Source organism: Desulfosarcina sp., assembly GCF_046496365.1.
GTDB lineage: Bacteria > Desulfobacterota > Desulfobacteria > Desulfobacterales > Desulfosarcinaceae > Desulfosarcina.
Window position 1 is genome coordinate 1 of sequence record NZ_JAWOHB010000105.1, and the last position, 57,671, is coordinate 57,671.

Sequence of the window (57,671 nt, forward strand, 5' to 3'; positions counted from 1 at the left end):
GTACCAGGCGGTGATGGAGCGGATCGGCAAACCGATCGTGTTCAATATCTGCATGCTGGGTGCAGTGGTGGGACTGACCCAGCTGGTCAAGGCGGAGTCGATCATGAAGGTGCTGGAACAGCGCATCCCGCCGGGATTTATCGAGATGAACCGGCAGGCCCTGGAACTGGGGCTGGAACTGGGCCGGGACGTGAAGAAATGATTGATCTGAACCGCGACAGCGAGCGCCCTCCCCGCGGCACGCCGCGGGGAGGGTTCAACACCTGTGCGGCGGCAGCCGCATTATTTTTCGAACAGGCTCTGGAAGCTGCCATAGCCCTCTTTTTCCAACTCGTCGGCGGGGATGAATTTCAGGGACGCCGAGTTGATGCAGTAGCGCAGCCCGGTGGGTTTGGGGCCGTCTTCAAAGAGGTGGCCCAGGTGGGTGTCGCCATGCTTGCTGCGCACTTCTGTGCGTACCATGAAAAAACTCGTATCCTTTTTTTCGATCACGTTTTCCGGCTGCAGGGGACGGGTAAAACTGGGCCACCCCGTTCCCGAATCGAATTTGTCTATTGAACTGAACAGGGGCTCCCCGGAAACCACGTCCACATAGATGCCCGCTGCGTGGTTGTCCCAGTATTCGTTGTTAAATGGCGGTTCGGTGCCGTTTTCACGGGTGACCTTGTACTGCATCGGGGTGAGCGTCTGCTTGAGCTGCTCATCCGGTGGAACCTCGTACTTCGTGGCCTTTTTCACCTTGTCCATCGTTGTGGGAGACATTTCTGTTCCCAATTTCACCGTCTCACCGGCCCAGGTCATTTCCAGGAAACGGTCCCTTCCCGAGCCGGATCGGTACCAGGTGTAGCGCAGCGGATTCTTTTTGTAATAATCCTGGTGGTAGTCTTCGGCCTCATAAAAAGTTTCCAGCGGCAGGATGTCGGTAACGACCGGACGGTCAAAACGACCGGAGGCGGCCAACGCCTGCTTTGAGGTCTCGGCCAGTTGCCGTTCTTCTTCGGTGGCGTAGAATATGACACTGCGGTACTGGTCCCCCCGATCGACGAACTGGCCTCCCGCATCAGTCGGATCGATGTGGCGCCAGAACACGTCCAACAGTTGTTTGTAAGAAACCCTGGTGGGGTCGTAGACGATTTTGATGGCTTCCACATGGCCGGTTCCCCCGGCAGAAACCTGCTGGTAGGTGGGGTTGTCCACCCCACCGCCGGTGTAGCCCGACACCGCTTGGATCACACCGTCCACTTTTTCGAAATCCGATTCCGTGCACCAGAAACAGCCGCCGGCAAAGACGGCCGAACGTGAATTTTCAACCATTTTATCCATGGACTTCTCCATTTTTGCATCCATGCTTCCGACCTGCTGGCAACCGAAGAAGATCGAGATCAGAACCCATGCTGCAATCATTGTGTTTTTCATTACACACCTCCAGTTTATCCATCCGTTTCAAGGTTTTCTTGGACAGACAATAAGACACCCGGTTGAGGGGCGTGTAACGTTAAGGTAAAGATCAGGTAAAGAATTTCAAGGGGAAGGCTATTGAGGGATGGGGATGGTGAAGCCGATGTGGAGGGTTCCCGCGGTCAGTTCGGCATGCACATTTCCCCCATGGGCCTCCACGAGTTCCTTGACGATGGACAGGCCGATGCCGGCACCGCCATGCCTGCGGGAGCGGGATTTCTCACCCCGGTAAAAGCGTTCGAAAAGATAGGACAGGTCGTCGGAGAGCACCTCCCCAGCGGCGTTGGCATAGTCTACGCGGACATAGTCGGATTGCATGCCAAGGGTGATGGCGATCTCGGTTGCCTGGGGTGCATATTGAACCGCGTTGTCAGTCAGGTTGCGCAGGATCCGGCCCAGGCGGTCCCGGTCGGCGTGGATGGTCACGGGCGTTGGGCAGCCCTTTATGTTGACGGTCAGCGATTTCTTGTTCAGTGCCGGCGTGAAGGCGGCCAGGGTGGTTTCAAGCATGGCCTTCAAATCGATGTCGGTTGGTTGAAGTCGTCCGCCGGCGGCGTCGGCCCGGGCCAGGGCCAGCACGTCTTCCACCAGCTGAACCAGCCGCAGGGTTTCGTCCTGGAGCAGGGAGAACGTCTCCGGGGCGGGGGGCAGCACCCCGTCGTTGAGGGCCTCCAGGTAACCGCGTATGTTGGTCAGCGGCGTGCGCAGCTCGTGGGCCACATCGATCATCAGGGATCGGCGCAGGCGTTCGATCTTTTCCAGTTTCTCCGCCATGCGGTTGAAGGCCCGGGCCAGTTGGCCAACCTCGTCGGCAGCGGCCACCGGCACCCGTGCCGAGAAATTACCCGCGGCGATTTCACCGGTGATGGCGTTCATGCGGGTCAGGGGGCCCAGTATGCGGCGGTTCATCACGAAGCTGAGCATTATCGCCAGGCCGATGGCGCCTGCAAAGGCCCAGATCAAGTATCGGTGCACGGCATCGACGAACATGGCGTGGGCGGGTCCGGGAGAGATGTGGTACTTTTCCATAAGCGTGACAAAGTAGCCGGCGGCCAGGGTGTCGATGGCCAGCCAGACCACCACCACGGCGAATCCCACCACCACCAGATTGACCGCCAGCAGTTTGATGATCAGGTAGCGCTTGACCATGGTTTTTAGCTCATCCCGGCTGCCGGTCCGCAAAGCGGTAGCCGATGCCGCGGTCGGTGAGGATATATTGCGGGGCTGCGGGTGCGGGTTCTATTTTCTGGCGCAGCTTGCCGATGTGAACGTCCACCACCCGGTCAATGACCACGGCTTCGCCCCTGGGATAGAGGCGGTCCAGCAATTCGTCGCGGGTAAAGGTGCGTCCCGGGGCTGCCATGAGGGCTGCCATCAGTGCATATTCATGGGGCGTCAGTGAAACCGGCTGGTTTTCCACGCTGAGGCGCCTTTTTTCAAGATCCAGACGAACCGCACCGTGAATCAGAACGGAGGCTTGCTTTTGGGCTCGAGGAGCAGACCGTCTCAGTACGGCCTTGACCCGGGCCACCAGTTCGCGGGGGCTGAAGGGTTTAACCACATAATCGTCGGCGCCCAAGGTGAGGCCGGCCACCCGGTCGATCTCCTCGCCCCGGGCGGTGAGCATGATTACCGGTACATTGGAATCCTGCCGCAACCGGCGGCAGACCTCCCAGCCATCCACTTCGGGAATCATCAGGTCGAGGATCACCAGATCGGGTTTGTGTTGGCCGGCCAGACGCAGGGCCGCTTCCCCGTCGCCGGCGGTCACTGGTGAAAATCCCTCCCGTTCCAGATACAGGGCAATCAGGGATAGCGTGTTTTCATCATCCTCGACCACCAGAACCGTTTTTGGGCCGTGTTTTTCCATATGGAATCCCCGATGCCTATCTCTCTTCAGCCGATAGGCCGGTGCTCAGTTGGCGATGCCTGAAGCAGCCCACCAGATGGTCGTTAATCACTCCCGCGGCCTGCAGAAAAGCGTAGCAGATGGTGCTGCCCACAAAGGTGAAGCCTTTGTGCTGCAGTGCCCTGCTGACGGCAGCGGACAAATTCGAGTTTGCCGGCACCGATTCGCTTGCTGTCCAGCGGTTTTGGATCACCCGGCCCCCGGTGAAGGCCCAGATGAATCTGTCGAAGCTGCCGTGGGCTTCCTGCAGGCGGAGAAACGCCCGTGCATTCTTGACGGCGGCCCGGATCTTGAGCCGGTTGCGGATGATCGCCGGGTTGGCCATGGCCGCGGCCATGGCGTTTTCCGACATCCCGGCCACGCATTGCGGGTCAAAACCGTAGAAAACCTTGTGGAAGGCCTCGCGTTTGTGCAGCACCGTTTTCCACGACAGGCCGGCCTGAAAAGCATCCAGGACCATGAATTCAAACCACTTGCGGTCCTCGTGGACCGGTACACCCCACTCGCTGTCGTGGTAGCGGATCATTACCGGGTCGTCCCCGGGCCATGCGCAGCGTTGGCGGTTGTGTGCGTCCATGGCAGTCCTCCGGCTCACTTATCGGTCAGTTTCCTGAATGTTTTTTCAGGCAGTGGATAGCGTTAATGCTGTGCTTATATATCACATAAGCGTTTAAGGCAAAACGGTCGACCTTTATCGACCACCTGATCCCAGCTCAGCAAATAATGATTGTCATCAGGCCGATCAGTTTTAAGGACCCTTGCCTGCAAAAATGCGTCCTTGATCCGCCGGGCCAAGTTTAGCATGTTGGACCCCATCTTCGCTTGAATCGGGTTGATTGTACCCATTCCCTTGCATTATGAAGGCTTAAAGGAGAAAGCATGTCCAAGGTTTTGCCGACAAACAGACGATTGCGCTGGTCCGTGTTCGGCCTGCTGTGGAAGGCCGCCGCCTGCCTCGTCATAGCCAGCCTGTCGATGGTTCTGCTTCTGCGCTGGATACCACCACCCACGAGCGCCTTTATGCTGCAGCAGCGTCTGTCCGGCATCGCTGTCGACTACCGATGGACCCCCATGAACCGGATCTCCCCACATGTGGCCCTGGCCGTCATCGCTTCGGAGGATCAGAATTTCTTCGACCACTGGGGGCTGGATCTGAAGGCCATTGCCGATGCCTTCAAGGACAATCGCACCCGCCAACATCCCCGCGGCGCCAGCACCATCAGCCAGCAGGTCGTCAAGAACCTGTTTCTGTGGTCGGGACGAAACTACCTGAGAAAGGGGCTCGAGGTCTACTTCACCCTGCTTATGGAAATCATGTGGCCCAAAACCCGCATCCTGGAAGTCTATCTCAATATTGCGGAAATGGGCCAGGGTGTCTTCGGTGTGGAGGCGGCCGGCCAGCGGTTTTTCAACAAACCGGCTGCTCGGCTGAATCAGCGGGAATCCGCCACCCTGGCGGCCATACTTCCCAGTCCCAGGCGCATGTCGGCCAGCCGGCCGTCGGACTATGTGATCCGCCGGGCCTGGCAGATCATCGAGCAGATGAATATGCTGGGAGGCACCCGTTTTGTAAAACGGAACAGCCAATGAGCACGGCGTTCTCTTACGACCCGTTTATTACCGTGATCTGATCGTTCAGGGTCCAGAAATCATAAAGGTAGCCCAGCCCGAAGATGCCGCCGGTCAACAGATAGACGACGCCGGTCGGCCATTTTCCCAGGTACATACGGTGGATGCCCAGCAAACCCAGGAAGGTGAGCAGCACCCAGGCCACCGTATAGTCAATGCGACCGCTGCGGAACCGGATACCCGCCTGTCGATCCATGGAAGGGATCAGGAACAGGTCGATGACCCAGCCGATGCCCAGCAGTCCGAGGGTGAAAAAGTAGATGGTGCCCGAGATGGGTTTGCCGAAGTAAAACCGATGGGCACCGGTGAATCCGAAGATCCAGAGCGTGTAGCCTACCGATTTAAGGTGGGTATTGTCATCTGCCATATGGTTGCTCTCCCGGCCATTTGAGGTTGATGGCTGCATTTGCATTCAAGGTGCATCCGGGTCAACAAGTGCGATATCGCGGAGAAATTTCCGGATAATTGCCAGCGCCTTTTGGGTAGTGCCCGGTGAAAGGATGTCACCGGCCAGAATATGGTGGCCCAAATCCCGGTTGCTCGTAAAAAAAACCAGTTTATTCCGCCTGGAGGAAAAGTCACGAAACCGTTTGACGGCCAGGGTGACGTTGATCACCCGATCCCGGGGGTTGACCATCATCAGCACAGGAATGGTGGTGTGATTTAAATCGATTCGCCAGGACAGGCGGACCAGATGCATCATGGTGGCGATGGCCCTGACTGGATAGCATACCGTCCAGAATCGGGCGTGACGGGCATTGACCGCGTCGAAGTTCCGCCGACTGCCGAAACAGCATTCGAATAATCGTATTGCCGGGCGCCAGAGGGCTGCAGCCGCCAGGGGGTTTTTGGGGAAGAAGTTGGGCGAGAGCAGAATCAAGCTGTGGATCAGCGGGGCGTCAACCGGCCGGGCCGCCAGCCAGGTAGCCAGGGTTGCTCCGGTGGAGGTGCCCACCAGGATGATTTTTTTTCCGAGTCGACGGCCGATGGCCATGGCTTCCATGCCGTCGTTCAGCCAATCGTTTACCGTGGCGGCGGCCATTGCATGTCCATTTTGCCCATGGCCGGTGAGGCGCGTGTAATACAGGTTGGCGCCCATGGCCTCTGCCAGTCGATCACACAGGGGCCAGGTCTCCATGCGGCTGGCAGAAAAGCCATGCAGGTAAACGATGGCAAGATCGCGCAGTTGGCGTTTATTTTCATGCCAGACGATTTTTTTCTCGCAACCGTGCCTGATGCCGGAGCATCGGGATTCCGATTCATGCAGATAGCCGTCGAGTCTATCCAATTGCCTGGTGATCGTATGGTCATAATCAACCGCCACGGGGATGTATTTCTCCTGGAGACGTTGCATGGAAACGTGTAAACCTTTAACAGAGAACAGCGGGCGGGGTCAACGGCGTGAACGTTTAATTGTCGGCGGCGATGGGAAGCTGGGCCGTATCGTTCAAGGGGGCATGGCCGGCAAGGAAGGACGGCGCCTGGGCCAAGGTCTGGTCAATAGGATTTTGCACCGGCGGCATCAATTACCTTTCAGCGTGGCAAGGGGAAGGGTGGATTTGTGACCAAATATTTCGTATAAACGGGTATTTTGATCTCCACCGATGTACGGGGATTTGCCTGATTTCTGCATTCAGGGGGCATTCGATGACGCAGATTCAAATGATTTATGCAATGGGCGGTGCGGCCGGCCTTCTTCTGGTTGCGGCCATCGCCCTGCTGGTGATTCGATCCCGGTTGAAGGCCGACTTGGTCGCCATGGCACGCCTGTCAAAGATGGAAAAGACTGCCCTGGAGGAGAAATTGTTATCGGTCCGGAGTCAACTGGATCGGGTCCACGCCGATATGGCTTCGGTCGAGGCCCAACTGGATCGACGCCGGGAGGTCATGGGCGAACTGGAAGCGCAAAAGGCGGCCCTGGCCCAAGCCGTCACCCGGATTCCCGTGTTGGAGGACTCCCTGGAAAAGCGCCGACAGGAGCAGCAACAGCTTAACGCCGCCAACCTGACCCTGGAAAAAAAGCTGTCTGAGTTGTCCACCCGGCTGGATGCCGAGCGCCGTCAGTCCCAAGAAAAGATCGCCCTGCTCAACGATGCCCGGGAGCGGCTGACGGTTGAGTTCAAGGATCTGGCGGAGCGGATCCTGGAAGAGAAGGGCAGGACCTTTGCCGAGCACAACAAATCCCAGATGAATGGACTGATCGGCCCCCTGCGTGAGCAGTTGGGTGATTTCAAAAAGCGGGTGGAAGATGTTTACGATAAAGAATCCCGGGATCGTGCGACCCTGCTCAACGAGATCAGCCACTTGAAAAACATTAACGCGCGCATTGGCAAGGATGCCCTGAACCTGACCAATGCCCTCAAAGGCGACGTGAAAACCCTGGGCGGCTGGGGGGAGGTCATTCTGGAGCGCATTCTGGAGGCATCGGGTCTGGAAAAGGGGCGTGCCTATGAAACCCAGGTGAGTCTGACCGGATGCAGCGGCAGCCGCTGCCAGCCCGACGTGATTGTCCGGCTTCCCCAGGGCAGGGATGTCATCATCGATGCCAAGGTGTCGCTCAAGGATTACGAACGCTATCACGCATCCACCGATGAAACGGTTCGGGCCAGCGCAATCAAAGCGCATCTGACCTCCCTGCGGACCCACTTCAAAGGCCTCAGCGAAAAGCACTACGAGGACCTGGAGGGGATCCGCAGCCTGGATTTCGTGCTCATGTTCGTGCCCATCGAGGCCGCTTTTTTTGCAGCCGTGGAGCATGACCGTTCCCTGTTCGGGGAAGCCTTCGAAAAGAACGTGATCCTGGTTTCACCGTCCACCCTTCTGGTGACCTTAAGAACCATTCACAACATCTGGCGCCATGCGGACCAAAATGAAAACGCCCTGGAGATCGCCCGCCAGGCCGGTGGATTATACGATAAATTTATCGGTTTCATCGAGGTGCTGGAAGAGGTGGGGCGGCAGCTGGACCGGGCCAAAGATGCCTACCGCACCGCACGGGAACGGCTCTTTACGGGCAGAGGCAACCTGGTTCGCCGTGCCGAACAACTCAAGACCCTGGGGGTTAAAGCCAACAAGGCGCTTCCCGGCGCTTTTGCATCAGATTCCCTGCCTGAAGAGAATTAGGACCGCCGTTTGTCGTTTGCCCGCAAGGATACTTCCGCAACCATACCCGCATTGCCAGGGACCATTGACGCGATCCTGAGACCTGCCTGGTTCCCCATTTGCATGTTTTCGGATTTATGCTATGAAAAAAGTGGCGCACGAACAACAGATAAAGGAGGTTGAAATGGGATTGACCGGATGGAGGAGTCGGTTGAAAATTTTGTGGTTTGTGGCGCTTGCATGCGGCTTGAGCGCCTTTTCCGCGTATGGTGCCGATCAGGAAGCGCTGGAGCGCCTCGAAAAAATCATCCGGCAACAACAGGCCCAGATTGAAGCCCAGCAACAAACCCTTGAACAGCTTCAAGGCCAGGTGGAGGCGCTCAAAGGACAGACAGCCAAGGCCACGGTCAAGGCGGCCACGGACAGCCCTGCGGCGGTCAAAGCCGGAAACTCCAAAGGCAGTGTCAAAATATACGGTCAGGTGAACAAGGCGGTGTTGTATAGCAACGACGGCGACGACGATAACGTTTACCTGGTGGACAATGACAACTCCTCTACCCGCGTAGGGCTGGAGGGAACCATCGAACCCAACGACAAATATGCCATCGGCACCCGCATCGAAGTGGAGTACCAGACCAACCCCAGCAACCTGGTCAACCAAGATGATAGAAGATTGGAGGACGCCACGTTTGAAAAGCGCCATCTGGATCTGTGGGTGGATGGCAACACGATCGGTAAGTTTTCACTGGGATGGGGAAGTACCGCATCGGATCATTCTTCGGAAGTGGACCTGTCCGGCACCAGTGTGGTGGGATACTCCGACATCGCCAGCATGGCCGGCGGCCAGCTATTTTACGATAATAACTCGGACAGCCTGTCCGGTACCCGGATCGGCAGCGTCTTCAGCAACATGGACGGTCTGAGCCGCCAGGAGCGCATTCGCTACGACACCCCCGACTTCAACGGGTTCGTCGGATCGACCTCCTATATCTCCGATGGTGGCGGGGATTTCGCCGTGCGCTACAGCGCACTAATCGATGCCTTCAAACTGGCTGCGGCCGCGGCCTACGCCAATCCCGGCAGCACCTCGGACACGATTGACGATCAACTGAGCGCTTCGATTTCCGTGCTGCATGATTCCGGATTCAACGGCACCTTTGCCATGGGAACCCGGGACCATAAGGGCGCCGGCCGGGATGATGGCGCCTATTTCTATACCAAGTTCGGCTACCGGGGCCGCTGGTGCCCACTGGGGGTGACCTCGCTGTCGGCCGATTATGGCCGCTACTCGGACATCAGCACCAACGGCGACGATGCGGATGTCATGGGATTTCAGATGGTTCAGGACCTTCAGACGTGGGGTACCGAGGCCTATTTAGGCTACCGGTTCCACAAGCTGGACAGAAATGGTGAGAATTACGACAACATCAATGCGGTCATGACAGGCATGCGGGTGAAATTTTAAATGCAACCCAAATGGAAATGGATCTGTGTGATGTCGGCTGTTTTAATGGTATTCGGCATAACCGGCTGCTCGTCGACACCGCGGCCTTTTGAATACCACGACGACCGTGACGAGAAACCCGGGCCCGGTCTCTTCTCCGGTGAAAAGGGTGGTTTTGTTATCTTTGGCCCGCCTGCGGAGAAAGAAAACGACGTGCAAAAAATACCGCAAAAGGATTCGCAGTAAGGACCCCCAGCCGGGATAAAAAAGCGCTGCCGATGCCTTCGCTACTGCGATGGTCATCGGCGGCTGCTTTTGGTCTTGACCCGGGGGTGGTGGTCGGTTTTTTTTTCTAGTCAGCCATCAATACACCTTGCGCCTCGAAAACCCCCTGCCCAGCACGTTGAAGGTATTTTCCGTGATGATGAAGGCTTCCGGGTCGATGGACAGGGCCGCCTCCTCCACGCGCTTTAACTGGTAGTTGTGGACCACGGTGAGGATGACTTTCTTTGCTTTGCCCGTGTACCCCCCGCTGCCGTTCAGGAAAGTGACCCCCCGGCTGAGGCGGTCATGGATCTCCTTGGCAATGCGGTCGTTCAAATCGGAGATGATGAATACCATCTTGCGCTGATTGGAAAAGGCCAATACATAATCCAGCGTCTGGGACGAAATAAAGCTCATGAAAAGGGAATAGAGCACCAGATCGGTGTCGAGTGCGCCAAAGCTGAAGGCGAACAGCACCAGGTTGAAGGCAAAGTAGAAGGTGCCCATGCGGAGGCTGAATTTCTGGTTCAGAATGATGCCGATAATGTCCAGGCCCCCGGCTGAACCCAACGAGTGGAGCACCAGGCCGGATCCGGCACCCATGAGTACGCCGCCGGCCAGCACGGCCAGCATCGGCTCCTTGATGGGCAGGGTGAACCCGATCAGATCGATGGTCAGAGACAGGGCGGCAACGCCAAACAGGCTGTAAAAAAAGAACCGCCGGCTGATGTGGACCCACCCCACAAGAAAGATGGGGATGTTGACGAGCAGGTACCATAACCCCGGTGACAGAAGCCCGCTGACATAGTAGAACAGCAGGGTCAGACCGGAAATGCCGCCGGTGATGAATCCGTGGGGGATCGCGATGGACTTCAATCCGACGCCGAAAACGATGGATCCTGCCGAAATCAGGAACAGGTTCCACAGTACGGATGAGATAAACTGGTGGTACAGGATCTTTTTCATCTGGTGAATCCTCTGAGGTTGCCTGAAGATGCGAATTCCTTCATGGTGCCCATGTATACGGACGGCGGCGCACCAGCATGGACATTTTCCAAAAGCATCGATTGTAACGCTGCATCACCGCATGTCAAGCCGCAGAGCCAAAAAAATGACCGACACCCAAAAACAAATACCGGACCGTGAGGTGACAACGGCCATCGATCCCGACCGATGCATCGGCTGCGGCCTGTGCATACCCGTGTGCCCCAAACAGACTTTGGCCATCGAAGGCGGGAAAGCCGTGGTTCAGGGAGCGACCTCTTTGAATTGTGACCATTGTGCGGCGGCGTGTCCGCTGGAAGCCATCCGGGTGGCGGCGGTGGACCCGCTGCTGATGCAATTTCACACCTTCGCCGCGGATACCGGTTGGCTGCCCCATGGCCGATTCGATACCGCCGCCCTGGTCAACCTCATGGGCTCACGGCGATCCTGCCGGAACTATTCCGACAGCCCGGTGGATCGAACGCTGTTGGAAGATCTGGTCAAGGCGGGCATCACCGCACCGTCGGGCTCCAACTGCCAGCCATGGACGTTCACCATCCTGGCGGACCGTCAGGCCGTCAACCGGCTGGGACGCCGGGTGGGTGAATTTTTCAGGAAAACCAACCGTATGGCTGAGAACCGGTGGCTCCGGACCGCATTGAAATGGATCGGCAAGCCGGAGCTGGACGTCTACTTTCGTCTGCACTATCCTACGGTGAAGATGGGTCTGGCAGCCTGGGACAGCGGTGAACGTGATCTGCTGTTTCACGGAGCCACCGCCGTGATTGTGGTATCCGCCGACGATGACGCTTCCTGCCCGGGCGAAGACGCCCTGCTGGCAACCGGAAACATGCTGCTGGCCGCCCATGCCATGGGGCTTGGGACCTGTCTGATCGGTTTTGTCATCGCGGCCATGCGACGGGATCGAGCCATCGTCCGGATGCTGGGCATTCCCGACCATGAAACCCCCCATGCCGTTATCGCCCTGGGTTGGCCCTGCGAAACCTATCGGCGGGTGGCCGGTCGGAGACCGGTCGTAATCCGTTATGCAGATTAAGTCAAAAATCGCTTAATCTTGTTCAAGTTATTTTTCTGGCCCAGCCTTGGCGATTTACCATACTGTCTTACCGGAGGATGCCATGCAATCCATAATCAACGACGACGGGTCATCCCCTTTGGTTCTGGTGGTGGATGACGATGATGATATCCGCGATATCCTCTCTTACGGTATCCAGGCCTCCGGGTGTCGGTGCCTGACTGCGGACAGCGCAGAGGCGGCGTTGAATATCCTGCGGTCGGATCCGGTGGAGGTGGTCATCTCCGATGTCCAGATGAAGGGGATGAGCGGCCTCGACCTCTGCCGCCGGATTAAAGACCATTTCGATGCCGACGTGATTATCATCACCGGCCTGGTCAATAATTTCGCCTACGAGGAGATCATCGCCTATGGAGCCAGCGATTTTATCGAGAAACCCATCCGGCTTGCGGAGATCGTTGCGCGGTTGAAACGGGTGTTGATAGAACGGCAGACCCGGGAGAAGCTCAAACAGGCCGCCGAGGAGCTGCATAAAAACGTGGAGCGCTTCAAGCAAGCCATGGAGGGGTCTGTTCAGGCCATTGCGCTGGCGGTTGAAATGCGCGACCCATACACGTCGGGACACCAGAGCCGGGTGGCCGATCTTGCCTGCGCCATTGCCCGGGACATGGGGCTTTCGGAAGACCGTGTCTACGGCCTGTACATGGCCAGTATCATCCATGACCTTGGAAAGCTCACCATACCCGGGGAGATCCTCTGCAAGCCAGGCCGGCTCAGCGGCCCCGAGTACGCAATGATCCAGACGCATGTGTATTCGGGATACAACATCCTGAAAAAAATTGATTTTCCGTGGCCCTTGGCCGAAATCGTCCTCCAGCACCACGAGCGTATGGACGGTTCAGGCTATCCCAATGGCCTTTTCGGGGAAGCCATTATGATGGAGGCCAGAATTCTCAGCGTCTCCGATGTATTCGAAACCATCGGATCCCATCGTCCCTATCGTCCCTCACTGGGATTGAAAAAGGCCATGGGAGAACTGACCAGCAACAGCGGCACGCTATACGATCCCGATGTGGTTTCCGCCTGCCTGGATCTGGTGGAGGGTGAACGTTTCCAGTTCAAGAGCGCCAAGGGGGCCTCGGTGTTTGTCACCACGCAGATGCAATCCCTGTAGCGGGCATTCATCCGGCAACCGGCTCACCGGGGATCTGGGGGACGACTCCGCCGCCGGCGGCGGGCAATATCGGTAATGTTGATTGGAACGGGAATGACACGGGGGTCATTCCCATTGTCAGGCATGAATCGATCTTCCTTTGGTAATCGATTCGTGTTTTGGAGCCGAACAAGTGTTTCTATCGTATCCCGGATATCTCCCAAAAGCAGAAAGCCTCTTTTGCGTGGAATGGTTCATTTTAATAATTTTGATTCGTGGGGAAGGCGGTGGAAAACATACGTTCCTGTTTACCCAATGGGTTTTATCTTGATGCGGAACAGATCGGAGGATGTGATGAGCCTGCCCAACCCAGCCAACCCCTATGCATTCGATGAATTCCTGAGCCGGCGCGACCGTGTCGACTATTATGCCGACGACCCGTTCATCCAGAAGGTGGTCAAACACTGCGCCGGCGACGGCTGGCAGGCCGTAGACGAGGCGGCCCGGCAACTCTCTGCCAAAGCGTCCTACCGCTGGCGGGATCTGGCCGACATTGCGTCCCGACCCGAAAACCGGCCCTTGATCCTGCATTACGATGGCCATCACCATCGCATCGACCGGATTGTGCGGCCCATGGAAATGCTGACCATGGAAAAAAATGTTTTCAGTGAAGCCCTGTTTTCCGGGAAAACCGACCCCTGGGCGCGTTTGGTCAAGATGTTTTTGATCTACCAGAACGGCGAAGCCGGGACTGCCTGTCCCCTGACCTGCACCGAAGGCCTGGTGGCGCTTTTGGATGCTTTTGCCGATACCCCTGAAACCCTGGCGATCCTGGCCCACTGCAAGGAAGGCCGCGATGGAGATTTTGCCGTCGGCGCCCAGTATCTTTCGGAGATCCAGGGCGGATCGGATGTTCCGGCCAACATGCTGGAGGCGGTGAGGGAAGGGGAGAACTGGAGACTTTACGGGAACAAGTTTTTTTGTTCGGCCACCCATGCCGACTATGCCGTGGTGACCGCCAAGCCGGCCGGTTCCGAAAAGATCGCGATCTTCGTGGTTCCCTCCTGGCTGCCGGGCGACAAGGCCAAGGAGATCCGCAACGGCTTTACCATCGACCGGCTCAAGTGGAAGATGGGGACGTGTGAACTGGCCACGGCGGAGATCACCTTCAACGGGGCGCTGGCCTATCCGGTTGGTCCCCTGGATCGCGGTCTGGCGCATGTCGTGGGCGTTGTCCTGACCTGTTCCCGTTTGACGGTCGGACTTTCGGGCGCGGCTAGCATGACCCGGGCCGCCCGTGAGGCCAGGCTCTACAGTGAATTCCGGGATGCCTTCGGTCAGCGCATCGGCCGGTTCCCGATGGTGGCCGGTCAAATCGCCGGCCTCGAGAACAGCGCCCGGAGATCGACCGCCGGCGCCTTCAAGCTCTACCGGCAGTTCCTGCAACTGGACGGAAAGGTCAAGGTGGGCCTGAATCCGGCCGAGCCCATCGCATTGCGGCGCCGACGGTTCGATGTCCGCGAACTGGTGATGCTGCAGAAGATTGGCGCCTCCCGGGATGCGGTGGATCAGGTGCGCATGGCCATGTCGATCTTCGGCGGTCACGGCGTGATGGAGGATTTTTCCTGCCTGCCCAGGTTGTACCGGGATGCCGCGGTCAATGAACTCTGGGAGGGACCGCGCAATGTGTTGCTCAGCCAGATCCACCGGGACCTGCAACAGGCGCTGCCGTGGTATGCCCCGGCGGAATTCGTCCGCAATCTTCTGAGCGGGGCGGAGCGTGCGCTTGTCGCCGATTTGGCCGCAGCGATTGAAGAACTGGTTGCCCACCTCAGCCTCATGGACGATCAACCGGCCACGGTGGAAATATGCCGGCGCTGGGACGAATTCTGCCACCGTTTGTTGCATGCCTACCAGGATCTGGCCGTCGAGGAAGTGAATGCGGGAGCCGGCGCTTGGTACACGCATGCACACAAATAAGACGCCCTACATTTTTCACCACAGAGAGTGCCTGAGGCCACTGGGAAAAGACCTTATTTTGAGTAAGTTAACTCCGTGATCGCTTTGTCCTCTGTGGTAAATCGGCTTGGTTACGCAGTCATCGAGATCGGTTTTTATGCAACCCTTCAAGGTTCTTGCGGATATCACGATGGGTTGCGCTGCGCTGCACCCATCCTACGCGGCGCTGGTATGATCGCTGAAAGGGAGAATTGACTTTTTGCGGGTCCGTCAAGTTGGCTTGCCGGTACAAGGGCATGCCTGCAAAGGATGTCGTGGTCTGGCCTATCCGCCAAGCGCCGCCACCGGGGAAGGCTTCATCACCTGCAGCGCGATGGCGGCGATAAAAGCGATCATCCCCACACCGTCCACCCACGCAACCGGCCACAACAACCCCACGGTGGCCACGGCGAACAGGGCGGTTTCCACCAGGGTGGCGCGCCTGATGAAATAGCGTTCGATGGTGGCGGCAAAGGCCACCAGTCCCAAGGTGGTCGTCAGCATGGTCAGGATCACTTCCCAGTGCATCAGCGAATAGTCCGGCCCGACCCCCAATAGCGGCCGATAGGCCATCACCAGCGGGATGATGTACAATCCTTTGGCCAGTTTCCAGGAGGTGAAAGCGGTCCGCATGGGATTGGCGCCGGCCACCGCCGCACCGGCAAAGCTGGCCAGGCTGACCGGCGGGGTGACATTGGCGTCCTGGGAATACCAGAAGACAATCATGTGGGCCACCACGATGGGAACTCCCATATCCAGCAAGGCGGGGCCGGCCAGGGTGGCCAGCACGATGTAACTGGCCGTCACCGGCAGGCCCATACCCAGGACAAGGGATGCCGCGCCGATGAGCAGGATCGCCAGGGCCTTGATGCCGTAACTCAGGTCCAGCACCAGCGAGGAGAACTTCAGCCCCATGCCGGTGAGCGTCACCATGCCCACGATAATGCCCGCCGCGGCGCAGGCCACCGACACCATGACGGCATTGCGGGCCCCTTTTTCCAGGGCTCCGAGGGTCAAACGCGTCTGACTGCCGACGAATTGGAGGGCGCCGATGCGGGATTCGTCCGGCTTGCGTGACTGGGTCCACCAGCGACCGCTTTCCACCACCCAACTGGTGATCAAGGTGCTCACCACAGCCACAAAACCGGCCATCATGGGCGAATAGTTGGCAACCAGCACATAGATCAGGATCACCACGGGAATGACAAAGTGAATGCCGTTCTTGAGTACCTGCCAGGCCTTGGGCAGACTCTCCCTGGGCTGTCCTTGCAGCCCGTGCTTCTGGGCTTCGATGTGTACAAAGCACAATACGGTCAGGTAGTACATGATGGCCGGCACCAAAGCCACCTTGATGATCGTCAGGTAGCTGGTGTTGGTGAACTCGGCCATCAGGAAAGCGCCGGCGCCCATGATGGGCGGCATCAACTGGCCGCCGGTGGATGCCGCCGCTTCGATGGCGCCGGCCACGTGGGGCCGGTAGCCGACTTTTTTCATCATGGGAATGGTGAACGAGCCGGTGGCCACCACGTTGCCCACGGCGGACCCTGATATGGAGCCCAGAAAACCGGAAGCCACCACCGCGGTTTTGGCCGGACCGCCCGAGAAGCGGCCGGTCAAGGCATGGGCCATCTCGATGAAGAAATTGCCGCCGCCCGTCGATTCCAGAATGGCCCCGAACAATACGAAAACATAGACAAATGTGGCCGCCACGCCCAGGGGCAGACCGAAGATCCCCTCGGTGGTCAGCCACAACGTGGTTACAATGCGCTCGATGCCATAGCCTTTATGCATGATTATTTCCGGCATATAAAGGCCGAAATAGGCGTAGAGCAGGGCGATGAGGCAGATCAGGCCCATGGCCCAGCCGACGACCCGGCGGCAGGCTTCCAGGACCAGCAGGGTCCCCACGGTGCTCACCACAATGTCCGCCGGCAGCCAGTCGCCCTGGCGTTCAAAAATAGCGCCCAGGTTCACCCAGATGTAAAGCGTGCAGGCGATGGCCACGGCGGCCAGCAGCCAGTCGATCACCAGCCACAGATTGAAGCGATCCTTGCGCAGGGCCCGGTGCATGGGATACAAAAGGAAGGTCAGCGTTAAAATGGCCGACAAATGGATGGAGCGCTGTACCAGGGCGGTCAGGGTGGTGATCCCGGCGGTATACAACTGGTACAGGCTCAGGCCGATGGCCACAACGGTCACGATTCTGGCCGTCAGCAGCCTGACGGTTAAACCATTTGCGCTTGGGATTTGCTGGTCTGGGGAGGCATTTCGGGTCATGGGCCGTCACTTTTTGAGAGGGTGGAAAAAAGTCGCTCGTATCGCAGGCGTTGAAGCCGGTTGATCGGACGGGCGGACAGTTGCACTGCCGTGTGGGGCGCCAGGGCGGTCAGGTTGATGGTGCGATCGCGCCAGATCAGGGTGTGATCGACCCCTGCCGATCCGATTCGCAGCACAAAGTCTCCGGTGGGCCGGTGCATATCCTCGATGACCTCATACGGACCCCTGCGCACCAGTTTGCCCACCCCTGGCATCTGGCCCATGCCGGCACCCAATTTCAGATAGCGCTCCTCTTCGATATGGATGATTCCCCGGGCATCCACGCTGTGGGTCTCCCATACCGGGGAGTGTTCGACCGAATGGATGTAACGGATCGTAAAGCGCTCCCCGGGGTCCATCCAAATGCGGACCAGCGGACGGCCGCCCGTGACGGGCGTCAGGCTGAGCAGCAATCCGCCGGGAAGCAAAAATCCCGCCAGCAATGCCAGCGCCGTCAAAGCGGCCAAAGCCGCCGGTCCGAATTTGTAAAGGCGATGGGGCCCGCTTTTTATGGTCGCATCAGCCACGCGCCGGTTCCAATTAAGGCATCAATTTGGCCGGCACCTCGACACCCTTTTCCTCGAGGTACTTGATCGTGCCCGGATGCAGGGGAATGGGTGAATAGACGGCAGTGTTCTTTGGCACGGTATAGCTGGCCGATGGATGAATCTTGACCAGATAGTCGTTATGATCGAAAAGCGCCTTGGTCAATTTGTAAACCAGTTCCGTATCCAGCGAGCCCTGGCAGATCATCACGTTCCAGACGCCGATGGTCGGCACCGCCTGGTCCTGACCGCGGTAGACACCGGCGCTCAGATCGACCGCCGAATAGGTCGGGTTGGCCGCCACGATCTTGTCGGCCTGCTGGGGCGTAACCCCGATGACGTGGATATCGTGGGTCGTCGCCAGATCCAGAATGGAACTGGTGCCCGGGCCCACCGACCAGAACCCCACCTCGATGGTCCCGTCCCGGAGCGCGTTGGCGTTTTCGGTAAAAGAGAGGCGGCTGTCCCGGTAATCCTTCGGTTCGATACCCAATGCTTTCAGTACGGCCTCGGACATGAAATTGGTGCCGCTGCCCGGACTGCCGGTGCTGATGCTGCGGCCCCGGAGTTGTTCGAGGTTGGTGATCCCGCTGGCTTTCAAAGCGACCACCTGCAGCAGATTGGGATACATGGCGGCCATGGTCAGCACGTCCTGCTTTTTGCCCTGGAACTGGGTGGCCCCCTCATAAGCGGCGATGGACACATCGCCCATGACCAGGCCTACGACGGTTTCACCCCGGTGGGCCAGGCGGATATTTTCAACACTGGCACCGGTCACTTCGGCCACGGCTTTCACGCCGGGCACATGCTTGGACCAGATTTCAGCCACACCGCCGCCATAGGGATAGTATACGCCGCCGGTGCCACCCGTGCCGATGGAAATGAAACTGGTTTTGGCCGGAACGGATCCTGCGGACAACATGATAACGATCAGGGCCAGAACAGCGATGGACAACCGCGAGAATCGATAACTCATCATATGCGCCTCCTTGAATGATTGCCGAACGTTCGGTCTGTAATCCGGTAGCCTAGTTGTCTGCACGCACCGTCGTCACGAGCACCTGGATCTTGTTGGGCATGACGGTGTGTTTCATGAATGGAATTTTAACCGTGGCATCGGCTCCGGGCGCCAGCACCGGCGGTTTTCCGCTGGTCGGCACCAGGTAGGCCACGGCCTTGTCCATTTCGTCCAGAAAGATGGTCAAACGGAAACGGGTCGGCTGCTGGGAACCATTCTTCAACCCGGCGGTGAAGATCAGCGAATCTTCGCCCCCGTGCGGGCCCATGGCGCAGCTGAAAGCCGTAATTTCCGCCTGCGGGGCGACCTCCCACGCAATTTTTTGGATCTGGCACGTATTGGACTTGACATTGGGGGGCGGCGCCGTCGCGCAGCCCGAGAAAAACAGACCCATGAGAACCGCCGTCAACACCAAAAGCGCACCGCTGAAATGTTTCAACTGCATAATCGCCTCCTTGTATGGGGATTGAATGGGACCCTGATGCCTCCAACAATGGGTAACGGTCGCCAGCCGATGGACCGCGGGCCGGCCGCAATCGTCTTTTCCAGCTTGGTTGCAGGAGAGGTTCATTGAAGGTTTTCAATATTTTATATGCCGTTCAAGTTTTTACTTAAACCCCAGTGCCCGGCTTTTGTCAAGCGGAAGCGCTTGACAAAAAGGTTGGACAACGGCAAGCAGGGACGGCTGTGCGAAAATAATCGCGGCACCAGAATCGGCATGGCCATCCGGTTGAACACCCACGATCGATCGAATGCAGGGGAAGGCACGCTGTTCATGAATCCATCCATCGACAAAGTCATGACACTCAAGGAAGCCATCGACCGGTTTGTCTTCAACGGCGCCCACATTTCCATCGGCGGGTTTACCGTCAACCGCAACCCCATGGCGGCGGTCTATGAAATCATGCGCCAGAAAAAGACCGGGCTCCACCTGTATGCCCACTCCAACGGCCAGGGCGTGGATGAACTGATCGGCGGCGGGTGTGTCGGGCGCCTGGAAATCGCCTACGCTGGCAACGGGCGTTTCGCCCCCACCTGCATCCGTTTTCGCAAGGCGGTGCAGTCCGGCAACCTGCAGGTTGAGGATTACTCCAACTACCAGATGACCCTGCGCTTTGCCGCCGGAGCCATGGGCCTCCCCTTTTTACCGGTACGTTCCGGCATGGGCACGGACATCGTTTCCCGGTGGGGATTTCCGCGCGCGTTGCGTCAATCGGATGCCAAACTGCCGGACCTGAAGCTGGCGTCCCTGGAAAACCCTTTCGGTGATTGGGGCGGCGCGTCCACCGTGCTGCTGGTGCCGGCCATCACCCCGGATGTCACCATTATCCATGTGCAAATGGCGGATCGCTCCGGTACGGTGCGCATGGAAGGGCTGCCTTTTTCGGACGTCGAACAGGCCAAGGCCGCCCGGCGGGTGATCGTCACCTGTGAGGAACTGGTGGATACACAAGTGCTGCGGCGACAGCCCGAGAGCAACCAGCTGCCTTTTTTTTGTGTGGATGCCGTGGTCCCCGTACCCTATGGTGCCTATCCCACGGCCTGCTATCGGTACTATGACTACGATCCCGTTTTTTTGAACGCATACCGCGGCTGGGCCCTGGACGAGCAGCGGCATGCCGATTACCTGAAGCGTTGCGTGCACGATGTGCCCGACCATGCCGGTTTCCTGGAGCTGCAGGACCCGGACCAGCTGGCGCGCATCAAGGCCGATCCGCGCACGGGCTATGCCACGGGGCTGGATCGGAGATAGTGTGCATCCGTAAATGGTGAATTTGATCAACCGGATTTCAGGAAGAAACGGACGGTTCAATGCGTTACTCTGCACGCGAAATGATGGCCCTGGCAGCGGCCCGTGAAATCAAGGATGGCGATATCGTTTTCTGCGGCACCGGCATTTCCATGCTGGCGGCCATGGCGGCCAAACATATCAGCGCACCCAACAGCGTTATCTTTTTTGAAACCGGGGCCATCGACTCACAGCTCGAAGAGGTTCCCATGGCCGTGGGCGATTCGCGGGTCATGCTCGGCGCCGCCGTCCACGGGAGCCTGGCCGACGCCTTTGCCTTTATGCAAAACCGCAGCACCGGAACGCATGTGGTCGGCATTCTAGGCGCTGCCCAGATCGACCCCTACGGCAATCTGAACTCCACGGTGCTGGGTGATTACGGGCTGCCCGGCGTGCGGTTTTCCGGCAGCGGCGGCGCCTGTGATGTCGGCTCGTTCGTCGGCCGGACGATCATTTTCATGCAGCAGGAAACGCGCAAGTTCGTGCCGCAGCTGGACTATCTGACCTGCCCGGGCTGGCTCGACGGTCCCCACGGACGCGCCCGGGCCGGACTGTGCGAGGGCGGACCGGTGCTGGTGATCACCAATATGGCGGTATTCCGTTTTGACGATGCCTCGCGGCGGATGTACCTGGCCGGCTGCTACCCGGGCATTACCCCGGAGCAGGTTCTGGAACGGATGGGATTTGCGGTGGAGACCGGTCGCGTCCGTCCGGTTGAGCCGCCGACTCCCCGGGAACTCGATATCCTGCGTCGCCAATGCGACCCGCAGCGACTTATCTTGCAGGATTGATTGCGCTGTTGACACACGGTTACTTCTGCGCATATTTCCAGGTGTTACGGCCCCGTCCGATAATCGACTTTTTACCAGTTCATCATGCTTGATGAACCACATTAACAAGGGGGCGTCGATGAATATGAGATATGTTGTTTTTAGTTTGTTGTGCACCGGGTTGTTGCTGAACCCGGCATTGGCCAAAGACAAGGCGGCGTTCAAGAATCCGGAAGATGCGGCCAGCTACAGCGTGGGCTACCAGATGGGGAGCGATTTCCGCAAGTATGGTGAGACGGTCAATCCCGACATGCTCGCCGCCGGCGTGCGGGACGCCCTGAAAGAGAACAAGCCGTTGCTGACCGAAGAGGAAATGCGGCATCAGCTAAGCGGTCTTCAGCAAAAGATGGCCCAGTCCAGACAAAAGTTCATGCAGGAACAGGCCGCTCAGGACCTTGCCCGGGGAGAGGAGTTCCTGGCCGCCAACGCCAAGCAGGAAGGCGTGGTGACGCTTCCCAGCGGCCTGCAGTACCAGGTGCTGGCGGAAGGGCAGGGAGCGTCTCCCAAGGCCAGCGATACGGTGACGGTCAACTACAGCGGCAGCCTGATCGACGGCACCGAATTCGACAGCTCCTACAAGCGCGGGCAACCCGCGACCTTCAAGCTCGACCAGGTCATCAACGGGTGGACCGAATCCCTCCAGCTCATGAAACCGGGCGCCAAATGGAAAATATTCATCCCCTCCAAACTGGCCTACGGCGAACGCGGGGCCGGCGCGCAAATCCCGCCCAACAGCACGCTGATCTTTGAAGTGGAACTCATCTCCGTCGATGCGGAGGGTTCCAAGTAAAACGGTCCGGCCCGCCGCATGGGCCAAGATGAAGATCATGAAGGGACCTTTCTCGAACCGATCTTGATAGTTGGCACTATCATTGCGTTTTCCAACGAGGACGGATTCCGGTCCATGGGATGATGGCTGAAACAATCGCAAAAGCGCCGCCTTTCCATTGCGTTTTGGGTGGGGAAGCCGGCGGGGTGATTGGGCTTGATTCGATGGTCGCGAAAAACACGAAGAGGAAACCGCGGTGATCAGAAACCTGTCACTTTATGGCCTGACGGTGTTCATCTGGGGATCGACCTGGCTGGGGATCAAGTTTCAATTGGGCGAAGTGGATCCGCTGGTATCCGTGATCTACCGCTTCTGCCTGGCCTCGGTCCTTCTGGCCGTCTGGTGCTGGTTGAGGGGCCTGAACATGCGCTTTGGCCTGCGTGACCACCTGTTCATCGCCCTCCAGGGCGCCTGCCTGTTTGCGGTCAACTACTGGCTGTTCTACCTGGCCGAGGTGCACCTGACCAGCGGCATCGTAGCGGTGATGTTCTCCACCATTGTCTTCTGGAACATCCTCAACGGCCGCGTCTTTCTGAAAACCCCGGTTCGGGCCAACGTGATCTGCGGCGCGGGCCTGGGCATCCTGGGTATCGGCCTGGTGTTCTGGCCCGAGCTGTCCGGCTTCAGCATGGCCGACGACGGCCTGAAGGGGTTCGTGCTGAGCATGGCCGCCACCCTTTTGGCCTCCTTCGGCAACATTTTGTCCGCCCGCAACCAACGGCACGGCCTGCCGGTGGTTCAGACCAACGCCTTCGGCATGGCCTACGCGACCTTGCTCATGCTGGCAGTGGCCCTGACCGCGGGAAAGCCTTTCACTGTCGATCCGTCCGCGCCCTATGTGATCTCCCTGCTTTACCTGGCCCTGTTCGGCTCGGTGATCGCCTTCGGCTGCTATCTGACCCTGGTGGGTAAAATCGGCGCCGACCGGGCCTCCTACGCCACCTTGTTGTTTCCCGTGATCGCCCTGATCATCTCCACCTTGTTCGAGGGCTATCACTGGTCACCGCCCGCCGTGGCGGGCGTTGCCGTGATCCTGGCGGGCAATGCCCTGGCGCTGGCAAAATTCGACCTGCCGGCCCTGCGCTCACAGCTGGCCGTGAAAAGCGGCTGACCATCGCCTGACAGGATGCCGACCTCCCTTCAGTTTCAAGCGCACCTTTAAAAGCTTGGGCCATCGCTTGGCGGTGGCGAAGGGACGATCATTGGCTGCGTCATGGGCAATGCCGTTGCGCACATCCGTATGGATGCTTCGATCCCGGGCGGCCAGCAAGCCCGTAAAGTCGATCACCCCGACATTCAGGTTGCAGCCTGGCGGTTGACCCGGGGAAACAGCAGGATCAGCGGTATCGTCGCCAGCGGCAGGAAGGACAAGACCCACAGCACGTCGCCTACCGAATACAGATCGGCCAGCTTGCCCACCACCGGCGCCACGGCTCCGCCCAGGCCATAGGCCAACCCCATCATCAGGCTCGACACCATGGCGCGTCCGCCCGGTGCCAGCTCCTGGGCCAGGGTCACCCCCAGGGGCAGGGTGGCCAGCACGAAAAAGCCGGCCGCAAACACACCGCCGAAGATCCATGAACCCGATAGGGAAAGCATCATCAAGAGGGCCGGCGTCATCAGCAGGTGGGCAACCAGGAAAATCGGCCTGGATCCCATCCGGTCGGCCAGATAGCCGGCCAGCAGACCGCTGACCGTGCCGGCCAGGGTGAACAGCGTGATCATGAGGCCGCCGGAGACCAGGGAGTATCCCCGGCTTACCAGCAATACGGGCATGAAAGTCATGAACGACTGGCCCACCACCGCCCGCAGCACCATCACCAGCCAGATCAGAAAAATGGATTTCCACACGGTGCCGAACTGTTTCTTGAGTGTGCCCATCAAGCCCAGAACGGCCATGCCCTCGCTTTGGGGAGCCGGTACGGCCAACCACAGGTAAATCATGACCGCCAACCCGATGGCCATGGTGACCGGCATGGCCTCGAGGCCGAAAGCGACCACGAAGGTGGTGATGAAAAAAGGGCCCACGGCAAAGGCCAGGGTGCCGCCGGTGTTGAACACCGACATGCAAAAGCCTTTGCGCTTGCCGGAATAGAGCGGAATCATACCGGCCACGCAGGGATGGAACATCGAGGACCCCACGGAACCCAGGGCGATGAACAGCATCAGCATCCAGTAGCTGCCGGCGATGCCGGCAAGGGGGATGAAGACCACGGCCAGGAGCAGCCCGCCCAGAATAATGGCGCGACCCTGGTAACGGTCGGCCATATAACCGGCCACCGGCTGAACGATGAAAGAAAGAAACCGGTTGACGCCGGCGATGAGTCCCACCTGGGTCAGGGTCAGGTCCAGTTTATCCATGAAAGCCGGAAAAAGAGGCGTGGTGAAGGCACTGTAGAAGTCGCCGGTGAAATGCACCAGGGTCAGGGCGAAAAGTATTTTCAGGTTGGTATGGTTCTGATTTTTTACGACCATTGGGATGGTTGCCGTTGGTTCAGGGGGTTGTTTATTCATCCGTTTGGAAAAAGCCGGCATGTTAGGCAACTCTGATGCCCAGGTCAAGACTGAAAGTCCTGAATCATGCCGACCCAATCGGCCCAGAAATCGAAGCCTCATCGAAAACTAGCTTTGCGCTAACATTTTCCTAACAATAGCTCCCTACTTTGCAATTTCAAGAAATCGTCGGGATTCGGCGAAAGACGGACCCGCTAACACGAATCTAACCGGATGCCAAGACGCGGCTGACAGACCGTTAACCGGCCATCGAGCGACACACATGAATCCATTCAATCTGCTTCTGGTTCTTTTGCTGCTCTCCTCAGTAGGCTATTTCATGGGCAGAAGAAAGGCATTTGCCGTGGCCGGCGGCAACCAGGGGCTGCAAAAGCTTCACTCTCGTCCCGTTCACTATGGCGCCCTGACCGCTCTTTGGTGCGGTATTCCGGCCCTGGTGGTTTATGCGGCATGGCTGGCAATCGAACCGGCGATCATTACCCGCATCGTGCTGGATGAACTCCCTGCGGAAATCCAATCGCTTTCACAAGGCCGCATCAATCTGCTGGTTAACGATATCCGCAATCTGATTGCCGGCAATATCGTCTCCGCCATGGCGGATCCGGTGATTCAGGCTGCTGCGGACCGCTATGCACAACTCAAGCGTATTTCCGACATCAGCCTGGCCTCAGCCACCGTTTCGCTGGGGCTGCTGGCCCTTTTTTTTGTCAGGTCCAAAATTGTGCCGGCATTGCGAGCCCGCAACCAGGTGGAGCGGATCGTGCGGGTGGTACTGCTTTCGTGTTCGATGATCGCCATCTTCACGACGATTGGAATCGTTCTTTCGGTGCTGTATGAGTCGATCCGTTTTTTCAAAGCGGTTCCCCTGACCGATTTCCTGTTCGGTCTGGATTGGAGTCCCCAGATGGCGATCCGTTCCGACCAGGTCGGTTCTTCGGGCGCCTTCGGGGCTGTTCCGGTCCTTGCGGGAACGGTGATGATATCCATGATCGCCATGGCGGTTGCCGCACCCATCGGCCTAATGTCCGCGATATACCTGTCCGAATATGCCAATCGGCGCGTCCGGGCGGTGGTCAAGCCGCTTATGGAGATTCTTGCCGGCATCCCCACAGTTGTCTATGGTTTCTTCGCCGCACTGACCGTCGCCCCTTTTATCCGTAATTCAGGCGCGGTTCTGGGACTGGATGTCTCCTCGGAAAGCGCCATGGCCGCCGGCCTGGTGATGGGCGTGATGATTATACCTTTTGTCTCCTCCCTCTCCGACGATGTGATTAACGCGGTCCCGCAATCGCTCAGGGACGGGGCCTATGCCCTGGGGGCCACGCGATCCGAAACCGTCAGACATGTCATTATTCCCGCCGCTTTTCCCGGCATCGTGGGCAGTCTTCTGCTGGCCGTTTCGCGCGCCATCGGTGAAACCATGATCGTGGTCATGGCAGCGGGTCTTTCGGCCAATCTGACCGCAAACCCATTTCAAGCGGTAACTACGGTAACGGTCCAGATCGTCACCCTGCTTGTCGGGGACCAGGAATTCGACAGCCCCAAAACCCTGGCCGCCTTCGCCCTGGGATTGCTGCTGTTTCTGGTGACGCTGGTCCTGAACGTCGTTGCGCTGGTGGTGGTGCGTAAATATCGGGAGCAGTATGAATAGGATGCCCACGCAGTTGAAACCTCCGTTGTCCGCCCATGGAAGCCGGACCATCGATATCGTCAATCGCGGCTTGAAGCGACGCTATCGGGCCGAGCGCCGCTTCAAAATATACGGGATCGCGGCCATCAGCCTCAGTCTCGCATTTCTGGTGCTGCTTTTCAGCACCATTACGGGAAATGGCTACAGCGCCTTTCTGCAGACGGAAATCAAGCTGGATGTCCATTTCGACCCCACCCAGTTCGAAGGCCGACTGGTTGCGGATGCGAACTATCCGGCAATCGTCAAAGCCGCTTTGCGGGGGCTCTTTCCGGAGGTGTCTGGTCGGCAGGAGTTGCGATCGCTCTACGGCCTGCCCAGTTCGAGCGCAGATTTTAAGGTCCGTGACATGGTCCTGAAAAACAGAAACCTTATCGGTCAGGTCAAGCCGATCTGGGTTCTGGCGGATGACGACGTGGATATGCTCGTCAAAGGGCACGTGGATCGACGCCTGCCCGAGAACCAGCGGCGACTCAAGGATAACCAGCTGGCCTGGATCGATCGGTTCAGTGAGCAGGGACGGCTGCGCCGGGCCTTCAATGTCAATTTTTTCACCAAGGGTGATTCCCGCGAGCCGGAGTCGGCCGGCATCCTGGGAGCCCTGATGGGCAGCTTTTACGCCCTTGTGATCACCCTGATGCTCTCGTTTCCCATCGGTGTGGCCGCCGCGGTGTACCTGGAGGAGTTCGCCCCCAAGAACCGATGGACGGATATCATCGAGGTCAACATCAACAATCTGGCCGCTGTCCCGTCGATCGTTTTCGGCCTGTTGGGCCTGGCTGTTTTCCTCAATTTTTTCGGGCTGCCGCGATCGGCGCCGCTGGTCGGAGGATTGGTGCTTACCCTGATGACCCTGCCGACCATCATCATTGCCAGCCGGGCGTCGCTCAAATCGGTTCCGCCCTCCATCCGGGAGGCGGCTCTGGGCATCGGCGCTTCCAGGAACCAGATGGTTTTCCACCATGTCCTGCCCCTGGCGCTGCCGGGCATGATGACCGGTACGATCATCGGCATGGCCCAGGCCCTCGGCGAGACCGCCCCCTTGCTGATGATCGGCATGGTGGCCTTCATCGTCGACATTCCCGGCGGATTCACCGACCCGGCCACCGCCCTGCCGGTCCAGATCTACCTGTGGGCGGACAGCCCGGAAAGGGCTTTTACGGAACGGACATCCGCCGGCATCATGGTGTTGCTGGCTTTTCTGATCAGCATGAATGCACTGGCGGTGGTGCTGCGCAGGCGGTTTGAAAAACGATGGTAGACAACGCGCTCGGACGTTCCGGGTGAACGATTCCGGCACCGACGACCGCAGATGGCGGGAATCGATACCGGCGGAAAAATGCAGACAGACCATAACCAACCCTAGTAAAAAGGAGAAAATGATGAAAAAAGTATTGACCATTGTTGCCGCGGCAGGCTTGCTGATCGGCGCCAACAGCGTAAATGCGGCCAGGGATCACATCAGCATCGTCGGGTCGTCCACCGTCTATCCCTTTGCCACCGTGGTTGCCGAACAGTTCGGCAAAACCACTCAATTCAAGACCCCGACCATCGAGTCCACCGGATCCGGCGGCGGGCTTAAACTGTTCTGTGCGGGTGTGGGGGTGGCGCATGCGGACATCACCAATTCGTCCCGCAAGATCAAATCGTCCGAATGCAAAACCTGCTTCGACAACGGCGTCAAGGAGATCATCGAGGTCAAGATCGGCTATGACGGCATCGTGGTGGCCAACAGCAAATCGACGGCGCGCATGAAGCTTTCCCGCAAGGATCTGTTCCTGGCCCTGGCCAAGGACGTTCCCGATCCCAAAGGCGGCGAAAGCCTGGTTCCCAACCCCTACAGGACCTGGCAGGATGTGAATCCGTCCCTTCCCGCCAACAGGATCGTGGTGTTGGGACCTCCGCCGACCTCCGGTACCCGTGATGCTTTCGTGGAACTGGCCATGGAAGCCGGTGCCGATACCTTCGACTTCATCAAAAAAATGGCAAAAAATGACAAAAACCGTTACAAGGCCGTGACCCAGACCGTCAGGGAAGACGGGGCGTATGTGGAGGCCGGTGAGAACGACAACCTGATTGTTCAGAAGCTCGAAAAGGATCCGGGCGCGCTGGGCATCTTCGGTTTCAGTTTCCTGGATCAGAATGCGGATAAAATTCAGGGTTCCACCATGGACGGTGTGGAACCGACGTTCGAAAATATCGCCGACGGCAAATACCCTGTGTCCAGACCCCTGTATTTCTACGTCAAGAAGGCCCACATCGGGACGATTCCGGGCATCCAAGAGTACCTCAACGCCTTCAGCGATGAAAAAACCTGGGGGCCGGAAGGGTATCTTTCCGATAAAGGACTGATCCCCATGCCGGATGCGGAGCGAAAAAAGTTTCGCAAGGATATCGAAGGATTGACCCCCATGGTCTGCGAATGATAGGATCAGGCGGGTGTGCCCGCTACCCGGCCGCCCGCCGACGCCATCGGGGTGTCGACCATGATGCCCAAAAGTACGCCAACCGTTTCAATCGGCCTGCAACCGGACCACCGGCGTGGTCCGCGGTTGCGGGCCGATTTTGGTTCTTTCCCGCGCCTTGGTTTATGTACCCGGCGACGGTTTTGTGGCCTCCCCTTGAAGGATCTCGATAGGGCGGCAAACAAGAAAGCGGACAACGACTCAGGAGTGGGAATTCGGTGGACTCAAAAAAACAAAAGACCGTAGGCAGCCCCTTTGTTGAAAACCCACGCATGAGCTGCCGCCATGTTGACGTTTTCTATGGCGGCAAACAGGCGATTTTCGATGTTTCGCTGGACATTGGAAAAAATGAGGTCATCGCGATGATCGGCCCTTCCGGATGCGGGAAGTCCACTTTTCTGCGCTGCCTGAACCGCATGAACGACACCATTGACATCTGCCGGGTGACCGGCGAGATCAAACTGGACGACATGGCCATCTATGACCCGGCGGTCGATGTGGTCCCCTTGAGAGCTCAGGTGGGGATGGTTTTCCAGAAGCCCAACCCGTTCCCCAAGTCGATTTACGACAACGTCGCTTATGGACCGAAAATCCACGGCATTGTCAACACCCGCAGCGAGACCGATGCCATCGTTGAAATTTCGCTGCGCAAAGCCGGTTTGTGGGATGAGGTCAAAGATCGTCTGGACCAGCCGGGTACAGGCCTTTCCGGTGGACAACAGCAGCGGTTGTGCATCGCCAGGACCATTGCGGTGAACCCGGAAGTCATCCTGATGGATGAACCCTGTTCCGCACTGGATCCCATAGCGACATCGATTATCGAAGAGCTGATCCAGGAGCTGAGCACCCAGTACACCATTGCCATTGTCACCCATTCGATGCAGCAGGCTTCGCGGGTGAGTCAGCGAACCGCCTATTTTCACCTCGGGCTGCTCATCGAAGTGGGTCCCACGGATCAGGTATTCACCCGGCCGCTGCACCAGTTGACCCAGGATTACATTACCGGCCGGTTTGGTTGATCCCCCAGCCATGCCCCGTTCGCCGGGGGTCGGATCTAGGCGACCGGGCCATCAATCCAATAAGGAAATCATACGGTGAAGCGCTTTCACAGAGAACTCGACAAAATCAAGAAAATGCTCCTCTCTTTGGGTGCCCTGGTGGAACAGCGGGTGCACCGGATCAAACAGGCCGTGGAAGACCGCGATATCGTCCTGGCCAAGGAGATCGTGCACCTTGACCACGAGATTGACGAGATGGAGGTGGAGATCGAAGAGGAGTGTCTGAAAGTTATCGCGCTGCACCAGCCGGTGGCCGGGGATCTGCGCTTTCTGATTGCCGTCATCAAAATCAACAACGACCTGGAACGCATCGGCGATCAGGTGGTCAACATCGCCCAGCGCGTGGAGCGCCTTGCCAAGCGTGCGGTGGCCCCCTATCGTTTCGACTATTCGGTGATGGCGGACAAGGCCGAATCCATGCTGCGCATGAGCCTGGACAGCATGGTCAATCAGGACCTCGACCTGGCCATCAAGGTGCTCCACATGGACGACGAGGTGGACGCGATCAAGGATGAGGCCTATGACCGCATCAAGCAGGCCATGGCCGACGGGGTGACGGAAGATATCGGCTACATGATCAATCTGCTGCTCATCTCCCGGCACATCGAACGGTTGGCCGACCATGCCACCAACATTGCCGAAGAGGTGGTTTACATGATCGAGGGAGATATTGTCCGCCACGGCAAGCTGGATTGAAACCGGCGGTGGAATGACCGACAACCGACGTGCTAACACCCTAATCGTCGGAATGCCAATTTTTGAAGCCGCCGGCACTTCATCGGGATGACATGAAAAAAGAGAAAATACTGGTTGTCGATGACGAAGAGGATATCCTTGAACTGTTGCGCCACAATCTGGTGCGCGAGGGCTATGCGGTGGTCTGTGCCGCTTCGGGTGAAGAAGCGTTGCAAGTGGCGGCGTCCGAGCAAGTCGACATCGTCGTCCTGGATCTGATGCTGCCGGGCATCGACGGCCTGGAAGTGGCCCGGCGGCTCAAGCAAAGCACCGACAGCAGGGAGACACCCATTGTCATGCTCACGGCCAAGGGAGAGGAAGCGGACATTGTCACCGGTCTGGAACTGGGTGCCGACGACTATGTGACCAAGCCCTTTTCCCCACGCATCCTGATCGCCCGCCTGAAGGCGGTGATCCGCCGGCGCAGCGGGATTGCCGATGAGAAGAGCGAGGTGCTGGCCATCCGTGAGCTGACCATCCACGCCGGCCGGCGCCACGTGACCGCCGACGGTCAGCCCCTGGACCTGACCTACACGGAGTTTCAGTTGCTCCATTTCCTGGCCCGCCGTCCCGGCTGGGTCTTCACCCGCTCCCAGATCGTGGATGCGGTGCGCGGTGACGATTACCCGGTCACCGACCGTAGCGTGGATGTGCAGATCGTGGGTCTGAGAAAAAAGCTGGGTGGGTTGGGTAAATACATCGAGACCGTCCGGGGGGTGGGCTATCGTTTCACCGAGAATTGACCAAAGCGTCCCATGCAAAAAAAACGCCTGATCTATTATCTGTTCCCCACCTATCTGCTGATCACGCTGATTTCGCTGTTGGCGATGGGTTGGTATGCCCTGAGTTTTACCCGCCAGTTTTATCTGGAACGCATCCGGGTGGACCTGGAAGCCAGCGGCCGGCTTCTGGAAAAACAGGTGCTGCGCCTGCTGGCGCCATTGGATGCACCGGCCATCGACCGGCTTTGCAAGGATGCCGCCGGCCGGACGGTCACCCGGGTGACCGTTATTCTCCCCGATGGCCGGGTGGTGGGCGACTCCGAGGAGATGCCGGCCATTATGGACAGCCACCGGGATCGTGAAGAGGTCCGGGTGGCCTATCAGGGCAATCCGGGGGTGAGCATCCGTCACAGCGCCACGCTCGGGCAGGACATGATGTATGTGGCCCTGCCGCTGGTGGCGGATCAACAACTGGCCGGTGTGCTGCGGACCGCCATCCCCGTGACCGCTGTCGACGAACGGCTGGGCGCCATTCGTGTGCGCATCGCCATCGGTGCCCTGCTGGTGGCGCTGTTGGCTTCGGTGGTCAGCTGGCTCGTTTCCAGGCGAATCACCACCCCCATCGAACGCATGCGCGTTGGCGCGCAGCGATTTGCCGCCGGCGACCTGTATCACCGCCTGCCGGTTCCCGATACGCTGGAGCTTTCCGGGCTGGCTGAATCGATGAACCGGATGGCAGGGCAGCTTCAGAGCCGCATGGATGAAAATATTAACCAGCGCAAGAAGACCGAAGCGGTTCTCTCCAGCATGCGCGAAGGTGTCATTGCCACGGACCTGGAGCAGCGGGTGATCAGCATCAACCAGACCGCCGCGAAAATGTTCGGGGCAGCCATGCAGACGGTTCAGGGGCGCAGCGTCCTGGAGCTCATCCGCAACCACGAGTTCCAGGCCCTGATGGACCGCAGCCTCTTGAATGGAGAGAGCGTGGAATCCGATATCGTCTATCATCAGAACGGTGAACGCATCTTCAACGTTCACTGCACGCCCTTGCTGGATGCAGTCCAAGAGCGCATGGGCGGACTGGTGGTGATCAGCGACGTGACCCAGCTGCGTCGTCTGGAAAACATGCGCCGCGATTTTGCCGCCTCGGTTTCCCATGAGATCAAGACGCCGCTGACGGCCATCAAGGGCTTTGTCGAGACGCTGAGCAATGGTGAATTGGAAGACAGTGAGGAGACCCGCCGCTTTCTGACAATTATCGAAAAGCACGTCAACCGGCTGGCGGCCATTATTGACGACCTGATGCAGCTGTCGCGCATCGAGCGCGACGATGAAATCCAGCAGATCGGCCGTGAGTGCTGCCGTATCGCCGATGTGCTCAACACCGTCATCGGTCTTTGCGCCGATGGTATCAGGGAAAAAAAGATCGATGTCCGACTTGCCTGTGAAACCGGCCTGAGCGGCTGTTTCGATGCCACCTTGCTGGAGCAGGCCGCCGTGAACCTGCTGGACAACGCGATCAAGTACAGCCCGGAGAAAAGCGTCATCCGCATCGAGGCGTTGACCGTGAACGATGAAATCCAGATCCGATTCATGGACCAGGGCATGGGCATTGCCAAAAAACATCTCCCGCGCCTGTTCGAGCGCTTCTACCGGGTGGACAAGGCGCGCAGCCGCAAGCTCGGTGGTACCGGTTTAGGGTTGGCAATCGTCAAGCACATCGCTCAGGCGCACGGCGGCAGCGTCACCGTTGAGAGCGAACTGGAAAAAGGCAGCACCTTTACCCTGCATTTGCCGCGCAAGTGATTCTTCCAGGGTGTGCCGTTAAAAACCGGGCCTGCCCTTGTCTTTGCCCACCCATTTGATGTAGAATACGCCAATCCTTTTTTGTCCCTGCAACCCACTGCCTTCAGCCCTGTTTCAGGAGCGTTATCATGATAGGAAAAGCCATGTTTCCGCCACGCGTTCACCTGGCCAACACGCCCACCCCGCTGCAGAAGATGGAACGGCTCAGCCGGCAGGCTGGTGTGGAGATCCTTTTTAAACGCGACGATTTTACCGGCAGCGAGCTGTCCGGCAACAAGGTCCGCAAGCTTGAGTTCCTGCTGGCGGATGCCCGGGAAAAAGGCGCGGACACGGTGATTACCTGCGGCGGGGCGCAATCCAACCACTGCCGGGCCACGGCCCTGGCTGCCATCAAAGCGGGCCTTTCCTCCCTGCTGCTGCTGCGAACGGCGGACCCCGGGAGACCGCCGGCCATTTCAGGCAATATCCTGCTTGACCGCCTGGCCGGATCTCAAATCGTCTGGATCACTCCCGAGCAGTACCGGGCGCGGGATGAGATTTTTGAACGGGAAGCCCGACGGTTGCACGGTGAGGGGAAAAAAGCCTATATCATCCCCGAAGGCGGTTCAACGGTGTTGGGTGCCTGGGGCTATGTGGATGCAATCTCGGAACTGGTGCTGGATCTCAAACGCCTGGATGGCGACGATCTGAAACCCACTACCGTGGTCTGTGCAACCGGTTCCGGCGGCACGACAGCCGGTCTGGCACTGGGAGCGCAAATGTCGGGTGTGGACATCCGCGTGGTGGGCGTGAACGTCTGTGATGACCGGGATTACTTTGTGGCCATCATCGACGATATCTGTCGCCGGTTCAATGAGACCTGGCCGGGGGCAAGAGCGACCGGGATCCCGCCTTACGAGATCGTGGACGGTTATGTGGGCCGGGGTTACGCCCTTTCAAGGCCCGAGGAGCTGGCGGCTGTCCGTGACCTGGTGCGGCTGGAAGGGGTTGTACTCGATCCGGTTTACACCGGCAAGGCCTATTTCGGCATGCTGGCCGAGCTGGCCAGGGACCGAGGGGTTTTCGGCGAACGCATCGTCTTCATTCATACCGGCGGACTTTTCGGTCTGTTTCCCATCGCGGAGCAGTTTGCCGAGCTCGTGTAGACCGGCGCCATGATGATTGAATGGTCGGGTTGCCTGCGGGAGCCGCTTCCACCCGCATGGGCTATCGGCAGGATGCCGCCCCCGCGTTCGGTTTGCGCCCGGAAGGTCCTCACGCCTTCTTCAACCGTCCGAGGATTGAGGCTGCCCGCTGACCCATTCCGGGGTGGGGGCGAGATCCACCTGGAACGGGATGTTGGCGGTGCCGACATGGCCGTTGCGGTCCAGGACATAGACAAACAGGCGATATTCGCCTGTATCTGGCGGAGCCAGAAGACTCAACTCCGGCAGGCTTCCCTGCATCACGTCGCCCAGCACACCGGGCCGAGGTTCGTGAGATCCGCCGACTCCCAATATGGCGGGCTCCGCCATTAGTTCCCAGACATAACCCAAGGCATCATCGTCCGGATCGCTGGCCGCCACCCGGGCGACGAACGGTTCGCCCGGGGTGAGCCTCACGTCGCTTGCAGCCACCCCGTCATTGATGGTCACCCGGTCGACCCTGGGCGCCCGGTTGGACGGCCAGCTGCCGGACCAGTTATAACTCATCACGTCCACAGTGGGACAGGATGCACCGGGAATATCCGCGCCGGGGAGATTTTCGATGAACATGCTGTACCAGGTGGGGGTCCGCTCCTGCTTCTGCCCCCAGAGGAAAACGTAGGATCCGATACATTTATCGCTGTTGGCCAGGATGTTGTGCGCATAGCGTTCCAGGTGGGATTTTGCCTTTTCCTCGCTTGTGGGTTCGATGGGGCGCCCCCATGCGGTTTGTGCGGCCTCCCAGTGGCCGTCAACGCCCCATTCGGTGATGATGTAGGCACCCTCGTAGGCGCTGGCATCGATCATCGCGCGGACACCGGACAGGGAACCATAGGCGTTGATTCCCACTGCATCCAGGTCCGGGGCATGACAGGCGATGTCGTTCAGTGTGTGGTCATCATAGGCAATCACGCTGATTACGGGGTGGTGGGGGTCCGCTTGTCTGATCAGGCGGGCCAGGTCATTGACAAACTGCCAGGCTGCCGGCGTGTTGGCGCCTTGGAGATTGATTTCATTGCCCAGGGACCACATCAACAAGGCCGGATGATTTTTATGCTCGTCCAGCAAACGCCGGACTTTCCGTGTTGTACGGCTTTTGTAGGCCGGATCCAGGTAGTCCGACGGGTTGTGGGACAGCCAGATCCCGAGCATGACAGTCATTGCGTAGCCCCGGGCGCGATCCAGGAGGCTGCCGGCATGGGTGGAATCCCATGTGCGCAGCGAATTGGCCCCGGCTTCGGCGGCAATCCCCACGTGCTGTCGTCCGCCAACACCCTTGATGAAATAGGGCTGGCCTGCACGGGTAAGCTGGAAGCCCTCGTTCCGGCGGTTTATTGACACCGGAATGGGGGCCGCGGATTCACATGCCGCCGCCCGGCCTCCTTTGACCGGGGCCACCCCCAACGGGCCATCCCCGGACTGCCGCTCCGATCCGAAGCCCGGGGAGAAACCATCCAATGCAATCAGGACAGCCAAAGCGACAAGGCAGGGCATGCGTTTTTTTCTTAGACCCAGGCAGGCGAATCCTATCATTACAAGATCCTCGACGATTAGATTGACCACCCATCGTTGCCCATGCAAGCGCAACCGGCTGATGATGTTATCGCCCGCCTGGTCATGGACTTGAGCGGGTTGCATCACCGGAAAAACCCTGATCAACCGGACCCCTTGCGTCGCCTTGGCGCGCCCCAGCGCTTTTTTTGTTGTTAAGCGGGTCCGGAAAAGTTTAGTATCGCGAATTTTAGTACCCCTAAAAAACGGATCCTATGGGTCGGGGAAGGTTGCGTGGGATCAGGATGGGCACCGAGAATCAAATATGAAAATGTCCAGTATTGTCATTGCCGTGGCGATTGCGATCATGGCCGTCAGTCTGTGGGCCCTGGCCAATCGTCCGGACGAGGAACCACCCTGGCCGGACCGGATTCAAGGGTTTTCGTTTTCGCCCTTCCAAGCCGGCCAGACCCCCCTGAAGAAGATCTACCCCTCTGCAAGCGAGATCGAGGGCGATCTGGCGCTGTTGGAGGGAAAAACCCACGCCATTCGTACCTATTCCGTAGAGGACGTGTTGGTCGAGATCCCCGAATTGGCCCGGAAACACAACCTCAACGTGGCCTTCGGGGTCTGGATCGATGCCGATATGGAAAGGAACCGGGCCGACATGCGGATCTTTGTGGCGGAGGCCAGCAAGAGGTCCAACATCGTGCGGGCCGTTGTGGGTAACGAGGCCTTGCTGCGAGGGGATCTGCCCCTTGAGCAGCTGATCGACTATCTGGACCAGGCACGCGAGGCCTTGGACATGCCCGTCAGCACGGCAGAGCCATGGCATGTCTGGGTCAAGCACCCTGAACTGGCCGAACACGTGGATTACCTGGCCGTACACATGCTGCCCTATTGGGAGGGGGTGCACATCGATCTGGCGGTGGACTACGTGGTGGAGAAGACCAACCTGCTCAAATCCCTTTTTCCCGACAAACCCATTGTTATCGCCGAGGTGGGTTGGCCCAGCAATGGCCGCACACGGCGGGCGGCCGTCGCCTCACCGGCCAACCAGGCGATTTTTCTCCGGCGGTTTCTGGAGCGGGCCCGGCAGCAAAAGTACATTTACTACGTCATGGAGGCCTTCGACCAGCCCTGGAAGCAGGTCACCGAAGGCTCGGTCGGCGCCTACTGGGGCGTCTACGATGTCGAGCGCCAGGAAAAATTCCCCTTCACCCGGCCCATCGTGCCCATCGCCAACTGGTACCTGTTGGCCGGCGCGTCCGTGCTGATAGCCATTATCACTTTCGCCATCCTGCTCATTGACAGCCAGACGCTGGGCAACCGGGGCCGGGGTTTCCTGGCCGTGCTGGTTTTTTCGGCTGCTTCGGGGGCGGTCTGGATCGTCTACGACTATATCCATCAATACCTGACCGTTGGCACCGTCATTGTGGGGCTGGTGATGGTCAGCGGGATGATCGGGGTCATTGTGGTGTTGCTTACCGAAGCCCACGAATGGGCTGAAGCGCGCTGGATCATCCGCCTGCGGCGGCCGTTCAAACCCATTGCCCTTGCGGATCATCAGTTGCCCATGATCTCCATCCACGTGCCGATCTACAACGAACCGCCGGCCATGGTCATGGAAACCCTCGCCGCGCTGGCGGCCCTGGACTATCCCCGCTTCGAGGTGCTGGTGGTGGACAACAACACCAGCGATCCTGCGATCTGGAAACCGGTGCAGGCCCATTGCCGATTCCTGGGTCCACGCTTCCGTTTTTTTCATGTGAAGCCCCTGACCGGGTTCAAGGCGGGGGCCTTGAATTTCGCCCTGTCTCACACCAACGCGAAGGCGCAGATCATCGCCGTGATCGACAGCGACTACACCGTAGCTCCTGGTTGGCTGCGCGACCTCGTGCCCCAGTTCGAGGATCCGCGGGTCGGCATTGTCCAGGCCCCCCAGGATTACCGGGACGGGGCCGAGAATGCCTTCAAGGCCATGTGCTACGCGGAATACCGGGGTTTCTTTTTCATCGGCATGGTCACGCGCAACGAGCGCAACGCCATCATCCAGCATGGGACCATGACGATGATCCGCCGCTCGGTTCTGAAATCCAGCGGTGGTTGGAGCGAGTGGTCCATCACCGAAGATGCCGAATTGGGCCTGCGGGTCTTCGAGAAGGGCTACGAGGCGGCCTACATATCCAAATCTTATGGCCGCGGGCTGATGCCCGACACCTTCACCGATTACAAAAAGCAGCGCTATCGCTGGGCCTATGGCGCCATGCAGATTCTGCGGCGGCACATGCCCTTTCTGACGGCCCAAAAGGAGAGCCGTCTGCGCAACGGGCAGCGCTACCACTTTATCGCCGGCTGGCTGCCCTGGCTGGCCGATGGGGCCAATCTGTTTTTCAATTTGGGCGCCTTGCTGTGGTCGCTGGCCATGATCGCCGATCCCCTGCACGTGGATCCGCCCCTGGTGGTCTTCTCGATTCTGCCCCTGTCCCTGTTTGCCTTCAAAATCGGCAAATTGTTCTACCTGTATCGAACGCGGGTGGACGCCAGCCTGTCCCAGACCCTGGCGGCATCCATGGCCGGTCTGGCCCTTTCCCACACCATCGCCAAGGCGGTCATCGCGGGGCTCATTACCCGTGACAAACCGTTTTTTCGTACTCCCAAACTGGCCGGGGCGTCGGCCTTGAGCCGGGCACTGGCGGCCTCGCTGGAGGAAATCCTCCTGCTGGCCGCCATGCTCAGCGCCGCTGCGGCCATCGGATTGAGGCAGCGCTTGGATACGCTGGACATGAACCTGTGGGTGATTGTGCTGCTGGTCCAGTCCCTGCCTTACGCCGCCACGCTTGGCGTGGCCCTGGTCAGCGGATTCCCCCGGCTTTCGAGCCGGTTGGTGCTCTGGCGGTCCCGGCAGGAGTCGTCTTGAGACCTTATCTGGGTGGGGGTCGGTTAAATGACCACGGTATTGGTTTTATACGATTTGTTTTTTCGGATCCTACTTTAACCATGGAGGTGGTAATGCAACCCAAGACCCAAGACAACATCTACAAAGCGTTTATCGGTGAGGCCAAGGCCTATTTTCGACTGCTGGCCTATGCGGAGAAGGCCGACGAGGAAGCGGTTCCCCAGATCGCCCTGCTGTTCCGGGCCATTGCCGAGGCGGAACGGGTGCATGCCACCCGGCAGTTGAACCTGGTCAAAGATCTGATCGTCAAAGACACGGATACGAATCTGGAGGAATCCTTCCAGCGTGAAAAATCCATCAGCGAGAACGAATATCCCGATTTCCTGAAAACGGCCGAAGAGGAGGGCGAAGCGGCTGCCGCACTGGCCTTCAGCCAAGCCCGGGATACGGAGGGCTTCCATGCCAAACTGTACGAGCGGGCCATCATGCACGTCATCAAGGATGAGGTTAAAGCCTACCATGTCTGTCAGGTGTGCGGCTACGTGACCGACAAGAAAATCCCCAAGAAGTGCCCGGTCTGCGGTGCACCCGAAGAGAAATTCAAAACCATCGGCTCCTGAACGGAACCCATTTCAATTCAATCGGAATGCCAGGTACTTGATGGCCGCTCCCCGTGAGCGGGCCGCCCGCTCGTAAGCGGAGACCCCCGCAGCGCTGCCCGGTGAGCCATCACCGGCTGCAGGGCAATTTTCTGAGGTTGTGATCACGCGTCCGCCCCAGCGATCGACAGAGTCGCGGGTGAAGTTGAAAAGCGGCTCACTGTCGGTCTTCAGATGCAGCATGCCGCCGGGTACGAGCAGGGTCGCGTAGGCGTCCAGGAAGGGGGCGGCGGACAGCCGGCACTTAATGGTCCGCTGCTTGGGGTGCGGGTCGGGGAAGGTCAACCAGATCGCGTGGATCGATTCGGCCACAAAGAACGCCTGGATGTGTTCAATCCGGGTGCGCAGGAAATGCACATTTTCAAGGCCCCGGGCAAGCGCCTTTTCCGCGCCGACACACATGCGATGGCTCTTGCGGTCGATGCCCACGCAGAGGGTGCGCGGATCGGCGGCGGCGAATGCCAGGCTGTGCTCGCCTTTGCCGCAACCCAGTTCAAGTATCTTTTGCATGCCCGCATAGCGCTTTTCATACCAGGGATAGGAGTCGGGCGACCGTGATTCGCCGAATACCGGAAAGGTCACGTTGGGCAGGTGTCTGACGCGTTCGTATTTCTGGAGTTTATTCTTGGGCATGGTGGTTAATACTGTGGTTGGTTACCCATTATCCGGGTTGCGGTCAAGGAGATAATGAGCATCTGGCAGCACCGCGGGCAGGATGCTGCCGGTATGGCCGCCTGCAGTCAAGCGCACATGTGCCTGCACAAAGCCCACGCCCTGGTGCGCGATGTCTTTCACATTGTTGACAGGGCGCCGGGTTGTTCCTACTATTTATGAACATCACCCCCAACGGACACGGAAACCTGAAGTGATCGGCCGGCGAATCGCCGCCAATTCCCCGCATTGCCCCATTTCACGTGAGGGTTGATAACCACAAACCCACCCAACTTTCCCGGTTGCCACCGGGCAGGAGGAAATACCATGAAAACCAAACCTATCCGATTCTTGTCGGTAATGATTGTGATGTTTGTGTTGACGCAAAGCGCGGTCGCCAGTTCCCTGCATGTGGCCGGTCTTGATCATCGTGCACTGGCGGAGGATCCGAATACCGCCTCGGGTCCCATTGCACCGGTGCTGAAGGGGGTCGGTGACACGCATCACCCGGTCAGCACGCGATCGGAGCGGGCCCAATATTTTTTTGACCAGGGACTCAGGTTGACGTATGCCTTCAATCACCAGGAGGCGCTGCGCAGTTTCAAGGAAGCCGCCCGCCTCGATCCGGACTGTGCCATGGCCTATTGGGGCTGGGCACTGGTGCTGGGGCCGAACCTTAACCTGCCCATGTCTCCGGAAGCGGCGCCCCAGGCCTATGCAGCCGTTCAAATGGCGCTTTCCCGCAAGGATAAGGCAACAGCGCGTGAAAGGGACTACATCGATGCGTTGGCCAAGCGCTATTCCGCCGATCCCCATGCGCAACGGGAACCCCTGGATGCCGCCTATGCCGAAGCGATGGGAGCGGTGCATGCCCGCTATCCCGATGATCTTGACGCCGCCACGCTCTATGCAGCTGCGTTGATGAACCGCTCTCCTTGGAATTACTGGACCGATGCAGGCGCTCCCCGCCCGCAGACCCCGGCGATTCTTCAGGCCCTGGAAATGGTAATGCAGCGTGATCCCGAGCACGAAGGGGCCTTGCACTACTACATCCATGCCGTCGAAGCGGTAGATGCCGAACGTGGGGTTCAAGCGGCCGATCGGCTGCGGGGCTTGACCCCGGGTGCCGGCCATCTGGTGCACATGCCCACCCATATTTACATGCAGATTGGGCGCTACGCGGAGGCATTTGAGCTCAATTCCCAGGCGGCCAAAGCCGATGAGGATTACCTGATCCAGTGCCGCTCGCAGGGGATTTATCCACTGGGCTACTACCCGCACAATGTCCACTTCCAGACCTGGGCGGCATTGATGCTCGGCAACCACGCCGAAGCCCTGGCGGCTGCCCGTAAAGTGGCCTCGAAGGTGCCCAGGGATTTCTCGGGCAATGAATGGGGGCTGTTCCAGACCTTTGCCAGCATGCCGCTTTTTACGCTGGTGCGTTTCGGCCAGTGGGCTGAGGTGCTGGCGGAACCGCAGCCGCCTGCCGAGTGGCATTTCATGAACGGCATCTGGCATTATGCCCGCGGTATGGCCTTCACGCATACCGATGACCCGGATTCGGCGGCCGAGCAGCTCAATGCCCTGACAGACATTGCCCGCAGCGCACCCACTGGGGAGGAGATGGTGGGCTTCAGCAGCGCCGCGAGCCTGCTGACCCTAGCCGGCGAGGTGCTGGCCGGGGAATTGGCGGCCAGGCAGTCGCGATTCGAAGAGGCCATCGATCACCTGGAAAAGGCCATCGGGATCGAAGACAGCCTCATGTACAATGAGCCGCCGGATTGGTATTATCCGGTCCGCCACACGCTGGGTGCCGTACTGATCGAAGCCGGATATCCGGAGAGGGCGGAGTCGGTTTATCTGCAGGATCTGGAAAGATACCGCGACAATGGCTATTCCCTGTTCGGGCTCCGGAAAAGTCTGCAGGCCCAGGGCCGCGATGCCGAGGCTGCCCGGATCGAAGAACGCTTTCTGCAGGCATGGGCGCGCGCCGATGTGACCCTGTCCTCTTCAAGATTCTGATATGGGTGGACCACCGGGTTCATGGTCGCAGGGTCCGGCAGTGTTGAACTAGCCGGCATCCTCCTCCATGGACCTGGTGTATTCACCGCTGCGTGCCATGCTGTTGCATCGCGCCCGATGATAAAAGACGCGTTGGGCGTTGGTTTTTTCGGCGCTGAGACCCTGCCAGGCGTTGAGCGCATCTTCCTGCAGGGCGCGGCCGAAGGAGAAGCTCAGTTCCCAGGGCTGTTTACCCATGGCGTTGATGGCATTCAGGTTCTGGGTGGCCTGGACCGAGCTCTGGCCGCCGGAGAGAAACACGATGCCGGGCACCGCCGCCGGCACCACCTGCCGGAAACAGTGCAGGGTGGCTTCGGCGACCTCCTCGGGTCCGGCCTGGATCGGGTAATCCTTGCCCGATACGACCATGTTGGGTTTGAGCAACGTCCCTTCCAGATAGACGCAATGCTCGAAAAGGGCGGCATACACCCGCTTGAGGGTCTCGGCGGTGACGTCGCGGCAACGCCGGATATCGTGCTCCCCGTCCATCAGGACCTCCGGCTCCACAATGGGAACCAATCCGGCTTCCTGGCACAAGGCGGCGTATCGCGCCAGGGCATGGGCATTGGCCTCCAGCCCGAAGCGGGTCGGGATTTCGTGGCCGATGGGAATCACGGCCCGCCATTTGGCGAATCTGGCGCCCATCTCATGGTATTCGGCCAGACGCTGCCGCAGGCCGTCCAAGCCTTCGGTAATCTTCTCACCCTCGAAGCCGGCCAGGCTTTTGGCGCCCTTGTCCACTTTGATGCCGGGCAGAATGCCCTTTTCGGCCAGATATCGGGGAAAGGGGATATCCTGGGCGGTTGACTGGTGCATGGTTTCGTCGAACAGGATCACACCGCTGATAAACGCTTCGCTCCCCGGGGTCGTAAAGAGCAGCTCGCGATAGGCGCGGCGGTTCTCTGGGGTGGATTCGACCCGAATGGCGGCAAACCGTTTCTGGATCGTTGGTGTGCTCTCGTCTGCGGCCAGTATGCCTTTGCCGGGCTGCACGATGGTCCGGGCGATGGTTTCAAGTTCTTGTTTATTCATTATATTCTCCTCTGGTGGTGGGGTTTGTCACCGCGTGTCCGGGGTGGCTGAACAGCATGCCACGGCCGAAACATTGCTGGTTTGCGGTGCAGTCTGCAGAAAGGGTTTCGGCAAAGGGACGAACCGCTCCGTGAAGCGCAACGCTCCTGGCGAACCATACCGCCGGCGCGCAGGTGGGCAATATGCCCCTGATGACGCGCCGGTTTTGCCCATCGACGGTCAGCCGACCCGGGTGCGCATGGCCCAGGCGCTGCTTGGGTAGCGCCTTCGCAGATCGCTCCACCCCTGCAGGAGCTGCTCTGCATCATGGGAAGCCATGTACCTGCCCACGGCGAGATAGTAGAGGGCTTCCGGTGCGAATTCGCTTTGCGGATAGCGGTCATAGACGGTTTTGAAATCGGCTGTGGCCTTATCATATTTTTTGTGTTTCAGGGCGTGATGACCCAGCCCGATATAGAGCATGGCGGCGTATTCGGCCGGTGAGAACCAGCCTTCGGCATGATAGGCCACCCGTTCGCGGGTATCCACGACGTTGATGTTGGGCGTCCAGATCACCTGATACTGGCCGGCCAGTTTGGCTTCCTTGGTCAAATCCACTTGCACCGGCACGAAGCGGGCATTGATCAGTTCGCTGACGGTTGCATCCGGGTACGTCACGGCACCCAGCTTGGCGCAGCCGCCTCACCCATCCTTAAAAAAATCCAACAGCATCGGCTTGTCCTGGTCCTTGCACCTCTCCAGGCCGGTTGCGTAGCTTTGCACCCATTGCACACGACTTTTTGTCTCCATGGCAGTGCTCCTTTCACAGGTTGTTTCAGCAAGACCCGGGCCCGAATCCCTGCCCGGCATATTCCCGCAGGCTGGTTTCCACCTCCGTCAGGGTTTTTCCCAGCGGCCAGGGTTCCATGAAGCCGCACAGGAACAGTTTCCACTCCCCGTGTTCCTGGTAAAGGTCGGATTCGGAACAGGCTCCTGCACAGCCCCCTTCACCGACGATCTCGGACAAGAGATCGTAGATTTGCTGTTTTTCGTCGTTCATGGTTGACCTCCCGGGTGTCTGTCTGCTCCACCGCACGGAGTGATCGCACAACGGATTACAGCCCTGCAGCAGCCGCTTGAGAGAAGCATCGGGGTCCAACAGTGGGGCAGGATCAAAATTCAGCGTGCTATACACCACTTTAATGCAGAAATGGCGTTAGGGAACAGGTTGGGGTGAAATTTTCAGGTTTTCGGCGCGGTTTCAAGCCGACGGTGCGATCAGGGGGTCTGTATGGACAGGGCCTCGTTTCGGCCGATGGATCAACCAGCGGCCGTCCGGGATTCAGGCACCGCCGTAGCGGCCTTCTTTTCGGCACCTGTGCGATAGAGCAGGCCGGCCACCAGGGCGGTGAAGGGTGCCACGGTAACCAGTCCGAAACTGCCCACCAGGATGTTGAGCACCTCGGCGGCGACAAACGGTGCGTTGAGGATATTGGCTGCCGGCAGTCCTTTGGCCATAAAGAGCAGAAACATGGTGATGTGGCTGCTGGAGTAGGCCAGCAGCAGCGTTGTCGTCATGGTACCGATGACTGCCCGTCCCACGCGCAGGCCCGCGCCGATGTGTTCGAACAGCCCGATTCCCGTATGGTTGTGTTTGATTTCATCCATGCACGCGGCGATGTCCATGGCCAGGTCCATGACGGCGCCGGATGAGGCGATGAACACGCTGGCGATAAAGATGTCGGTCAAACGCAGAGAGTAGTAGCCCGAGTAGAGCAGGGTTTCGGCGAAGGGGCGCACGGCGCCGTGGAGGGCAAAACCCTTGGCGAACCCGACGGCCAGCCCGCAGGTGAGCAGCACGCCCAACATCGAACCGGCGAAGGTGGCGATGCCGCGCCGGTTGAGCCCGCCGACGGAGAAAGTGATCACCGCCGTCAGCAGGGCCACCACCCCCAGCCCGGTGGATAGCGGCGGAAAGCCGGTAAGAATCAGAGGGAAAAACAGCTTCCACAGCACCATGGCCGCAAAGATGAAGGAGAGCATGGCCTTCAAGCCCGTGACCCCGGCCACAACCAGCAACAGCAGGCCGAAGAGGCCGATCAGCACCAGCTGCATCCGCAGCCGGTAGTGGCCGCGGGCCATGCCGTGCTTCGGATGTCCGTCAGCGGCATCGTATTCCACCAGCACCATCTCTCCGACGTCATAGAATTCGTCGAACTCCATCTTGCCGGTCAGCATGTTGGTGATTGACATTTCCCGGCCTTGGTGAGGGCCGTTGAGCAGCCGCACGGTAAGAAACTGGGCATCGGTCTTGACGATCAGGTTCTGCCGGACATGGGTGTTGTCCACCGCGCTGACCACGGCCCTGGCGTGAAGGCCGGTTGGTGCTTCGGGGATATGCGCGACATCGACAAACGCCAGAGCGATGCAGATGAGCGAGATGACGATCGAAAAAAGCCATTCGCGCCGCAAAGAGGTCATGCTGTCTCCTATCATCAAATAGGGATATGGATAAATAAAACGGCGCCACGATTAAATAACGGCGCCGTTTTGTCAGTTAAAAAAATGCCCGTTACGGGACACGGCCTATTTCTCTACCGGAAGTTGCTCACGGATGTCCATGGCCTTGGCCAGTTTCTTCGCAATGTCGGTGTTGTCGTAGAAACCCGCAAAGCGGATGGCTTCACGCCCCTGGGCGAAGAGCGGCACCGGCACGCCGGTGTGGGAGTAGGAAGTCCAGCCGATGCTGGCGTTTTCGTTGAGGATGTGGGTGATGGTCACGATGATGGGGTCGTAACCGCCGTAGAGCAGTTGGTTTTCGGCGGCGGCGTTGTCGTTGCTGCCGCACAGTGACTTGTCGTAGGCGTCTTCCAGCTTTTCCTTCTGGTAGTCGTTGAGGCTGGCGTAGTCCAGGCCGAAGGCGTGCGCCATCAGATCGATCATGTCCGTGTTGATGTCAGCGTTAGGGCAGCTATCTTTAAAAGCGGCTTTGTGGTCCGCCCACTCGTTCATTCCAAAATGCTCGTAGCTGTTGGTCTGGGCCATCAGTCGATCGTAATAAGCCACATAACCCGTCGTCGCGTGACCGATGGTCATACCGCCGGTTTCGTGATCGCCGGTGACCACGACCAGGGTCTCATGGGGATGTTTTTTGTAAAAATCCAAGGCGACGCCCACGGCGTTGTCGAAGTCGAGCATGTCGCCGATGGTGGCCACGGCGTCGTTGGCGTGACAGGCCCAGTCAATCTTTCCGCCTTCGACCATGATGAAAAAGCCCTCATCGCGACGATGGCCCCATTTGCGGCCTTTGTCGAACCGTTTGCCCCGCCGGCCGTCCTCATAAAGGTTGGCGATGGCCACCTCGGTCATCTCCGCCAGGGAGAGGTTTTCCTCCGGCTTGTCGATGGCATAGGGCATGGCGGCGCTGCCCGGCAGCACCGGGTTGATGCACACCACCTTGTCCCGGGGGTCGTCCTTTAAGGCCAGAATCGATTCGCGGCTATCGCGCACTTCGTAACCGTTGTCGGCGAGCAGATTCCATACATTCTCACCCGTATCTCCATCTTTTTTTGGCCCGGTGGGCGAGGCCAAGCCGCCTCCGCCGAAAAACGCATAGCCGGTATTGGCAAGCTGGGTGGCGATATTGTTCATAAAGTCCCGGCTCGTCACGCTGGCGTAGTAAGCCGCCGGGGTGGCGTGATCCAGGGAAACACTCGAAAGGATGCCGACCTTTTTGCCGTTTTCATGGGCCAGCTGGGCGATGCTCTTGTAGCTGAAGGTTTTGGTGTCGTCCATGCCGATGACGCCGCTCCGGGTTTTGAGGCCGCAGGCAAAGGCCGTGGCCGAGGAGGCCGAATCGGTCATCAGGGCGTGGGCGTCGTAGGTCGTCTGCATGCCCACCACGGGCATTTTGCTCATGTTCAACCGGTTCTCGGGGCTGAGCAGGTCCGCGGCCTCTGTTGCGGATCCGCCGTTGTAAGTCGTCAGGTAGGCTTCGGTGGCCTGAATCTGCGTGGCCGACATGCCGTCACCCAGGAAGAAAAACACATACTTCGGCTGCATGGCCATGGCCGTTGTGGCAATCAACAGCAGCATCGCGGCCAGAACCATGGAAGCCATATACTTGGTACCCTTCATAACAACCTCCTTTTAATTAAAACAGTTGCAATCGTGAACGCCAGGTTTCTTTTCAGCTTCAAAATCCTTTCCGCAAATTCCGGCATCACCCCCCTTCGCGTTTCCAGCCGGGTTGTTTCCGACCTGGCCCCATGGATAGGGGGGTAACGTTAGGGTGGCGTGAGGGTTGTTTTAAACTTTGGTTAGCCAGGCTATCAACCCATGGGGAAACAGGTACAGGCTGGATGAATGCTACCTGAGAGCGCTTTATGGCGATTACTTCGACGTCGACAGTGCCGGGCTGGAACCGGCGGAGGCGGTGAACCCGCTGGTGGTCAAGATCATGGATGAATTGGTTTCGATCTGTCGCAGAAGAAGCCGCAAAGCGTGTTATTCATAACCGGATTCATCGGCAACTGCCTTGGCCACTGCATCGATCAGGTGGTGCATGTCCAGGGCGTGGATGTCGCCGATATTGCCGATCCGAAACGTATCGCGGTCGGTGATTTTACCCGGATAAATGACAAAGCCTCGGGCCTTCAATTGATCGTAAAATCGCTGGAACCGCCATGCAGGATGCGTAGGACTTAAAAAGGCGGTGATGATGGGTGACTGCAGGTCGGTTGCCAGCAGCGGCTCAAAGTCTAGGCGTTGCATGCCCGCCACCAGGATGCGATGGTTCTCGCCGTATCTTGCATAGCGGGCGTTGACTCCCCCTTCGGCGGTCAGTTCCATAAGCGCCTGGAAAAGGGCCCGTACCACGTGGGTGGGCGAAGTGAAGCGCCATTTGCCGGGCTGCGCCTGCATGGTCCGCCACTGGTCATACAGATCCAGGCTTAAGGAGCGGGCCCGCTCATGCGTTCTTTCAAGCACGACCTCCCTGGCGATGACAAATCCGCAACCCGGCACCCCCTGGATGCATTTGTTGGCGCTGCTGACCAGATAGTCCGCGCCCATCATTGCCACATCCATGGGAATGCCACCGAAACTGCTCATGGCGTCGACGATGAATTGCCTGCCATGGGCCTTGACGATACGGCCGATGGCTTCCACCGGATTGAGCATGCCGGTGGTGGTTTCGCAGTGCACGACGGCCACGTGGGTGATGGCTCGATCCGCCTTCAAAGCTGCCTTCAGGCGATCCGGATCGGGCGGCGCCAGTTCGCCGCTGTCATGGACCGCATGGGCGATGCCGCAGCGCCTGGCAATTTCGGCGATTCGCCGGCCGTAGGCGCCGTTGGCCAGCACCAGCAATTTGCCTTCATGGGGAACCGCGGTGGTGATGGTGGCTTCCATGCAAAAGGTGCCGCTGCCCTGCATCAGCACGGCGGTGTAGCCCTCCTGATCGGTGGCCATTCTGACCAGGTGCTGCCGGATCTGCTGGACGATGGTGTTGTAATCGGCATCCCAGGTGCACCAGTCGCGAAGCATGGCGGCTTTCACCGTTTTGGTCGTACTCAAGGGGCCGGGGGTGAGCAACAGATAGGGATTGTCGGGCATTTGTTCAGGATTCATGGTTTTCCAGGCGTGGCTTAACGTTTTTGAAAAGCCTTTTCAAGGATGGAAAGGGCGTGGTCCAGTTGGTCGTCTGAGATGGTCAACGGTGGCGTCAGGGTCAGGAAGCTGCCGTGGGACACCTTGAAGCTGAGCCCCATTTCAAGGCACGCATACATGATCTGGTCGGCCTGATCAACCGCCGGTGTTTTTGCATGGCGATCCAGCACGAGGTCCATCCCGAAGAGCAGCCCCCGTCCGCGGACATCGCCGATGAGGTCAATACCCTCTTTCAGGGACAACAACCTTGCCAGCGCCCGGGATCCCAAGGTGGCCGAGCGCTCGACCAGGCCCTCGGAATGGATCACCTCGATGGTGGCCCGTGCCGCCGCGCAGGCCACCGGGTTTTTCTCGTGGGTATAGTGCCCCAGGGCCTTGTCCAGGGCGATATCCAGGTCCGTGCGGGCGACGATGGCCGCCAGGGGAAAGACACCGCCTCCCAGTCCTTTGCCCAGGATGAGAATGTCCGGCACCACCGCCTCGTGCTCGAAGGCCCACAGCCGGCCGGTGCGCCCCAGGCAGACAGCGGTTTCGTCGAAGATCAGCAGGGCGCCGTGCCGGTCGCAGGCCTCCCGGATGCGCTTCCAGTAGCCTGCCGGTGGCGGGTTTACCGCTGTGCAGCGCATGGGTTCGGCGATAACGGCGCCAATGTCAGCCTCCTTTTCCAGCACGTATTCGATGTAGCGGGCGCACTTCAGGCCACACGTGTCACAGTTCCCGCCGGGATCCCACAGGCAACGGTAGGGATCGGCCGGCGGGACATGCTCACAGCCCGGCAGCAATGGACCGATGCCTGTCCTGAAGAGCGATTCCCCGCCGACGGAGATGGCGTCCAGGGACGCGCCGTGAAAGGCATCCCACATGGAGATCGTCTTGAACCTGCCCGTGGCCATGCGCGCCAGTTTCAGGGCCATGCCCACCGCACTGGTGCCGCCGGGGGCCAACAGCACCTTGCCCAATGGATCCGGCGTGATGGCGGCCAGTGTTTCAGCCAGCTCGATGGCCGGAGCGTTGGTGTATCTGCGCGGGCAGAAGGGCATGCGCTTGAGTTGGTCCGTCACCGCCGCCATCACCCGGGGATGGCCGTAGCCGACCTGGTGGGCGCTGTTGCCGTGAAAGTCCAGCAGGGACCGTCCCTGGAGATCCGTAAGGGTGGCGCCCCGGCTTTCGGTCAGGACATTCAGGCAGGGCGTGGAGAGGCTCTGGTGCAGAAAGCAGCGGGAATCAACGTCCAGCCATGCTCGCGTCACACCGTCCACATGGCGGTCGTCCCACTGCCGGCGATGTATGGAGCGGTTGCTGTCTCCCTCACTCAGGTTGCCCATAAGGGTGTGGATCGGTTTTTCCATCGGATTAACATTTGATGAAATGGTAAAAAGTCGATTATCGGACGGTGCCGTCAACACTTGCCGAATCGCCGCGGCAGGGATGACCCCCAAACCCGCAGGGGATGGTCGCCCTTGGCCAGTCGCCGGTCGATTTCATCAACCACTTCCAGGCACTCCCAGATACCTTTGACCTGGTAGTGGGCTCCGGCTTCCCGGAAGCGGGTTGCGATGGCGGCCAGTCGCTGCTTCAGATCTCCGGGAGCAAGGACGTCGACCAAATCTTCAGGCAGACCCAGGGCATTGCCCGACTGGGTCAACCCGATGGTCCACATGCCGGCATTGCGCCCCTCCTGGATGTCATTGATGGTATCACCGATTTTGATCATTGATTCGAACGGATAGACCTGCAGCCGGATGGCGTTTTGATAACACATCCAGGGGAAAGGACGGCCGGCCGGCACATCCGACGAACAAACCACGCAATCCGGGGCGTAGCCTCGTTGGGCGGCTGCGGGGACCAGTGCCTCCATCATGGGCGCCGTGTAACCGGTGCAGGAGCCGATTTTGATGTTGCGTTGCCGCATGCCGTCCACAAACGGCAACAGACCGGCAATGGGATCGGCGTGCCGGGTGATGGCGCGGACCATCAGGGTTTCGGCCTGTGCGTAAAGGGCTGTCACATCATTCTCATCGGGCGCCTTGCCGTGCCTTTTTTCCCATTGTGCGCCAACATCCGGCAGCCTGCACATGCTGCGGATGTGCTGCATCTTCTCCAGGCCCATGAACTGCCGGGCATCCGTTATGGAGACGGTAATGTCGAATTTTGCGAACACATCGATAAATACGGCTGCCGGTCCCATGCAGCCATAATCGACGGCCGTTCCGGCCCAATCGAGAACCACCGCCTGGACGGGGCCGGTATAGGGAGTGTTTGGAACCAAGGTGGGCATCGCGGTTTTCCTTTACGTTTTTCTTGACCAGGTCATCAAAATGCTTAAATCGCCCAGGCCTGGTGGCGGATTTTCACCCGTCGGGTGAGAGCTCCGTACCCGGTGCGGACAGCCAGATTGGTGAGCAGGATCAGAACGGACATGGCGCAGGCCGGTGCCACATCGCCGGCGTCGTCCATGTTGGCAACCGCCACGGAGGCCAGCGGAATATCCGCCGAATAGAGAAAAATGACTGCCGACACCGTGGCCATGGAATTGACAAAAAAATACATGCCGATTTCGAGGATGGCGGGGATACACACGGGAACCGTGACCCGGGAAAAGGTTTTGGTGAAGGGTACGCCCATGGAGGCGGAAACCGTTTCAAACTCCCGGTCGAGCTGTTTGAGCGCCGTGGTGGCGGTCAGAAAACTGACCGCAAAGAAATGCACGATGTTGCTGATTACCAGGATGGCCATGGATGCATAAATGAAATTCAAGGGGTTGGGTATGAAGATGCCACCGACCTTCCAGCCCGGGGAATTGAAGAAGAAGATGTAGGCCAGGCCGATGACCAGGCCTGGCAGGGCCAGCGGAAGAATGGATAGAAAATAGGCCGTCTGGCGCAAGCTGTTCATCTGGCGGCTCTTTTCGATAAGATAGGCGCAGAGAAAGGCGATGGCGGTTCCGAAGACGGCGGAATAGAGGCTCATGCGAATGCTGTTGAAAAAGGCGGCATACCCGCCCCCGCCGGTGCCGCTGAACTGGTAGTGCCAGAATCCCAGGTCGAGATCGTAGGGCCAGACCTTGACCAGGGAGGCGTAGACCGCCGTGAGATAAAAACCGACTATCAGGAAGATGACCAGCGCGCAATAGCCCATCAACAGACCGTCACGCAACGGCTGCCGACGGGGTATCAGCGGAATCGATCGGGCGGCGATCAGGGCCACCTGTTTTCTCTGGAAGATGCGGTCGATGATGAAGGCGATCAGCGTGGGGATCATCAGGACCACGCTCACCACGGCGCCCATGGCAAAGTTCTGCTGGCCGATCACCTGCTTGTAGATGTCCGTGGCCAGGATATTGTAATTGCCGCCCACGACCTTGGGTGCGCCGAAATCGGTAAAGGCCAGGATAAAACAGACGAACACGGTGCTGATCAGACCGTAACGGATGCCCGGCAGGGTCACCGTGAAAAATATCCGCACCCGTCCGGCCCTAAGGGATTCGGCCGCTTCGTAAAGACGGGCGTCGGTTATGCTCAAGGCAATGCCAAGCATGAGAACCGCCTGGGGAAAAGTGAACAGCACTTCCGCAATGATGATGCCCACCGGACCGTAAAGATTGATGTCGATGCCGGGCAGAGCGCCGAAAAATCCCAGGGTGATCAATCCTTTGCGGCCGAACAGGTAGACCAGGGCGATGCCGTTGAGCAAGGTCGGTGCAAACAAGGGCATCATGGAGATGGCCTTGAAAAATCCTTTTCCGGCAAGCGGGGTGCGGGTCAGGGCATAGGCGAATAAAAAACCCAGTGATACGGAAATACAGGTGGTGCACATTGCTACGAACAGGCTGTTGTAAAGGGACTTGGCCAGCGACGGCGTCCTGAAATAGGTGCTAAAGTGGACCAGCCCAACAAAACGCCCATCGGCGTCGGTGATGCTTTTGGAAAACAGCTGAAACATGGGCAGCACCACGACCGCCAGCAGCCAGATGCACACCAGGATGATCAGCAGCCGCTTGATCCACAGTTCCTTGTCCAGGGTGACCCAGAAGTTTTGTGAGCGCGGGTCGATAGTGGCCGTAATCGTCGGTGCTATTTGATCGTTGATCATGTGGGGGCGTTTAAATGGTTAACAAAAGGTTGTCAGACTCCCTTGAGCCTTAGGACTGAAGATCCCTTTCGGCCCCATACACCCGCAGGCGATCGACAGGCAGGTGAACGGACAGCGTCGACTGTGGTGCAATGCCCAGACGGCGAACCGTCTCCGACGGTACATCCGCCCTGATGGTGGCAGGGTTACCAAAAGACACTTGGCGTTTGAGATCGATGCGAAAGAGCGACCCGCGGTATTCCATGGCTTCAACACGGGTGTGCAGCAGATTGGACATCGACGGGTCATGCTGAATCATGACATCCTCGGGCCGGATGGCGATGGTCACCCGGCTGCCAGACGGCAGTTGCCCGGTTCCGTTCTCGCTGTGGACGCTCAGGCGGGTTTCACCGATGTCATAGAAACCGGCCTCAATTTTTCGGGCATCCTCGATAAAATTCATGGCGCCGATGAAACCGGCCACAAAAGGGGTTGCCGGTTTATCGTAAACCTGACGCGGCGTACCGTCCTGGACCAGGCGTCCCTGATCGATGACCAGGATGCGGTCCGCCATGGTGAGGGCCTCTTCCTGATCATGGGTGACCATGACCGTGGTGATGCCCAGCCGCTGCTGCAACTGCCGGATCTCGCCCCGCAGCATTAGCCGGACCTTGGCGTCCAATGCGGACAGGGGCTCGTCCAGCAGCAGAAGATGCGGGGAGACGGCGATGGCCCGTGCCAGGGCCACCCGCTGCTGCTGCCCGCCGGAAAGTTTGGCCGGATGCCTGCGGCCCATGCCACGCAGCCCCACCAGGTCAAGGAGTTCGTCCACCCGCTGCTGGATGGCCTGGCGTGATTGTCTCTGGCTCTTGAGCCCGTAGGCGATGTTCTGCCGGGCGGTGAGGTTCGGGAACAGGGCATAGGATTGGAAGACGATGCCGACGTTGCGCCTGGACACCGGAAGCGAAGAGACATCCCGGCCTTCGATGATCACGTGTCCCCGGGTCTGCTTCTCCAGGCCGGCCACCGCACGCAGCAGGGTGGTCTTTCCGCACCCGCTGGGCCCGAGAACACAGATGAACTCGCCGCGCCGGGCCTGGAAAGAGACCTCCTTCAGCGCCGTAAAGCGGCCGAAGTCCTTGGATACCGATTGCACGTCAAGGTAGATGTCGGGGGTGCTCATCGCGTCTTTCCGGTATTTCCCTCCGCCCGTACCGGAATCCGGCTACGGTGAGGGGAAATAGTTGGGTCAAACAGTCGGGTGCGGGTAGAGACAACGGTTTTACTTGGCCTCGCTCTTGCCGTCATAACGCCTGGTCCATTCCGCAAGGATACGCGCACGGTTTTTGGCGGCCCAGTCAAAATCGTTCTCGATCAGCTGCCTCTCCGGTTCCGCGGGAAAGCCTTCGGGAATGGGCACGCCGGTGGCATAGGCCGTCACCGGATAGACCTGGGCATAGGATTTCATGATCTCCTCGCTGATGGCCCAGTCCAGAAAGGTTTTGGCGGCCGGTTTGAGGGTGGCTTTTTTGATCAGGCAGTTGGCCTCCACATCCCAGCCGGAGCCCTCCGTCGGAAATACGGTCAGCACCGGCTCACCTTTTTGCTTCTGCATGAATCCGCGATAGGCAAACGATATGCCGATGGCCACTTCCCCGGCCCCGGCCAGCTTGCAGGGTTTTGAACCGGAGTGGGTGTAGCGGGCGATATTGTCATGCAGTTTGTCGAGGTAGGCCCATCCCTTTTCTTCACCCATGGTCTGCAGGATAGCCGAAACCGTCAGAAAACCGGTTCCGGAGGAGGCCGGATTGGACATGGCCAACTGACCGCGGTACAGGGGGTCGAGGAGATCGTCGAACGATGCGGGTGTGGGCAGCTTCAGGTTGGCACATTCGATCGTGTTGACGCAAAAACCGGTCATCCAGGCCTTGATGCCGACCCAGTGGGGAGGATTTTGGGCGTCGCGCATTTTGGATCGCACCTTTTCCAACCCCTTGGGGGCGTAGGGTTCAACCATACCGGCCTGGTCACAAAGCATCAGGCTCGTGGCGGCAGTGCCCCAGACCACATCCGCCTGGGGATTGTCTTTCTCGGCCAGCAGTTTGGCGGTGATGATGCCGGTCGAGTCACGTACGATCTTGACCGTGATGGCCGGGTGGGCTTTTTTGAAGATCGCCAGATAGCCGGGAATTTCATCGTCCTCCAGGGCCGTGTAAACCAGCAGTTCCTCGGCGGCGGCGGCCCCGATGTAGACAAGGGAAAGAAATACCAGCAATGCTCCCAGAGCGATTCTCAGTTTGAAGCTTGGTTTTTTCATCACGGGGTCTCCTTAATCGTCGTTGCGGTTGAAACAGGCTCTCCCGCCGAACAGCGGGAGAGCGATTTCGGTTCAATGACCATGCGTTTGGTAATCAAGGTGGTGCTTGTCTGCGGAGGAGCAGTGGTTGATGGTTTACGCCGGAAGCATTGGTGTTTGGTTAGGCAACGGTTAGATTTTCATTAAGGCGATTCGGCTTCGATTGGAATTGGCTGAAACGGATTCATACCTGAACGCATCGCACCCCATATCACCCGGCGGTGCGGGTCACCACGGTCATGGGTGACCCAGGCGGGCCACTGGGACCCTTGAAGCGGTAGAAAATTCCTTCTGGGGCGGCAAACCAGTAATCGCTTTTCCAAAAGGGTGCCAGCATGCCCAAAAGCGTGAGCCGGATCCGCAGCAGTTCTTTCCGGTTTCCGTCCAGATCGATGGTTTCCACCCCCTTTTTGATGGCCCTGATCTTGTGCGCAGTCAGCGTGTCGCTCCGAATGGTCCAGAAGACCCGTTCGGTATCGTCAGAGGAGACCATTTCGCGTAAAGAGAGCGATGTGGCCTGGTACCACGGGCTATCGTCGATCTCGAGGCGTTTGTCCACCGGTGAGCCCTCAAACCTGCCGTGGACCACAATAGTGTGGTTCATGCGTTCAGCCGAAAGATCGGTTTGCCCGTTTTCGGCAACGACCTGCCAGTGGCGGGTATCATAGTCGGGACCGGTGGTGGTGACATGCCGTTCGACCGGGGAAGAATAGGTCAGGACGAGCAATGCACCTTTGCGCAGTCGCCAGGACACTTCTTTGACGGACTCACCGGTGACTTCCCGGTAGAAGTGGATCTCTTCAGGCATTTCGGGTGCAGCCACCGAGGTCGCGGCGGCCGCACAGAAAAGCGCCCCCACCAGGCACACCATCCATCCCCCATGGGACCACGTTCTGTGTGTCCTGTTCATTTTCATGGACATGCGAGTACCATAACTGTCCCGCATTTTGAAGTCTGTTGAAACGGATCGTCGTCATTTTTCCGATCCTAACGATATTCTAACATTTGAACAATACCATCAAAAATGGTAAATTAACGACATTCAAAGGTTTGAAGAAGAACGCCATGGGTAAGAAATCAGCGGCGCCGACGGATCAGTGGAAGGGCCTCGACATCGGCAGCGATGTGGATGCAGGCAAGCCGGGCCGGTTTATCAACCGGGAGTTGTCCTGGCTTGAATTCAACCGGCGGGTGGTCGAAGAAGCAATGAATCCGGTGCATCCGCTTCTCGAGCGGCTTCGATTTCTGTCCATTTCCGCAAGCAACCTGGATGAGTTTTACATGGTTCGGGTTGCCGGTTTAAAGGGCCAGGTGGCCTCACGGGTCAGGGGGGTCAACCCCGACCGCATGACGCCGGCGCAGCAGTTGCGGGCCATATCGGCCAAGGTTAACGAGCTGGCGGCCGATCAGCATCGCTGCCTGGAGATTCTGCTCGAAGAGATGAACAAAGAGGGCATTCAAGTGGTCGACCCGGATACGCTCTCTTCGGCAGACCGGTCCTGGCTGGCGACCATGTTCCGCCAGAACATGTTTCCTATCCTCAGCCCCATTGCCGTTGACCCGGCCCATCCATTCCCGTTTGTCCCGAATTTGGGATTCGGGCTGGTTCTCGAACTAGAAGGGGACGACGACACCGAAAACATGGTCGCGCTGGTCATCTTGCCGACCCAGCTCAGCCGGTTTGTCCGGCTGCGGGGCAAAGCCATACGCTTCATCGCCTTGGAAAAAGTGGTCCTGATGTTTCTCGATCTGCTGTTTCCTGCCTTCCGGCTGCTTTCCAGCGGAACCTTCAGGGTGATCCGGGACAGCGAGATGGAGATCGACGAAGAGGCCGAGGACTTGGTGCGCACCTTTGAAAGCGCCTTGAAGCGCCGGCGCCGCGGCAGCGTCGTCCGCCTGACCGTAGATGACGAAATCTCGGATGACCTGCTCTATTTCATTCAAGCCCAGCTGGATGTTTCCAAACGTGACGTATTCTGCTTCCATGGCATGATCGGTCTGGCCGATATCGGTGAACTGGTCATCGACGACCGGCCGGATCTGCTTTTTCCCGCTTATCGCGCCAGGTTCCCGGAACGGATCAGGGACTACGCCGGGGATTGTTTCGCGGCAATAAAGGCCAAGGATATCCTCGTTCATCACCCTTACGAGAGCTTTGACGTGGTGGTTCAATTCCTCCGGCAGGCGGCCCAGGACAAGAATGTGGTGGCCATCCGCCAGACCCTTTACCGGACCAGTGAAGATTCGCCCATTGTTCAGGCGCTGGTGGAGGCTGCGGAAGCGGGTAAAAGCGTTACCGCCATGGTTGAACTCAAGGCCCGTTTCGA

Annotated in this window: 51 protein-coding genes (1 of these 51 running past the window's edge); 24 read left to right on the forward strand and 27 right to left on the reverse strand. The window is 58.9% G+C overall.

Features of this window, described 5'->3' with window-relative positions:
- Nucleotides 1-202: 2-oxoacid:acceptor oxidoreductase family protein (locus tag R6V78_RS08610; RefSeq protein ID WP_410288938.1), on the forward strand; the 202-nt coding region annotated here is incomplete at its 5' end.
- An 80-nt stretch (nt 203-282) separates the two neighbouring features.
- Here the strand turns inward: R6V78_RS08610 and msrB are convergent.
- The 4 genes from msrB to R6V78_RS08630 all read right to left on the reverse strand — a co-directional run bounded on the left by msrB (nt 283) and on the right by R6V78_RS08630 (nt 3,944).
- Nucleotides 283-1,314 carry a peptide-methionine (R)-S-oxide reductase MsrB gene (gene msrB, locus R6V78_RS08615; protein ID WP_410289037.1) on the reverse strand — a complete coding sequence of 344 codons (1,032 nt, stop codon included), beginning with the start codon at nt 1,312-1,314 and terminating at the stop codon, nt 283-285.
- Nucleotides 1,315-1,533: 219 nt separating this feature from the next.
- A complete protein-coding gene (locus R6V78_RS08620; RefSeq protein ID WP_410288939.1) occupies nt 1,534-2,607 on the reverse strand; it encodes an ATP-binding protein in 1,074 nt (357 codons plus the stop codon).
- Nucleotides 2,608-2,617: 10 nt separating this feature from the next.
- A complete protein-coding gene (locus R6V78_RS08625) occupies nt 2,618-3,328 on the reverse strand; it encodes a response regulator transcription factor (protein ID WP_410288940.1) in 711 nt (236 codons plus the stop codon).
- 16 nt (nt 3,329-3,344) lie between these two features.
- Nucleotides 3,345-3,944 (reverse strand): DNA-3-methyladenine glycosylase I, encoded by a 600-nt coding sequence (locus tag R6V78_RS08630; protein ID WP_410288941.1) that lies wholly within the window; start codon nt 3,942-3,944, stop codon nt 3,345-3,347.
- Nucleotides 3,945-4,246: 302 nt separating this feature from the next.
- Between R6V78_RS08630 and mtgA the strand changes: the two genes are divergently transcribed.
- Nucleotides 4,247-4,957: a monofunctional biosynthetic peptidoglycan transglycosylase gene (mtgA, locus tag R6V78_RS08635; RefSeq protein WP_410288942.1), complete on the forward strand. Its 711-nt coding sequence runs from the start codon at nt 4,247-4,249 to the stop codon at nt 4,955-4,957.
- 13 nt (nt 4,958-4,970) lie between these two features.
- On the opposite strand, the gene R6V78_RS08640 is transcribed toward mtgA, so the two are convergent.
- Nucleotides 4,971-5,363 (reverse strand): NINE protein, encoded by a 393-nt coding sequence (locus R6V78_RS08640; RefSeq protein ID WP_410288943.1) that lies wholly within the window; start codon nt 5,361-5,363, stop codon nt 4,971-4,973.
- Between the two features lie 45 nt (nt 5,364-5,408).
- Nucleotides 5,409-6,350 (reverse strand): alpha/beta hydrolase, encoded by a 942-nt coding sequence (locus R6V78_RS08645; RefSeq protein WP_410288944.1) that lies wholly within the window; start codon nt 6,348-6,350, stop codon nt 5,409-5,411.
- A 293-nt stretch (nt 6,351-6,643) separates the two neighbouring features.
- Here R6V78_RS08645 and rmuC point away from each other — a divergent pair, with 293 nt between their 5' ends.
- Together rmuC and R6V78_RS08655 are read left to right on the forward strand one after the other, a co-directional pair.
- Nucleotides 6,644-8,119, forward strand: coding sequence for a DNA recombination protein RmuC (gene rmuC / locus R6V78_RS08650; RefSeq protein ID WP_410288945.1), 1,476 nt, complete (start codon nt 6,644-6,646; stop codon nt 8,117-8,119).
- A gap of 121 nt (nt 8,120-8,240) precedes the next feature.
- The gene (locus R6V78_RS08655) at nt 8,241-9,563 is read left to right on the forward strand and encodes a porin (protein ID WP_410288946.1); all 1,323 of its coding nucleotides are present in this window, start codon (nt 8,241-8,243) and stop codon (nt 9,561-9,563) included.
- A 342-nt stretch (nt 9,564-9,905) separates the two neighbouring features.
- On the opposite strand, the gene R6V78_RS08660 is transcribed toward R6V78_RS08655, so the two are convergent.
- Nucleotides 9,906-10,772, reverse strand: a complete 867-nt coding sequence (locus R6V78_RS08660; protein WP_410288947.1) for a YitT family protein — start codon at nt 10,770-10,772, stop codon at nt 9,906-9,908.
- A 145-nt stretch (nt 10,773-10,917) separates the two neighbouring features.
- Between R6V78_RS08660 and R6V78_RS08665 the strand changes: the two genes are divergently transcribed.
- From R6V78_RS08665 to R6V78_RS08675, 3 genes are all read left to right on the forward strand, one after another.
- Nucleotides 10,918-11,847: a nitroreductase family protein gene (locus R6V78_RS08665; RefSeq protein ID WP_410288948.1), complete on the forward strand. Its 930-nt coding sequence runs from the start codon at nt 10,918-10,920 to the stop codon at nt 11,845-11,847.
- Between the two features lie 82 nt (nt 11,848-11,929).
- A complete protein-coding gene (locus tag R6V78_RS08670; RefSeq protein WP_410288949.1) occupies nt 11,930-13,000 on the forward strand; it encodes an HD-GYP domain-containing protein in 1,071 nt (356 codons plus the stop codon).
- A gap of 333 nt (nt 13,001-13,333) precedes the next feature.
- Nucleotides 13,334-14,959, forward strand: coding sequence for an acyl-CoA dehydrogenase family protein (locus R6V78_RS08675; RefSeq protein WP_410288950.1), 1,626 nt, complete (start codon nt 13,334-13,336; stop codon nt 14,957-14,959).
- Nucleotides 14,960-15,262: 303 nt separating this feature from the next.
- Here the strand turns inward: R6V78_RS08675 and R6V78_RS08680 are convergent, their stop codons facing one another.
- Genes R6V78_RS08680 through R6V78_RS08695 form a run of 4 tightly spaced genes read right to left on the reverse strand, consistent with a single transcriptional unit; the run spans nt 15,263 to nt 19,301 of the window.
- Nucleotides 15,263-17,254: a TRAP transporter permease gene (locus R6V78_RS08680; protein ID WP_410288951.1), complete on the reverse strand. Its 1,992-nt coding sequence runs from the start codon at nt 17,252-17,254 to the stop codon at nt 15,263-15,265.
- Nucleotides 17,251-17,820, reverse strand: a complete 570-nt coding sequence (locus R6V78_RS08685; RefSeq protein WP_410288952.1) for a DUF1850 domain-containing protein — start codon at nt 17,818-17,820, stop codon at nt 17,251-17,253. The genes R6V78_RS08680 and R6V78_RS08685 overlap by 4 nt, the downstream gene beginning before the upstream one ends.
- Before the next feature lie 13 nt (nt 17,821-17,833).
- Nucleotides 17,834-18,817 (reverse strand): TAXI family TRAP transporter solute-binding subunit, encoded by a 984-nt coding sequence (locus tag R6V78_RS08690; protein ID WP_410288953.1) that lies wholly within the window; start codon nt 18,815-18,817, stop codon nt 17,834-17,836.
- Between the two features lie 49 nt (nt 18,818-18,866).
- Nucleotides 18,867-19,301 carry a hypothetical protein gene (locus R6V78_RS08695; RefSeq protein WP_410288954.1) on the reverse strand — a complete coding sequence of 145 codons (435 nt, stop codon included), beginning with the start codon at nt 19,299-19,301 and terminating at the stop codon, nt 18,867-18,869.
- A gap of 204 nt (nt 19,302-19,505) precedes the next feature.
- Here R6V78_RS08695 and R6V78_RS08700 point away from each other — a divergent pair, with 204 nt between their 5' ends.
- The 4 genes from R6V78_RS08700 (at nt 19,506) to R6V78_RS08715 (ending at nt 23,415) form a co-directional block, all read left to right on the forward strand.
- Nucleotides 19,506-20,609 carry a CoA transferase subunit A gene (locus tag R6V78_RS08700; protein WP_410288955.1) on the forward strand — a complete coding sequence of 368 codons (1,104 nt, stop codon included), beginning with the start codon at nt 19,506-19,508 and terminating at the stop codon, nt 20,607-20,609.
- A 59-nt stretch (nt 20,610-20,668) separates the two neighbouring features.
- Nucleotides 20,669-21,436, forward strand: coding sequence for a CoA-transferase subunit beta (locus R6V78_RS08705; protein ID WP_410288956.1), 768 nt, complete (start codon nt 20,669-20,671; stop codon nt 21,434-21,436).
- A 118-nt stretch (nt 21,437-21,554) separates the two neighbouring features.
- On the forward strand, nt 21,555-22,265 hold the full coding sequence (locus R6V78_RS08710; protein WP_410288957.1) for an FKBP-type peptidyl-prolyl cis-trans isomerase: 711 nt from the start codon (nt 21,555-21,557) through the stop codon (nt 22,263-22,265).
- A gap of 235 nt (nt 22,266-22,500) precedes the next feature.
- Nucleotides 22,501-23,415, forward strand: a complete 915-nt coding sequence (locus R6V78_RS08715) for a DMT family transporter (RefSeq protein WP_410288958.1) — start codon at nt 22,501-22,503, stop codon at nt 23,413-23,415.
- Here the strand turns inward: R6V78_RS08715 and R6V78_RS08720 are convergent.
- Nucleotides 23,389-23,592: a glutaminyl-peptide cyclotransferase gene (locus R6V78_RS08720; protein WP_410288959.1), complete on the reverse strand. Its 204-nt coding sequence runs from the start codon at nt 23,590-23,592 to the stop codon at nt 23,389-23,391. The two genes, R6V78_RS08715 and R6V78_RS08720, sit on opposite strands and share 27 nt — an antisense overlap.
- An 8-nt stretch (nt 23,593-23,600) precedes the next feature.
- Nucleotides 23,601-24,779: an MFS transporter gene (locus tag R6V78_RS08725; RefSeq protein WP_410288960.1), complete on the reverse strand. Its 1,179-nt coding sequence runs from the start codon at nt 24,777-24,779 to the stop codon at nt 23,601-23,603.
- A 301-nt stretch (nt 24,780-25,080) separates the two neighbouring features.
- On the opposite strand from R6V78_RS08725, the gene pstC reads away from it, so the two are divergent.
- From pstC to R6V78_RS08765, 8 genes are all read left to right on the forward strand, one after another.
- On the forward strand, nt 25,081-26,469 hold the full coding sequence (gene pstC, locus R6V78_RS08730; RefSeq protein ID WP_410288961.1) for a phosphate ABC transporter permease subunit PstC: 1,389 nt from the start codon (nt 25,081-25,083) through the stop codon (nt 26,467-26,469).
- A 13-nt stretch (nt 26,470-26,482) separates the two neighbouring features.
- Entirely contained in the window at nt 26,483-27,766 is a 1,284-nt protein-coding gene (pstA, locus tag R6V78_RS08735) for a phosphate ABC transporter permease PstA (protein ID WP_410288962.1), read from the forward strand.
- A 121-nt stretch (nt 27,767-27,887) separates the two neighbouring features.
- Nucleotides 27,888-28,931: a substrate-binding domain-containing protein gene (locus R6V78_RS08740; RefSeq protein WP_410288963.1), complete on the forward strand. Its 1,044-nt coding sequence runs from the start codon at nt 27,888-27,890 to the stop codon at nt 28,929-28,931.
- Nucleotides 28,932-29,242: 311 nt separating this feature from the next.
- Nucleotides 29,243-29,989: a phosphate ABC transporter ATP-binding protein PstB gene (pstB, locus tag R6V78_RS08745; RefSeq protein ID WP_410289038.1), complete on the forward strand. Its 747-nt coding sequence runs from the start codon at nt 29,243-29,245 to the stop codon at nt 29,987-29,989.
- 75 nt (nt 29,990-30,064) lie between these two features.
- Complete coding sequence (gene phoU / locus R6V78_RS08750; protein WP_410288964.1) at nt 30,065-30,724, forward strand: phosphate signaling complex protein PhoU; 660 nt, start codon at nt 30,065-30,067, stop codon at nt 30,722-30,724.
- A 92-nt stretch (nt 30,725-30,816) separates the two neighbouring features.
- Complete coding sequence (locus tag R6V78_RS08755; protein ID WP_410288965.1) at nt 30,817-31,506, forward strand: response regulator; 690 nt, start codon at nt 30,817-30,819, stop codon at nt 31,504-31,506.
- A gap of 12 nt (nt 31,507-31,518) precedes the next feature.
- Nucleotides 31,519-33,291: an ATP-binding protein gene (locus R6V78_RS08760; protein WP_410288966.1), complete on the forward strand. Its 1,773-nt coding sequence runs from the start codon at nt 31,519-31,521 to the stop codon at nt 33,289-33,291.
- A 128-nt stretch (nt 33,292-33,419) separates the two neighbouring features.
- Complete coding sequence (locus R6V78_RS08765; RefSeq protein ID WP_410288967.1) at nt 33,420-34,436, forward strand: D-cysteine desulfhydrase family protein; 1,017 nt, start codon at nt 33,420-33,422, stop codon at nt 34,434-34,436.
- A 120-nt stretch (nt 34,437-34,556) separates the two neighbouring features.
- Here the strand turns inward: R6V78_RS08765 and R6V78_RS08770 are convergent, their stop codons facing one another.
- Nucleotides 34,557-36,008, reverse strand: coding sequence for a glycoside hydrolase family 2 TIM barrel-domain containing protein (locus tag R6V78_RS08770; protein ID WP_410288968.1), 1,452 nt, complete (start codon nt 36,006-36,008; stop codon nt 34,557-34,559).
- A 283-nt stretch (nt 36,009-36,291) separates the two neighbouring features.
- On the opposite strand from R6V78_RS08770, the gene R6V78_RS08775 reads away from it, so the two are divergent.
- Nucleotides 36,292-38,886, forward strand: coding sequence for a glycosyltransferase family 2 protein (locus tag R6V78_RS08775; RefSeq protein ID WP_410288969.1), 2,595 nt, complete (start codon nt 36,292-36,294; stop codon nt 38,884-38,886).
- A 92-nt stretch (nt 38,887-38,978) separates the two neighbouring features.
- Nucleotides 38,979-39,485, forward strand: coding sequence for a rubrerythrin family protein (locus R6V78_RS08780; RefSeq protein ID WP_410288970.1), 507 nt, complete (start codon nt 38,979-38,981; stop codon nt 39,483-39,485).
- Nucleotides 39,486-39,497: 12 nt separating this feature from the next.
- Here R6V78_RS08780 and trmB read toward each other — a convergent pair whose 3' ends face one another.
- Entirely contained in the window at nt 39,498-40,157 is a 660-nt protein-coding gene (trmB, locus tag R6V78_RS08785; protein WP_410288971.1) for a tRNA (guanosine(46)-N7)-methyltransferase TrmB, read from the reverse strand.
- Between the two features lie 54 nt (nt 40,158-40,211).
- On the opposite strand from trmB, the gene R6V78_RS08790 reads away from it, so the two are divergent.
- Together R6V78_RS08790 and R6V78_RS08795 are read left to right on the forward strand one after the other, a co-directional pair.
- Complete coding sequence (locus R6V78_RS08790; RefSeq protein ID WP_410288972.1) at nt 40,212-40,358, forward strand: hypothetical protein; 147 nt, start codon at nt 40,212-40,214, stop codon at nt 40,356-40,358.
- 144 nt (nt 40,359-40,502) lie between these two features.
- Nucleotides 40,503-42,197, forward strand: coding sequence for a hypothetical protein (locus R6V78_RS08795; protein WP_410288973.1), 1,695 nt, complete (start codon nt 40,503-40,505; stop codon nt 42,195-42,197).
- Between the two features lie 48 nt (nt 42,198-42,245).
- Here the strand turns inward: R6V78_RS08795 and R6V78_RS08800 are convergent, their stop codons facing one another.
- The 12 genes from R6V78_RS08800 to R6V78_RS08855 form a co-directional block, all read right to left on the reverse strand.
- Nucleotides 42,246-43,268, reverse strand: coding sequence for a class I fructose-bisphosphate aldolase (locus R6V78_RS08800; RefSeq protein WP_410288974.1), 1,023 nt, complete (start codon nt 43,266-43,268; stop codon nt 42,246-42,248).
- A gap of 219 nt (nt 43,269-43,487) precedes the next feature.
- Nucleotides 43,488-43,925 carry a hypothetical protein gene (locus tag R6V78_RS08805; protein ID WP_410288975.1) on the reverse strand — a complete coding sequence of 146 codons (438 nt, stop codon included), beginning with the start codon at nt 43,923-43,925 and terminating at the stop codon, nt 43,488-43,490.
- A 157-nt stretch (nt 43,926-44,082) separates the two neighbouring features.
- On the reverse strand, nt 44,083-44,307 hold the full coding sequence (locus R6V78_RS08810; protein ID WP_410288976.1) for a hypothetical protein: 225 nt from the start codon (nt 44,305-44,307) through the stop codon (nt 44,083-44,085).
- Nucleotides 44,308-44,567: 260 nt separating this feature from the next.
- The gene (locus R6V78_RS08815; RefSeq protein ID WP_410288977.1) at nt 44,568-45,728 is read right to left on the reverse strand and encodes a YibE/F family protein; all 1,161 of its coding nucleotides are present in this window, start codon (nt 45,726-45,728) and stop codon (nt 44,568-44,570) included.
- Between the two features lie 105 nt (nt 45,729-45,833).
- Nucleotides 45,834-47,384, reverse strand: coding sequence for an alkaline phosphatase (locus R6V78_RS08820; RefSeq protein WP_410288978.1), 1,551 nt, complete (start codon nt 47,382-47,384; stop codon nt 45,834-45,836).
- A 369-nt stretch (nt 47,385-47,753) separates the two neighbouring features.
- A complete protein-coding gene (gene phnW / locus R6V78_RS08825; protein ID WP_410288979.1) occupies nt 47,754-48,878 on the reverse strand; it encodes a 2-aminoethylphosphonate--pyruvate transaminase in 1,125 nt (374 codons plus the stop codon).
- 17 nt (nt 48,879-48,895) lie between these two features.
- Nucleotides 48,896-50,266 (reverse strand): aspartate aminotransferase family protein, encoded by a 1,371-nt coding sequence (locus tag R6V78_RS08830; RefSeq protein ID WP_410288980.1) that lies wholly within the window; start codon nt 50,264-50,266, stop codon nt 48,896-48,898.
- Between the two features lie 50 nt (nt 50,267-50,316).
- The gene (gene phnX / locus R6V78_RS08835; protein WP_410288981.1) at nt 50,317-51,195 is read right to left on the reverse strand and encodes a phosphonoacetaldehyde hydrolase; all 879 of its coding nucleotides are present in this window, start codon (nt 51,193-51,195) and stop codon (nt 50,317-50,319) included.
- Between the two features lie 44 nt (nt 51,196-51,239).
- The gene (locus R6V78_RS08840; RefSeq protein ID WP_410288982.1) at nt 51,240-53,009 is read right to left on the reverse strand and encodes a putative 2-aminoethylphosphonate ABC transporter permease subunit; all 1,770 of its coding nucleotides are present in this window, start codon (nt 53,007-53,009) and stop codon (nt 51,240-51,242) included.
- Nucleotides 53,010-53,058: 49 nt separating this feature from the next.
- Complete coding sequence (locus tag R6V78_RS08845; protein ID WP_410288983.1) at nt 53,059-54,171, reverse strand: putative 2-aminoethylphosphonate ABC transporter ATP-binding protein; 1,113 nt, start codon at nt 54,169-54,171, stop codon at nt 53,059-53,061.
- Between the two features lie 99 nt (nt 54,172-54,270).
- Complete coding sequence (locus R6V78_RS08850; RefSeq protein WP_410288984.1) at nt 54,271-55,305, reverse strand: putative 2-aminoethylphosphonate ABC transporter substrate-binding protein; 1,035 nt, start codon at nt 55,303-55,305, stop codon at nt 54,271-54,273.
- Between the two features lie 250 nt (nt 55,306-55,555).
- Nucleotides 55,556-56,254: a hypothetical protein gene (locus tag R6V78_RS08855; protein ID WP_410288985.1), complete on the reverse strand. Its 699-nt coding sequence runs from the start codon at nt 56,252-56,254 to the stop codon at nt 55,556-55,558.
- A 155-nt stretch (nt 56,255-56,409) separates the two neighbouring features.
- On the opposite strand from R6V78_RS08855, the gene R6V78_RS08860 reads away from it, so the two are divergent.
- Nucleotides 56,410-57,671: the 5' portion of an RNA degradosome polyphosphate kinase gene (locus R6V78_RS08860; protein WP_410288986.1), read on the forward strand. 922 nt of this gene lie beyond the right edge of the window; only the first 1,262 of its 2,184 coding nucleotides appear in the window; the start codon lies at nt 56,410-56,412; its stop codon lies beyond the right edge, outside the window.

Bases quoted from the DNA above. Each gene is read 5' to 3' on its own strand.
- R6V78_RS08655 (WP_410288946.1), top strand. From the start codon at position 8,241: ATGAAAAAAGTGGCGCACGAACAACAGATAAAGGAGGTTGAAATGGGA.
- R6V78_RS08800 (WP_410288974.1), bottom strand. From the start codon at position 43,268: ATGAATAAACAAGAACTTGAAACCATCGCCCGGACCATCGTGCAGCCC.
- pstC (WP_410288961.1), top strand. From the start codon at position 25,081: ATGAATCCATTCAATCTGCTTCTGGTTCTTTTGCTGCTCTCCTCAGTA.
- R6V78_RS08660 (WP_410288947.1), bottom strand. From the start codon at position 10,772: ATGAAAAAGATCCTGTACCACCAGTTTATCTCATCCGTACTGTGGAAC.
- rmuC (WP_410288945.1), top strand. From the start codon at position 6,644: ATGACGCAGATTCAAATGATTTATGCAATGGGCGGTGCGGCCGGCCTT.
- R6V78_RS08695 (WP_410288954.1), bottom strand. From the start codon at position 19,301: ATGCAGTTGAAACATTTCAGCGGTGCGCTTTTGGTGTTGACGGCGGTT.
- R6V78_RS08645 (WP_410288944.1), bottom strand. From the start codon at position 6,350: ATGCAACGTCTCCAGGAGAAATACATCCCCGTGGCGGTTGATTATGAC.
- phnX (WP_410288981.1), bottom strand. From the start codon at position 51,195: ATGCCCACCTTGGTTCCAAACACTCCCTATACCGGCCCCGTCCAGGCG.
- trmB (WP_410288971.1), bottom strand. From the start codon at position 40,157: ATGCCCAAGAATAAACTCCAGAAATACGAACGCGTCAGACACCTGCCC.
- pstB (WP_410289038.1), top strand. From the start codon at position 29,243: ATGAGCTGCCGCCATGTTGACGTTTTCTATGGCGGCAAACAGGCGATT.
- R6V78_RS08770 (WP_410288968.1), bottom strand. From the start codon at position 36,008: ATGATAGGATTCGCCTGCCTGGGTCTAAGAAAAAAACGCATGCCCTGC.
- R6V78_RS08795 (WP_410288973.1), top strand. From the start codon at position 40,503: ATGAAAACCAAACCTATCCGATTCTTGTCGGTAATGATTGTGATGTTT.
- R6V78_RS08670 (WP_410288949.1), top strand. From the start codon at position 11,930: ATGCAATCCATAATCAACGACGACGGGTCATCCCCTTTGGTTCTGGTG.
- R6V78_RS08830 (WP_410288980.1), bottom strand. From the start codon at position 50,266: ATGGAAAAACCGATCCACACCCTTATGGGCAACCTGAGTGAGGGAGAC.
- R6V78_RS08765 (WP_410288967.1), top strand. From the start codon at position 33,420: ATGATAGGAAAAGCCATGTTTCCGCCACGCGTTCACCTGGCCAACACG.
- R6V78_RS08680 (WP_410288951.1), bottom strand. From the start codon at position 17,254: ATGACCCGAAATGCCTCCCCAGACCAGCAAATCCCAAGCGCAAATGGT.
- R6V78_RS08820 (WP_410288978.1), bottom strand. From the start codon at position 47,384: ATGAAGGGTACCAAGTATATGGCTTCCATGGTTCTGGCCGCGATGCTG.
- msrB (WP_410289037.1), bottom strand. From the start codon at position 1,314: ATGGTTGAAAATTCACGTTCGGCCGTCTTTGCCGGCGGCTGTTTCTGG.
- R6V78_RS08775 (WP_410288969.1), top strand. From the start codon at position 36,292: ATGAAAATGTCCAGTATTGTCATTGCCGTGGCGATTGCGATCATGGCC.
- R6V78_RS08640 (WP_410288943.1), bottom strand. From the start codon at position 5,363: ATGGCAGATGACAATACCCACCTTAAATCGGTAGGCTACACGCTCTGG.
- R6V78_RS08810 (WP_410288976.1), bottom strand. From the start codon at position 44,307: ATGAACGACGAAAAACAGCAAATCTACGATCTCTTGTCCGAGATCGTC.
- R6V78_RS08740 (WP_410288963.1), top strand. From the start codon at position 27,888: ATGAAAAAAGTATTGACCATTGTTGCCGCGGCAGGCTTGCTGATCGGC.
- R6V78_RS08620 (WP_410288939.1), bottom strand. From the start codon at position 2,607: ATGGTCAAGCGCTACCTGATCATCAAACTGCTGGCGGTCAATCTGGTG.
- R6V78_RS08690 (WP_410288953.1), bottom strand. From the start codon at position 18,817: ATGATGAGTTATCGATTCTCGCGGTTGTCCATCGCTGTTCTGGCCCTG.
- R6V78_RS08815 (WP_410288977.1), bottom strand. From the start codon at position 45,728: ATGACCTCTTTGCGGCGCGAATGGCTTTTTTCGATCGTCATCTCGCTC.
- mtgA (WP_410288942.1), top strand. From the start codon at position 4,247: ATGTCCAAGGTTTTGCCGACAAACAGACGATTGCGCTGGTCCGTGTTC.
- R6V78_RS08675 (WP_410288950.1), top strand. From the start codon at position 13,334: ATGAGCCTGCCCAACCCAGCCAACCCCTATGCATTCGATGAATTCCTG.
- R6V78_RS08630 (WP_410288941.1), bottom strand. From the start codon at position 3,944: ATGGACGCACACAACCGCCAACGCTGCGCATGGCCCGGGGACGACCCG.
- R6V78_RS08725 (WP_410288960.1), bottom strand. From the start codon at position 24,779: ATGGTCGTAAAAAATCAGAACCATACCAACCTGAAAATACTTTTCGCC.
- R6V78_RS08705 (WP_410288956.1), top strand. From the start codon at position 20,669: ATGCGTTACTCTGCACGCGAAATGATGGCCCTGGCAGCGGCCCGTGAA.
- R6V78_RS08845 (WP_410288983.1), bottom strand. From the start codon at position 54,171: ATGAGCACCCCCGACATCTACCTTGACGTGCAATCGGTATCCAAGGAC.
- phnW (WP_410288979.1), bottom strand. From the start codon at position 48,878: ATGAATCCTGAACAAATGCCCGACAATCCCTATCTGTTGCTCACCCCC.
- R6V78_RS08855 (WP_410288985.1), bottom strand. From the start codon at position 56,254: ATGAACAGGACACACAGAACGTGGTCCCATGGGGGATGGATGGTGTGC.
- R6V78_RS08840 (WP_410288982.1), bottom strand. From the start codon at position 53,009: ATGATCAACGATCAAATAGCACCGACGATTACGGCCACTATCGACCCG.
- R6V78_RS08780 (WP_410288970.1), top strand. From the start codon at position 38,979: ATGCAACCCAAGACCCAAGACAACATCTACAAAGCGTTTATCGGTGAG.
- R6V78_RS08790 (WP_410288972.1), top strand. From the start codon at position 40,212: ATGAGCATCTGGCAGCACCGCGGGCAGGATGCTGCCGGTATGGCCGCC.
- R6V78_RS08755 (WP_410288965.1), top strand. From the start codon at position 30,817: ATGAAAAAAGAGAAAATACTGGTTGTCGATGACGAAGAGGATATCCTT.
- R6V78_RS08850 (WP_410288984.1), bottom strand. From the start codon at position 55,305: ATGAAAAAACCAAGCTTCAAACTGAGAATCGCTCTGGGAGCATTGCTG.
- R6V78_RS08665 (WP_410288948.1), top strand. From the start codon at position 10,918: ATGACCGACACCCAAAAACAAATACCGGACCGTGAGGTGACAACGGCC.
- R6V78_RS08625 (WP_410288940.1), bottom strand. From the start codon at position 3,328: ATGGAAAAACACGGCCCAAAAACGGTTCTGGTGGTCGAGGATGATGAA.
- R6V78_RS08760 (WP_410288966.1), top strand. From the start codon at position 31,519: ATGCAAAAAAAACGCCTGATCTATTATCTGTTCCCCACCTATCTGCTG.
- R6V78_RS08710 (WP_410288957.1), top strand. From the start codon at position 21,555: ATGAATATGAGATATGTTGTTTTTAGTTTGTTGTGCACCGGGTTGTTG.